This window comes from Ruminococcus sp. SR1/5 (genome assembly GCF_000209835.1).
GTDB lineage: Bacteria > Bacillota > Clostridia > Lachnospirales > Lachnospiraceae > Blautia_A > Blautia_A fusiformis.
Genome location: NC_021014.1, coordinates 756085 through 803629, shown reverse-complemented (window position 1 = coordinate 803629; position 47545 = coordinate 756085). Strand labels below are relative to the sequence as shown.

Genomic DNA, 47545 nt, shown 5'->3' with positions numbered 1-47545 from the left:
ATTAGCCTTCTGTTTTTTCTAATCCAATCCCCAGCTGTTCAAAAAAGACCGCCACATTACAATAACGATTCAAGGAATGGTTTCCATCCATGATAAACTCCCATGTATCTTTATAGGTACCGCAGACATGGAATCCATCATCATAGAGATATTCCAGAAACTTTTCCGGCTGGTCTGTATATTGAACTGCAATGTCAAATGCCAGATTTTCCTTTTCATCATCAGTCAGATCTTCTGCCCTGTCATGCAGCACATGTTCCATATTCCTGGAAAAATAGTAAATTTCATAAGGAAATCCTGCCACAGTTTCCCGGTTATACAGAGAATATACAATCTTTCTCTTACTTAGATTTCTGCGGATCAATCGGTCCTTATTTTTCGCCTCTATATGCGTATCAAAATATTCCGTTTTTCCATTTTCAGACTGCCTGACCAACGATGGCGGAATAAAAGCTCCGTCTGTATCAATGATCTGAATCACCTTAAGGATATCATCCGCTACTATGAAGGGATTTTTAAGCAGATACTTTTGGATTTCCTTATCAATCCGTTCTTCAATATATTTTACCGTCATGTTTTCGTCTGCAGTGATATCTGTATGGAGCACGTCAAATTCTATATCATGATCGTTTACCAGTTTTGTAAATATCACAGCCAGTGCATCTTCATCCGTCGGCCCTTCTACAAGAAACAGAATAACTTTTTAGTCATTAGCACGTATCCTTCCTGCCCGCCTCATAGCAAGCTCCATCTCATATATATTTGTTTCATTGTAGAGCTTTTCTTTTTTGCCCGCCAAGCTTGATCGTCCGCAAATAAGATAACCGGGTATTTTGCGTATTTTTGATATACGTAGATTTTATATAGCAATTCTCGGGATTCACAGTCGTATAAAGCAGAGAATCGTTTTCAAGGATCTCCAATGGGCGTAAGTTATGTGATGTAAAGATCAATTGTCCTTTAGCTTTATCCTGCATAACTTCCAGGCATTCTCCCAGTAAATACTCATAAATACCAGAATCCAGCTCGTCTACCACAAGACAATAAGACTCCCTGTTATAGCAGGCAACTAAATTACTGCAAATAGAGATCAGCTTCTTTATTCCTGCGGATTCATATAAAAGCGGAATCCGGTTCTCTCCACGCATGGCAATGATTTCAAACTGCACTCCGTCTTTTCCATCCTTCAGCAGCTTATCAAACGCATTATAAATTTCTATGTTGATCTCAGGTATTAATGATTTCATTACAATATTAATCTGCTTGATCGTATTTGCCACATAAGGAAAACTTCTTTTGGTACCACATTTATATCTGTGAAGCGTAAGAAGATGCCTTCACCTTTTTTGGTATCGTGTCCGGCCAGTCAATATTAACGGGCATATTTTCCAGATTTAAGGATAAATAACCGTATTGCGCGTTTTCAACAACAGCAAGATCATAAATTCCATATTTCTGAAAACACTGGCTCAGTAGAGAAAGCAATGCAGCCTCACCCTCGGCTTTTTCAAAGACTTCCTGCGCTTTTCTTGAAAATAAAAAGGAACTTACTTCCGGAACGCCCTTTTCCTCATTATAATTCTGCGTTGCCTGCTCTGCGACTCCAAGTGCAATAACATTCTGGATATCCTTAGAAAAACGCTCATACAATTTCAACGGACGAAAAAGTTCTTTCCTTCCTTTTTGGTAATCAAAAACAGGTGTGATACGTTTTCCTTCCGACATTTCTCTCTGACTGAATTTTTCTTTGCTGATGCAGAAGCTCTTTTTACCGTTTTTCTGCAGTTCAATTTCATATTCTACCAGATAGCATTTTTCTTCGATTTTCAGTTCAAAGCGATACTTTACAGTGGAGGTATCACTTGCTTCATTTATATAGTAATAAAAATTCGACGGGATCTGACGTCCGGAAAGAAGATATTTCAGCAATACCATACAGTCTACAACTACTGTTTTTCCAGATCCATTAGCTCCATAGATTCCTAAAATGCTTCCCTTTTTATTTTGGGGCATTTCAATTTCACCATGTATCACGTTTTTTATGTTGTTAATTTCCATTCCCAAAAGCCGAATAACGTATTTCATCTCCATCACATCTCCTTTCAGCTTCATTTACCTGTATTCAGTATATCTTATTATATTGCAAAAATCAATTCTTATTCTGCTTTTGTTAATAATTTTAACATTTTTAAATTATATCCTCTCAAAAAAAGCCAATAGACATCCTCTTTGTGGTAGATATATTTGTTTTTAAGTAGATAACGGATAATTCTTAAATTATATGTTATAATAAAATATGAAGGGGAAATGTTTATGAAAACTATTGCAACTTGGATTTCTGAAAATCCCTATATTGCAGCAGCAGGTTTAATTGCTACATTTTTAGGTCTAATTATATCAATTATTACACCTATTATACAACGAAAAAGAAAGCAACTACATTATACTATTTCTGTACATGGGTAATAAGTATTTTGGAACCTGCAAGAAAATCATTTGGAATCTCGGCACTTTCACCAAATGTACAAAAGGGAATACCAAATTTATCCGCTTCTGAACATACCTGCCTGACAAGATATTTATTAGGACATATATAAAGACATGGTCCTTCCTTTGAATTGAGTAAAGATTGAAGAAGCAGCAATCCTACTAATGTTTTCCCTTCACCAGTATGCAATTTAATAATTAAATCCCTATCTGTACGTCATTTTGTATACCACTCAGATAGAACAATTTCCTGTGCCGGGCGAAGAGGACCAGCAACACTTTTTCGGTCTAAAGTTCCATATAGCTCAATGGGATTAGTTTTCGGTGTTATTGTTCTGCTTGCCAATTTTTTCTTAAAATCAATTGCCATTAAACTCCCTCCTATTGTCTCTCTACAAAATATTTATCTGATCCATAGTCGCAATTATATGTACTTTTTTCTTTTGACAATCCATAACGTATCTTTTGAATTCTGCTCTTTTTACCTCGTCATCATCCAGATATTTATATACTTTATCTAAAGCAATCAAAGAAAAATCGCAGACAAATGCAAATATATTTCCTCCATTTTGGGGATTTCTAATTCGTTGTAAATAAAGGCCATCTGCCACTGTCTGTATTGCTCGCGCAGCATTTAGTGCATGTATTTCATAAGAAAGTCCCCCATAAATCCCCTCATAATATTTTTCATGTCCAATTTCTCTCATCATCTCTCGAAAGTTCTGTACATTAGTTCCGATTTCATACCATTGAATATGTATTTTGTTGATATTTTTCGTTTCTTTTCTTCCAGTATTTTCGTTTGGACACTACGGCTTTCTCTCTGGCATCAGCCACTTCCTTAAACAGCTCATTTGTATCTATCAAATGCTGAAAAGCATCTTTTTTCGCTGAAATCTTTTACTATCTTCCGTAAACTGCGCTTCACCCAGCAGTTTAATTGCATTTTTACTCTTTTCGGATTTTCTGGAAAAAAGCTTTTCTCCTGTCTCAATTTCTTTATAATGCTGTTCCAGATAATATGCAGCAGCCCTCTTTCTGGTATCCTCTTTTAAAATAAATTCCAGACCTACGGTGTTTTCAAGCAATGTCCTTACAATAACTTGCATCGGTGAAAAAGCTCCTGCATCTATAAGAATATTGAGTGCATCTAGCTGTTCCATTATTTTCCTGAGAAAAAGGCATATTACTGTGTCTACAAATTCATCCTGTGCAGATGTTCTTGCAGTAATCTCATTTATGAGTTCCCCATATTTTATTATAATAGAAGCAAGCACCTCACTCGCTTCCTCAATTATTTTCTTATTATCCTGATCTTCTTTAATGTTATAAAACATATTGCCAAAGAGTTTTAAATAATTGTCTTCCATGTTTCTCCCCATATAGATACTTTACGGTTTTCACTCTCTATTCTCCTTTATTTTATCAGTTTTTTCTGATAAATGCTATCCTACATCATTAATTCTGCACAACAAAAAAAGGCAGTAATACCCTTCTTATCAGGATATTACCGCCCTTTCACACTTCGAATACTGCGTATTCTCTAATTGAAGCCCTGCTTCATTCCCCGCAATCCATTTTCATACTGTATTCTTGAAAAATACCAGATTTTACCCTGGATTTTTCTACAGATATGATTTTCAAATAAATAGCATTCACTGCACAATTCTGGATTATCCCGTCTCCATCCGCTTTTTTCCAGAAATTCCTCTACATCTTCATATACTTCAATGCAGCTTTCTGCAAGCAGTATTTTTTCCACCTCCTGCTCCTTCAGATAAAGTCCAAATTCTTTGGCAAGCAGAACTCTGAATCCATAGCGTACCAGCGAATTGCCGCGTATTTCACTTAAATTAATTTCCAAACCTTCACCCCTTTGATTTTTTTACAAAAAGATCATCTACTTTCATGACCGTATTACCATTACCTGTCCGCTTTTTATTCTTCGTTTTTTGAACAGCCCCATTTACAGTCAGTGGTTCTTGCACGTCATTTTCTTTTATCGGACTCTCATTTTTTTCCAATGGATCCGAAGCTTCATATACCTGCTCATCCAGTATTTGAAATTCCTGCTGCTGTTTTTCCCACTTTCGATACCAGTCCGGAATATGATCCACAACCTTTTCCATCTTCAGTTTTCCGGCATCTGCATGTTCCGTATAATCCATTTTTTTAAACCGAAGCACATTGTGTCCTCGGATGATCAGGATTCCCTGATCCAGCGGATAACGAAGGATCTCATCTGGCAAAAGGAGCTGCCGTTTTCCAATGGAACGTGATTCCGAATATTCCGGCACATAATCTGTGGCACGGATCGTAAAAAAGTTCTTTCGGATAGAAGCAACTGAAACTGTAATCTCACCGGTCCGGTCACTGTAGTAGGTAGCGGTTGTCATATCATTACATCCAAGAAAGATCGAGAAATCACAGCCGCCAAGGATCTCTTCCCACTGGTTATCCGGATAACGGTTCTGAAGCTGTGGAATATTCTGAAACAGGATGCTCATGCCTATCCGCCGGGATCTGGCCGTAGCCAGTTTCTTTTTAAAGTCTGGAACAACACCGATATTTGGAAATTCATCCAGTATAAAACTTACCGGTACTGGTAGGACACGTTCTTCCGTCCTGTCAGCCAGGCGAACCAGCTTGATACTTAAAAATGATGTAAACAGTGTAGCAAGCATATCGTATGTAGAATCCTGATCCGAAGTAATACAAAAATACGCACACTTTTGCTTTCCCGGCAGTGACAGGTCTATATCTGTATGGCTCGTAATCTGCTGCACCATCTTATTCTGCAAAATCTGCAGTCGGGTTCCAAGTCCAAGCACAGCATTTCCTTTTACTTTTTCTGCCTTGGAAAATAACTGATATGGACCTTTTGCCGGATGATCCGTTGGAAGCCTTTCAAAAATGGAATCCAGCATTTCCACACTTTTGTTCAGCAATAATTTATAAGCTTCCGGAAAAGTTTTCTGCTCTTGTGGATACTCTTCAAAAACATATAAGCACAGAGCTTTTAAGAGATCCATTTCCACATTGTCATAAAAATGATCAAACTTATCCGTTGTGTTACGAATCACTACATCACAGAACACATCAATCAGCTCCCCGTCTTCAATCTCTGCGAGACAGTTCCATGCATCTGAATGGGTAAGCTGAATCAGATTCAGCTGCTTTACAACATATCCCTCTTCTTTGAGATACGCACAAAGATCCTCATAAAGTTCTGATTTTGGATCCGTAATATACATACTCTCACCCCTGCGCACACACTGTAATGCCATCACTCTTGCAAAAGCCCTGGATTTCATGGAACCTTGCGAACCGCATACCGCGATATTTCGGTTCAGTCTTGAATCTACCGGAAGACTTAATATATTTCCATTAGACAACTCCCTTCCAAAAATAATCCCTTTTATTTGTTCCATTCCACGGTCTGCCTGAAGTATCTCTTTTTGTTCCTGTGTTCCCATAAATCCTGCCGTTCCATAAGTTCCCTGATCCGAAATCTCAAAATTACGTTCATCATGCAATGGATTGTCTTTTCCACGCCAAATTACCAGTACCGTTAAAGCCAAAAGCAGTACCACGGCTGCCATTGACCATTTTCTTCCTGACGAAGTACCACACCCTGCATACAGACATTGCAGAGGATTTAAGCATACTTCTGATCTTAAAAACAAGATTTCAAAAAAGCCTCCCACATATGCTGCTAACAAAACCATTCCGCATCCGGCCACGATTTTTTTCCAGTTTTCTGTTCTCAATCCGTTTCCTCCATTTCTCTTCTGGTTTCTTCTGCCAGATGGAAATGATAGCGGTTCCCGTAGTAGCTGTTTATTGTATTGACAGAATTGTATAATGCAGTCAGGAGCACCGCCCGGATATTTCTGGCCTTTGTGCTGGTATCATCCATACTCTGAAGCACGAATTCGACATGATCCTTCGTAAGCTTCGCAAACTGTGCTTTCACAATCTCTATAGCTTTTTCCTCACGGTTAATCCGAAGTTTAGGTGCTGTAGAAACCATTACATCCAGAATAAGTCCCAGGATTTCTTCAACTCTTCTGTCATATGGATGATCGTTTTTTAACGCATCATAAGAAATCTGTATCCGAATCGCACGCTCCACAGCCTGATAGGAACAGAGTGGATACTCTATGTCTGTATTCTCTTCCGTAATCTCTGTATTTGTATCCCCTTCAAAAGAGAGATATGCCTCATTTGACTGTGATATCCTGTCACATCCTGATGTGGCACCTCTCTCTTTGTATGGTGACAGCTCTCCCTTTAAGAAGTGATACCCTGCATCTGACAGGTTTTCCGGATAAGTCAGTTGTATCAGGACATCTACATTCAGCTCCAGAAACAGCACGTTTGAGTTCCGCATTCCTCCTTTCCTGACAGTTCGAAAAACTCTTTTCACAACTCCTATTTTTTCCAGTTCAACTACCGCGTTCACAGCTTCTCTTTTGGAGATTCCAAACTGATCTGCAAGCTGCTGGTAATTTCTCTGTAAAATGTCTGCTTTGAATTTCTTTTTGAATCCACATAATTGTCCCGTTAATTCATCTCGGATTTCCACCGGCCGATACCAATACACAACATCTGACAAAATAATGATTGCTGTCAGATTGGGTTTTCCATTATCTCTGATAATTGTACGATACCACGCTGCCGGGATTACATTTCCGGTAAACTGCAGCCGACACATCCGGTCCACAATCGGACTGCCTGTTGAATGAAAAGGATTCGCCATCTTGCAGCCACCTCCATCGACCAGGATCATTCTCCTATGTCATTTATAAGGTATTTCATTACATTTTCTGTATTGAGCTCATAAATGATCACCTTCTCTCCCAAATATTCTCTTATTATTTCCGCCTGATAATCCATACAAACAATACTTACTGACGGCCTCCATAAGAGTTCCTGTTTAATACGGCATAATTGACGCATTTCTAAATCATAACCTAAATATACAGGGTTCCCAATTTCATCACACACAGCATAGACAGCATATTCTTTTTCTTTCCTTATGGGAAATCTTGAAAGCAAAAACTGCTTTAGCTTTTCTCTTTTCTGCTTCTCTGTCAGCAGGATAATCTGCAATATTCCCTCTTGGCACATGGGAATATAATAATATTGATCATAAATATCATCCGGCCGAAACAGATCCTTTTTTATGCCTCCATCACTTTCCAGAAGCTTTAACAATACTTTTATGTTTTGTCCTACAATAAGCGCATCCGCTCTGCTGTTATATCCGCCCTTTAAGAGCATTCGCTCTGTCCAGGTACGCATGGAACATTCCATTTTTTTCGCCCATTTCATATTTCGATCCATGGTATTGTAAACAACTAACGCAGTATCCCCGGATAAAAGCACCCCACATGATCTGGAACCCCTGATTGCTTCCGACATTCCTTTAAATTCCAGACTGCCATAATAAAACGCTTTTCCCCGATCTCTCACGAACCCTTTATCCATATCTGGTTTATGGTTCCGCAAGATCTCTATACCCGCCTTCCAGAAGAAGACCCATACCTCGCTCATTCGATACAGCCGCATTCTTTTTTCTGGTTCACTTTTCACATGCCCCGTCTGCCCGGAACCGGAAATAAAAAAGAGAGTTCTTTTTCATATTCTGAAAGAAGATAATTTCTGCCTTTTTCTAATAAAACGTATCCTCTATATCCATCCTTGCATCTCAAAGAAATATATCTTTCTTTTTTTAATCTTGTAATCAGGGCAGCAGTATATGAAATCGAGCCAGTCACGTATTGTCCTAAATAAGTCGGCATTTCACCCGACATCGCTATAATAATCAATAATTTATCCTGTTGTCTTTTCAATTATTTTCCCCTCGTTGAAAAAGCAAAAATACCCTATCTGTTGAATACCTGGGTACATAACCTGGCAATTTTGTTCAGATTTTTGCTTATTTTATGCCTTATCAGATATTCTTTTCCCATGTAGAATCCCCATGCAATTTACTCATGATTTTTTTCGATACCTGTTTCTTTGCCAAAATCAGAAATCCACGCTGGAAATTTGCTGCTGTCCATCACATATAACAGTGTACGGTCTTCTTCGCCCATGCGTGTCACATGGCAGGTGTTCGTATATAATCCACTATCTGACTGCAGGAAAAAATTTGTAATAATATCCTGCACATGTTTCTCTTCATAATTGTCATGATCCCTCACTCTTGCAAGTGGGAGTGTTTCATCATAAACATGTACAAAGCAAATCGTACAATTTGTATAGGTCGGAATTTCCAACTTCTCCTCTGCTCTCTTCATACACCAATTTCGAAAAGCGGTATGTAATGGTTTATAGAGATAATCCGTATAACAATCTTTCCGGTGAGGGATCAGGACGGGAGCGGATACCCGAAGAATCTCATCCTTATACTCCAGTTCAATTCCGTGTATCAGTACCAGATCTTCTTTGTATTTCTCATATTCTTTGGGATTTACTACAATTTCAAGCGTCATGCGTCTTAATTTATCTGTCAAACGTTCTGAAGTTTTCGCAGTCTCCTGAATCATATCTCCCAAATAAGCATATTGGAATTCTGACTGCCGCCGGATACAGGACTGCAATACCCCTCTTGCTTCCACTATATACTGTTCCATCCTTCCCATTAGTTTTTGAGCATCTTCTAACTGTTCTTTTAATTTAAAAAATGAATCATTTTCATCCATCCGCATTTCTGTAATATTCGATTTCTCCACCTTCTTTCACTGTACAAAATCCAAGCACGTCCGGTATCCTGATTTCATGTATGTACCCGGGCTTTTCCACAATAACGATATGCCCGCAATCATCTGTCATCTTCCGGGTAAACAAATTGTTGGTAACCTGTACCTCATTCTCTGACACATACAAAATGTCATAGATTTCTCCTTCACCGCATAACACAATGCGAACAGGATATTCCTCTTTTGATGCAAGGAAGTGCTGGTCTACCTCTTTTTGATCCATAATATCCAGAAGAACCCAAAATGCCTGCAAAGTTCCTACATTTCTGGCTTTAAATGCCTCTTCATTTATTGCTGCCATTTCCAGATCCTGATGAATATAAATCTGTTTTTCTTTTTCCAGCGTCTTAAATGCACGTCCTACAAAATGATCTCTTTGGGTTTTTGCGAAATATGCATAAATCTGAGATTTTAAGAGCACATTATATGTCTGAATTAACTGTCTGGTTTCACGTTCCACGGGTTTTTGTTTGTTTTCCATCTGGTCTATCCTTTCCATGATAAATATGTGCCACATAAATGACGTTTTTTATGTGGCATATAATGTGTTTTTTCATGTCTTTTTCAAAAGACATCTGTTACACGTCATCACAAAACGTTTTTTATGACATATAATTAATTTCATTCCTCTTATACGTCCTTTGTAACGTTTTTAATGCCGTTTCTTATTCACACTATTTCCTGCCATAAGCATCTGTACCATATTTCCGGATTCTGTCTTTCAATTCCTGAAGATCTTTGCGGTCAGTGGTAATCAGATCTTTTTCCAGAGCACTTGCTTTAAATTCAACAATCAAATTATTATTATTTGTGGAAATCAGACCATTTCCTCTTTCAAAATGAATAATAGAATTGGTTTCGGCTTCTGAAAGATCCAACTCCTCCTGAATCCGTTCTGCTTCTGAAACTTCCATGTTCAGAACAATTTTTGTTTTTGAGTTGCTTAATATACCGCGTCCAAGTTTTCCATCTCTTACCGCAAAACAGTCTGCCAGATCCTGCGTGGCACAGATAGCCGATCCACCATAAGCTCTGATTGTTTTGAATATTTCAATCAGATATTCTCCTGCCAAATCATTAGACATCAGAAGTTTCCATGCTTCATCTACAAAAACCGCTTTTTCTACTGTCCGGTCTTCCTTTGTTTTTGTCCAGACAAAATCCAGTGCCACAAACATTCCCAGGAGCAGATCACCAGAAAGTTCCGAAATATCCAGCACAACATATTTATTTTCCAGATCCACATTAGTCTGCTGATTAAAACTGGATGCCGATCCACTCACCAGACGATTTAATATATTCGCCATACGTCTGCATTCTTCTTTACGCATAAGCACTTCATGCAGATCACCAAGAATCGGCATCTTTTTGTATTTTCCTGGATGTTCCGGATCAGTCAGACTCAGATTATCATGTGTGATTCCCTTTTCCTGATAGCAAGTAACCATTGCACCATCTAAAAGCTGTTTTTCTTCATGTGACATATCTGGAATCAGAAGGCTGAAAAAAATATGTAAGCTTTGAATTTTGCTTGCAAGTTCTGACCTTTCAGATGTATACCCATCCAATAAATCGCGAGTTTCCATATCTGTAGGCCGTATTTCCATTATATTGATGCAGTTCGACGATGAAGGAGAAATCTGTATAAATTCTCCACCAATGTTATTACAGGCTCTTGCAAATTCATGTCCTTTATCCGGAGCAATAATAAATACCTGTATGTTTTTTCGTCTCATACGTAGTGCCATAAGCTGCATCAAAAATGTTTTTCCCGAGCCAGATGTTCCAAATATGGCTATGTTTGCATTTTTGTATTTTAACGAATTAAAAATATCTATGATGACAAGCGAACTGTTTGCTTTATTTACTCCGATCATGATGCCATCTTTATCAGACATTTCATATGAAGCAAATGGATAACATGCTGCTACACCGGATGTAAGTACATTCCGTTTGGACTTCTCATAAATATTTTTGTCTATCTGTAAAAATGGCAGAGAAGATAAAAAAGCCTGTTCTTCTCTGAAAATGCAGCTACCTGTGCCAATGTCCTGAGAGCTTAACAGCTTTGTCATTTCCTTTGAACGCCATTCTACTTCCTGTTCACTATGTCCAGTTATCGTAACCAGAATGCTCATGTAGTAGAATTCTTCACTGCCGCTCAGCCCCCTTTTCAGGTAATAACCAGCCTGAATGGATTCACTCAGACTGTCAAAGTCGCTGTTTGAATCATAAGTATCCTTGATTTTTGAACGGTTCAAGCGTATTTTGCGTCCAATTCGCTCCACACAGCGGTTTTTATCCTGCTTGAAGAAAAAATATCTACATCTATTCCTTCACCTGCATTGATCAACAGTGACAGCCATCCGGCCGGGACTCTTGAACGGTATTTTTGAACATACAGATATGTATAATATAATCCATCTACAACCACATAGTTCCAGTTCCTGAAATCAATGGTTCTCGGAGCGACCAGTTCTGTTACAGGAATATATCGTATACTTTCTGGACCGTTTTCTTCTGTATAGTACTTCCGAACTTCTTTTATCCGATCATCCAGAGATTCTGTCAGGCATGTTTGGCGATTTAACAGCTGGAATAAGATTTCCACGCAGAAGCGCGTCTCATTCTCATGCTCCAAAACTATATTCCCGCACATGGCAAGATATTTTTTGCAGTCTGCACAGCAGAACGCATATAAAGATGTACATCTCTTTCGTCTGGATTCTTACTCCCACTACGGGAAGGATATTCAAAAATCAAAAAGAAGCGACGTGTAATCGCTTCCTTCATACCCAGGGATTTAATCAGTTCTGCATAATCTTCCTGCAGAATTTTACAACGTTCATCTGTTTCTTTTTCAGCCTCTTCATCAATCTTATCAATATACTCCTGAATGTCTGCCTTTCTGGAGAGCACTTTAAGCTGGATATTGGGCGGTGCGATTTTCAGGTATGACATAAAAGAGAGAATGATACTTCTCTGTTCTGAAGATGACCGTAATAAGAAATTGATTGGCAATACTTCAACAATTTTAACAAAACGATTGTCGGAAGTTTGGATAATACCATTTTTACTTGTTTTAATGGTATATAAGAGGCTGTCCAGCTCATTGGCAGAAGATCCGGTACTTCCTGGACTTTCTCACTTTTCTCTCCTTTTCGAGAAAGTTCTTTCTTTGGCGGTCGCACTGGCCGTTCTTCTTTTTCTACATTCTGAACAAGCTGATTCCTCAGATTACGTTCTTCTGCCTCTTGCTCACGGATCTGCCTGAAATTCTCCCTGGCCTGCTCTTTCTGTTTCTGTGCGTCTTTTTTCTGCTGTTCCTTCAGCATCTGGCGATTTTCTTTCTCCTGCTTCCTGGACATCGCCTTGTCTTCTCTCTGCTGTTGCTTCTGCTCCCGCCGTTCTCGTTTCTCGGCAAGCTGAGCTTCTTTCAGCTTTTGCTTCAATTCTGCGACTTCGCTTCCGATCTTTTACACCGCCTTCCTGCTGCCTTTTCTTCTTTTTTCTCTCCTGTTTCTGTTGTTTCTTTTGCTGTCTCCTAATACGACGGTTTCTCTTTAATCTATACTGTCCATCGGGTACAGTCACTACCCGCCTTCTTGTTACAAAGCGTATAAACTGAATAATGAAAGAAAGCAAACTTTCCCCGTTAACACCGACTACCGCCAGTATTGTTAAAGGCAGGATTACAATTATACCAATATAGATTCTTAGCTTTATTGAAACATCTATAAAAAACAGTATCCTAAAAAGTACTATAAAAAGGACAGCTGCCTCAAAAGCATTCCTGCCTTCAATTCTCCCTGAAAACAGGGTTCCCTCTTTTGCAAAATTGGGTGGAATAATATAAACATCGGATCGTTCTCTCTGCATCATTCTGTACCTCCCGAATTATTTTTTACGATGAAATTTCCGATATGATAACCACATTGCCGCACCCAGAAAACTCAAACCGCCAATAATGATTCCTGTTTTCTGTCCTGTTTTTTTCACAGTTGTCACCACCTCCGTATTTTTAATTCCTGAATCCGATTTTTCTGGATTTTGAATGTTATTTTGTTGATCTGTCTTGTTCTGCTTTTTCTCCGTCTGAACAGCTTCCACAAGCTCATTTTTCACTTTAATTTTCATTATAATAAGACCCTGTTCCGGAAGATTTTTATAGTTGTTATCAAATTCTGCAACATATTTCTGGTCATTCTGTGTTGCTTCCACAGATTTCAAGCGATAATTTCCGCTATTCACGGACAGGTTCCATTCAAAAAAAACAGAGGAATCCAAATCAATTTCTCTTTGAACTCCTCCATTTTCTTCTATTGTCACATGAACCTTTCCAGTGAATCCTTCAAAAATCTCTGCCCGCACTGCAATATTTGCTGGCTCAAGTTCTGTCCCAGAATACTCATCCTCCGCATTTACAGGATCCATCGTTTCAGTTCGAAGCTGCACCATGCCATTTTCATCAAACAATACATATTTCCCAGCCGGGTTCACTGTATCATACCCCCAGCCATCAGCAATAAATGTCCCATCTGACTGATAACCTTTGCCATCCTGCCAGGAAACAATCTGCGGCAAGTCCTCTGCCTTTTGTGCATATGCCACTTGGAAGGTTTCCAGGAAATATGTGAACAGCAATATTGCCAATACCAGTATTTGCTCTGTGCTCCTAATCTTTTTCACTGTATTTCCCTCATTTTTTCCGACAATCCAGAACGCTCCTTCGCTAAGATCACGTCCGTAGGATTTGATAGTTTCCACACTGTACACTTTTCCAGTTCGCTCTCTGCTTGCACAATCCGCTATCGTGATATAACCATCTCTGGTCACACCAGTCAATACGATAAAATGTCCGCTTCCACTTCCTGTAATCGTATAGGCTTCACAGATTTCTACAACCATCTTGCCTTCTTTAAGGGACTGCACGACATAATTCATACGGTCCTTTCCGACTCTTTCGCAAGTAAGTCCCCAGTGATAGGCAGCATTCGTCGGAAATGAATGAGACGTTCCCATGCCTGGCACATATTCTCCATTTGCAATGGAATAAGCACATGTCATCTGAGGTGTTACCGTCTGTCCAGTTAACGTTGAAATTATAATTGCCATAGATGTAGGTCCACAACCGGACGCCCCGATCGTACTGGAGCCATAAGACATGCCTTTCCACGGTTCCTCTGTCTGATTAAAATAAACTACTTTTTTTACGCCTTTTCCGACTGTATCATATGTAATGATATCCCCTGAAGCATCTATATTTCCTGCAACAAAAGAATCTCCACTGCTCCCACCAGTAACAAAATCTGTCCAATGAAAAATAGTGGAAAGTGCATTTTTTAACAGCATCTGCGCCTTTTTGTAAATATTCCAACAATTTGATCACAATATCAAAGGTTGTCTTGTTTGTGACAAATTTATACTGATACCCGCTTCCGCCTGTTATCTGTGCATTCAAAAGCAACGCTAATGTATATTCTACTTTCTGGGATACTACTGTCCGGTTTTCCTGCCATACATTTCCACCCTGTGCCAGAATCTGCTCATAGGTTGTTCGATCTATCTCACCTCTTTTCCCATTTACTTCCATACAATAAATGGTCTCCGTTGCTTCGCCTTTTCGCTCATCTGTAACTGACCAGTCAAAAAACTATCCAGATGCTTTTCAACCGACTCTTTTAAAAGTTCATAGGATGTTTGTAATTTTTCAGTATCTGCATCCGATTTTTGAACATTCTTTGCAGAACTTGAAGAAGTGGATGTTTGATGTTGCTGAATTTCAACATAGCCTAACACTTTTTTTACATATGCCTGCGTTTCCGCATATGGAGGAATCTGATATCCATATTTCATGACTGCTCCGGGCCCTGCGTTGTACCCTGCGATTGCCAGTTCCAATCCATTTGAATAGCCTTTAAACTGCTCAATCAGCTGGGAAACATACTTTGCTCCGCCCATAATATTCTCTCTGGGATCAAAAACATTAGATACCCCTAGAGATGCTGCTGTAGATGGCATAAGCTGCATAATACCAGATGCCCCTGCACCAGAAACAACATTTGGATTAAAGTCTGATTCTACTTTACCCATTGCAATCAACAACGCTGCCGGCACATTGTACGTCTGTGCCGCTTCATAAAAAATGAGTCGTATGGGCTGGACAAGTTTGTGGACATATCAATCCCCAAACTATTTGCATAACCTAAAAAAGAAAAAACCGTACTGTTATCTTCGTTTTCCATCATCAGTACGGCAAGGTAATATCCAAGATTCCTTTTCAGCTTCGTTTCATATTCATCCACCACAACCAGCTCATGGCCTGCATATTTTTCTGCTTTGTCCTGGTCAATTTCTTTTAAAACAGCCTTGTGCTTTTTGTTTATTATTTTCAAGATTTCTTTTTTGTAATCTTCCTGCTGCAGAACTTCTTCAACCCGGTCACGTATATTCGTAAGCTGCGTAGATTGAGCTTCATTCGCATACGAATCTGCATTTGTAAATCCAAGATAACTAAAAATAATTCCTATCATATTTGCAATAATAAACATCCAGAGAAAGCAAAACAGGAAAATAGAAACGAGTATTTTCCAAACGGTTTTATTGGATACCAATGCCCCGATCACAGTTCCAAGAGGACCTGCAAGGGCTGTTCCTGCTGCCATTCCTGCTGCTGTTCCTCCAGCTGCTACTGCCGCTGTTGTTGCATATGCAGTTTGAGCAGTATGTGCAATAATTTCTGTGCCTTCATCCAGAGGAGACGAATTTTTATCTTCTTCTGCCATTTTCATCCCCCTATCTGAGTCTGTCCGAACCTTTTTCTTTTAATTCTGCTCTCGATTTTGGAACTTCACGTATTCTACGGGTATCTGGTCTGCTTCTTTTTAAGGAAATATCTCCTGTTGGAATGGATCCCGAAACATTCATAAATCCATCAGCTGCCATACCTGTTTCATCAGCTACAGGCTGAATATCATCTTCATTTTGCATACCAGGATCACTCAATTTCGTGTTTTCAGCCTTTAGCGGATTTCCTGCTGTATCTGCCAAAATACCCATTGCCGATTTCGCATAAAAATCGGCCTCATCTGTTTCTTCAGCCAGATCTTCTCCTGTATCCATAATTCCATCTGACTGTATTCCTTTTTCAGACATGGATTCCATTCCTGTCGGCATAGAATTTTCATTATAATTCATCCCTGCTCGTGGTGCAGCATCAAACCCAATCACAGACGAAGTACCAACTTCATCCAGGATACCTTTCTCCTGGTTCACAGAAGATACCCCATTCCCCTGAAGTGCAGACATTATTTCTAATCCCAACCCTTCTCCTGCATTCGAAACCTCACCAGATACAGAAGAATTATACGCTGTTCCTGTTTTTCCATAGGACATACTTTCCTGGCCAGTCATTTCAATGCTTCCGCTTTCCAGATCCATTTCTGAATCAAAATCACTCATTTCCTCTTCAACCGGATAATCGCCCATCTCTCCAAGAATGCCGTGCTCACTTCCACTTTCGCTGAATCCGTTGGCGGATACATTGCTTGCAGCCGGAATTGCAAGATCCTGTTCACCTCCGGAAACGTCCAAAAGTGTCTCTCCTTCAGAATTACTCTCTGAAACAGCTCCCGCAAATGCTTCTGCATCATCTTTCGTTCCCATAGCATTTATTCCAGACATAGTTTCTGATGTAGCAGACATAGAATCTATGTTGCCATTTATATGATCTCCAGATCCGAAATCCATCTCTGCCGTATCGCTGCTTCCCGTTGTCATACCAAGTTCCTCAAAAACAGTCTTATCTGCTGGCGACGCTTCATTCTGTTGATTTCCTGGACCAGATGGACTTTCTTTATCAAAATCTCCATCTGAAGTCATATCATTTATATCCATTGCATTTCCACCATTAGGAGTCATTGGGATTGGCCCAGTAAAATTGGTTGTCATTCCATCCGACGATCCCATATCTGTTCTGGTTCCACCTATATCTCCTGTTCCACCAGAGCCAGAAGCTGTCCTTGCTACCTGAGAGATAATTCTGCTCGCTGCAAGCATTGCTCCTGCTGCTCCCATTCCAGGAGCCGGACGGCCAAGGTTCACTCCAAGCGATGCCATATAAGAATCAAGTTTAAATGTGATCTTACAAAAGCCTACCAGACAAAGTGTAGCTGCGAAGAATTTCGTAAACCCATAACTGCTTGCCATCATATTTCCGTAACCAGATAAAAACATCTTCATGCACCAGGCATTTAATATAACAAGCACTACTTGCCCTCCAAACATCTTGCTCCATGAAGCCAGGATATTATTTGTTGCTTTAGAACCACCGGTTGCAAATGCAAGAGGTGCTGTGTAGGAAAATACACCGAGCAATACATAACGTTCAGCAATGACCATTAACATCTTAAAATAGTTCCATGCTACAACAAACTGCATGATTAGCATTAAAACAGAAATGCTAAGGCTACTGATTCCAAGTGTATCTGTAACGCCTTCCAGAGTTGATACATAGCCTGAAAAGCTGGCAACCTTGACCTTTGTTCCTATAACCCATTGATATGGTGTTCCGGCAATTCTCAAAATATAATCAACCAGTGGTTTCGATCCTGCAAGAAGAAATAAAGAAATAGCCGAACGACAGATAAGTTCTATTGGTTCTTCTGCATTTACCCCTGCTTTTCCACCAAACATGGACTTAAAAAGCTGCCATACAAGAATCATCAAGAGGATTGCAATTCCCGTGGGGACAATCACATTTTTGTATAAGCTTCCCACTACTGAAAACAATTCTTCAAATAATGAAAGATTACAGGATAGAAGTTCTGTAAACATATTTGTGATCAGCTCCATCATATCCACGATAAACTGACTGCACATTTCGCGAATGGCATCTACCAACAGTTCCAAAAGCCAGCTCATGTTTTATTCATATCCATAAAGAGATACCCTCCTTTCAAAAACCGGGAGAGCGCCGGTAAGAAATCATGCATCAGCCCGTAAACATACTTTTCGGAATAATCTTTTCCAAATATGTTACAATAGTACCCAATGTCATAAGTGCAGCCCAGCATACAACAATACGTTTCAGCCATGATCTTGACTCATCCACAGTTCTGCCCGATTTGGAAAAATTCATTAAAAACAAACACACCGCGGCACATACCACTGCTGCTACGGTAGCAATGCCGGCCACATCTGTATATACTGTCTGCATTGCATTTTTTGCCGTTGCAAAGATATCTGACGCATAAACCGGGATACCTGTCAGTGCAATTACATTAATTCCCAGATACGCCATAAAGAAAATACGGGGAATCATCTTTTTTTCAGATTTCCCTGTGACAGATAAATCTTCTGTTTTTCTTTTTTAATTCTTCCTGCCATAAAAATCCCCCTTTCCTGATAGGCTCCGAAGTCACACTTCAAGAATTAAGTTTTCGGGCAAAAAAGACAGCCGTTATAGAAACAGCTGTCTTTAATATAAAATTCTATGGCTCTCCATGCATGGTACGCATGCACAGAATTTTACGCTAACATTGTATAAATTCCCAAATCAGATGTCAATATCATTACTGTTGCAATAAAGATGCAATCCTGTCTTATCCATTATTTTCTGCATTTATCAACCATTTCTTCCAACAAATATTCTCTCACCCTTTCTTTTTATCTTCAAGTTGTTTCTTTAATGCTTCAATTTCTTCTGAATGATCTGCTGTTTTTCTTTTTATACAGATTAAAATAAAATTGATTTTTATGAGATCATTATGAGCAGAAAAAATACATTGTTCAGAAAATTTCATTGCCTGTGAAAGAAATTTTTCAAGTATTCCATCGTCCCCCACAGTTTTTATAAGAAACCTTCCACAACATCCCAATGTTGCAGTATGTTCCTCTTCATCAATATTCAAGATCACGTCCCAACCTTGTGCATATGCAACTTTTTCAGCCATAGGATACAATTCCGAAAGCAGGTAACAATAAGCTTTATTACACCTTACTTTTACATATTGCGATTCTTCCAGTTCCCGTTGTTTATTCGTAATATCCAGGATCTCACTGTCCCACTCTGATTTACCTGGTTTCCAAAAATCTTCATTCTCAAGTAGTGCATCTAACTCTTTTTCCGAATCATCAAGATACAACGCTTTACGTTTCATTCTTCCTCCTCTTTCACACCCTAATACCAACTCAATTACTATATCATTTTTTCTCATTCTTGACCAGTATAGCGGACAATATTATATCGCGTTTTTTCATACAATAACATCAGCATTTGACACCTATACTGGTCAATGGAGGATGACTTTTATGGAGCAAAAATTAAAATGTGACGTATATATTGGTAAAAATCTTCGCCGTCTTCGCGAAAAATTTGGATTATCCCAAGAAAAGCTCTGTGCAGAATTACAGTGCAGAAATTGCGACATTGGTCGCTCTACTTATGCCAAATATGAAAACGGTGAATTAAATATCCGAATCAGCGTCCTTATGGAATTAAAAAAGATCTATAACTGTTCTTATGATGAATTTTTTGATGATCTTGATTCCCATTAAACACAAAAATCAATAGTTTCTGGATCACAGTTCCAAAAACTATTGATTATATTATACTTCTTTTATTCGTATTTGCATACCTAATTCTGTAGTGCACTTATTTAATCCGCAATCAGGAACATTTCTTCTCTTCTACTTTATTTTCCGCTAATCCTGCAATTCCATCTGGCCTGCTTGTTTCCATGTTTTGCTTGGAATTCCACATTCCTCCAGTTCATCCTCATATCTGATACCATTTTTTCTTTCAGAGAGACCAAAAAAGTACTGACTAACGCCAATACTCTTTTGATCCAGGATTATATGCTCCTTTGTCATGCCACCAATGCTAGAACATTGGCTTCTCTTCCATAGTGATCAATACAATACCGTACTGAATCTGTTTCAAATTTTACATAGTCTTCTGTCTGTTCAATAATTTGCCGTACTCTTCCTGTGGTTTTCCAGATACCATTCTGACAATATCTTGCTTTTTGTCCTACCGTTAATGGAAGAATTAGGTTCCCATGTGCCATGATCATCGGCTTCGTCTTCATTCGTGCTCCTCCTTTCTTTGAAATTTACCTTGTCAGAAATATTCCTCCTTTCCTCCAAAACGCAAAAAAAGACACTGACTATTCATAAAAATAATCAATGTCTTTCTGCTTTTTCGATAACCGAATATACTTCAGTTTAAATTATCCTTCCAGCAAAAAGCCGGAACAAAAGTTATATATTTCCGCAACCAGCAGAAATAAATGTTATACATTTATATCATAACCACATCCTATCACTGTGTCAATACTCATTACTTAATCCAGATCATTTTCTGCATTCCATTTTTCAAACGGAAATTTAAAAATACAACTAATCACACAACATACAAATTCCTGGTACAAATCATCATCAAAACCAGTATTCAAATTAGCATATTTAAGCATCAGGGGACGATACATTTCTACAATCAGCTGTATAGCTTCCCTTTCGCTCATTCTCGCTCTACATAAAACCCCTACAAAATCATCCAAAGTTATCTCCCATCTGTTTTCGTATTTTTCTGATTGCATTGTAATAGCTGTTTTCAGCCTGTTTTGCTGTCATATTCAAAATACCTCCAATATCATCGAATGATTTTACATATACTATACGGAGCATTAATACTTTCTGCTGCAGTTCCTTCAACGAACACAAAGAAACATAAAGAACAGGATCATTGATTTGATCCAGAAAAGAATTTACATTGATTTCATCACTCAGAACCATATCTACATTTAAATCCATCTTATCAAACAGGTCTTCTGTCTGCTTTTGTAAGATTTCATCTATTCCTTCATCATCCATGGCTATTTCGTTATCCCGAATCTTGCCTTTTTTATTAAGTACTGCTTTTGTTTATTCTTAATTGCAGTCTTCACATAAGCACTAAATTCCTTTTTCAGTTCTTTCTCTGTTTTTGTCATATACGCATTCCTCCAAAATGATCTAGTGTATACAGTAATCTCTGAAGGAGGTGGTCTTGCAATACAGACATAAAACAGGACTGCTGGAAAATTACTCCAGCAGCCCACGCAAATCAAGTAATTTATACCCTTTCTAATTTTAATACCGATGCCCTTCCAATCTTTGAGCCCGGTTTAATTAGTATGGTAAATTATTTCACCCCGGGAAGTCGGTTCTAATCCATCATTTAAAGTCAGCTTTATGAATTATACTACTTTTCGCAATCTATTTCTTACTTTTCACTGTATTTTCACAATCACATATGTATTTTTATGCATCTGAATATATTTACAAGCTATTCTCTTATTTTCTCTGTTTTTATTCCTGTAAAAATCATTTATATCACCATCAAAAGAATCTATCTCATCTGCGGCAATATTATCTGCTTTTTCAAATGCGCGATCAATTTGTTCCGAACTCATTTCTTTTTCCTGCTCCTGTTCAATGTATCCCGTCAACTGTTCTTCTGACAGTCCCTGCTGAAAAAGATAACCGCATTCCGGACATATCCTGACTTTTTTGATATCTCAGAATCACACTCAGGGCATTTTTTTCTGCCCTTTTCCTGAATTGCCAGATATACAATATCCAACATAAGGAAAACACTTCCTGCAAACCCTATCCAAATATCTGTTTTAAATCCTGCAGCCCGACATGCATAACCAATCAGCTGCACTCCACATATACCGCTTAAAATTTGCACTTGTTTACTACGCACCCACATACCTCCTATTCCAGATCTTCAAACATCTTGTAATTATTTTTTATCAGAAGAACTTCTGCCTCGTCTGCTTCACAATCACCTTCCAGATTTACAAAATGATCTTCCTGCAAACTCTTTTCCAACAGCTGCTGCTCTGAATGATCTTTCTGTATATATGTCCCGTTATCATTTCCAGCATCACTTGCTTTTGCTACAACTGCTGTTTTTTATCATTTTCTTGCTTTGCTTCTGGTAACAGCTGTTCAGTATCTATTTCCGGAAACACATACGAAAGCAAACTTTTGCCGGACATTTTCCAATATGCCAAAAATGCCCGTACAATGTATTTTGCTTTATTATGTCCACAGGAATTTAAATACTTTACAACCAGCCTGTGCATTTCATCTGTTTCATCAAACCGAAGATTAAAACGATATTCGTCTTTCTTTCCCATTTTTAATCCTCCCGTTCTTTAGCTTCTATCTGAAACTGCAATTTGTATCCTTTAGCATTTGCCTTAGGATCATTAATAATAAAATACTCCCCTTTGAAGCGTTCCCAGACTACCTTGATAATTTCAGACACCAGAATGGCTCCTCCACCCATGAATACAGTCTGTGTTGTTCGAAAGTCAATGCCAAGCTCACGGAACGTTCCGAGCAATTCCGTTACATATCCAATCGTTACCTCCCGGACTCGTTCTTTAAGTTCCTGCATATATCCTGTGTTTTTTCCAAGAATGATGTTATCAATATCTTCTTCATCAAGTGCAATGCTGTATTTTTGGCGTATAGCAGCCCGAATTCTGCCATACAGACATATCACGCCACTTTCCAGAGAATCAACGTGTTCCTTCTCCAATCTTCCGTATCGGAGGATCATATAATCCACCGTAAACCCACCAATATCAATAACAAGAACTTTCGGAAGTTCGGTCAAATGCCGTCTTGCTGCCAGCACACAATATGCAGCATAGGCCTGCACATACACTTTCACCTCATGAATCAAAATCTGATAAGAGGTACCGCCATACTTAAAGCCAACCACTTTGCCATCTCTTTGGAAATACTGCTGAAACTTTTTTCGGTACTTTCCGTAATGTGCCGGTGGTAATCCTACCAGAAGTTCTATCTCGATCAGCTCATTAGGTGCTAAAACCGCCTCTTTTTTCATCGTATCCAATTCTTTTGCAATGGCAATCAATGTAAGAATGTAATAGCGATCATCTTCTGTCTTGTCTTCCATGTAAGATATCCTTCGGTTTGTTGTCCTGTAATATTTTCCACCAAATTCAATCACTTCATCGTTTTCTCCAGGAATCGTATCCAATACATCTATTCCTGAATTAAATTCATAATGTTCTGTTTTAATCATCTTATTACCGGTGTCAACTGATATAACCATATCTGTTCTCCTTTCAAAATTCCGAATTTTTATGCGTCTTTTTGTACGTCTTTTCAGCTTCAATATAATTTTTTCGGAATTTCTGTGTCAACAGAATCGCAGAAAATTTTTTTGTACTTCATACTTCCTGAAATTCTTCGCTAAACTGCTTCATCATTTTTTCACATTCACCTTCACAGCCCCAAAGTATACTTCCAACTGCCTCGAATGCCTGATCTCTCCACCGGAAATAAGTAGTTCTGTGAACCCGTGTAAGCTGAGGACAATGTGGTTCCAGTTTATCAAGGATTTCCTCTACATTTTCTGCTTTGTAAGCCGACATATAACTGTAATAAAGTACCCAATAATATCTCTCGCCCTGCGGATGATATTTTCTCATCAGATCAACGGACTCATCCATCAGTTTTAAAAATTTATTGGAATGATTAATCGACTCCACCCGTTCCTTTTCACTTGCAAGATCCGTATCTACATCCATGCCCGCCTGATATAAACTGTCCAAAAATTTATCTACATCGGTTCCATACTCTAACTGAAAATGTCTTTTGACCTGATTAATCTTAATCTGCATTTTCCAATTTACCGAACGATAAATTTTAAATAATTTCTCCACGTCATGATATGCCGTATTTTCTTTTCCCTTAAATTCCTCTGTTATAATGCCTGATCTTCCTTTTGGCATTTCTTTCCACCTTTCTTTCCATATTTTTCATTATAGAACCTCTCCAGTTCAGCATCTGCCTCACTCGCCTTGACCAGACAGCAATATAACCCCGTAATAACACATGCCAATACTACCAAAATCACTAAAACTATTTTCCAGATAATAAGCATCCTCCTCATCAATTATTTTCCCCTCTGTATAGAAAGAATAAAAAAAGTACCATTTTCTGTAAAAATAAAATTTTTTTGCAACTTTTTTAAGATTTTTTTGGAATCACACAAAAAACTGCTGTTATCTATGATTTTCACCTATAGATAGCAGCAGTTTTAAACAATTTGATTCTTTTCCCAATAGTCTCAATGCCAATAATCATATGGATTTTTCTAAACTTTATGCTCTGGAGCCTGACTAATACCTTTGACAGTTTTCCAAGACGTAAGAAGTAAGTGATATGCTTTAAAGTAAAATCCGACACCGTTATCTTTAAAACACACAATATACAATTCTCCATTACATCTGAGAATTTCTACCTCATGAACAAATCTATTTGATTCCACAAGATAGGCCGTATCTCCCGCTTTCATCTTCTCTCGCTCCTGAATTTAGTATTTCATTCATTCTTTCTAAAATCAGAAAACCTTTATGATCCACAAACGTTTTATCAGAAGCATTTTCAGGAATTTCTTCCTCTACAAGCATTGTAAGCAATGCCGTACAGAGCTCATAATCAGCTTCCGGAACACGTTTCAATTCTTCCACCAAATCAATCGGTTCTGTGATCAGATAGTCCGTATAATTGCTTTTCCAATCTCCTGTTGCAGCTAATAATCTCTCATACTGGTCCTCATACAGATTTTTCTGATTCAGCAATAATTGAATTTTCTTTAGTTTTTCACTTTTTCTCAATTTACTACACCGCCCCGTTTTCGAATGTATGTTCTTTCTTAATCTTATCACATTCTCTTTCAATAAGCCAGCTCTAATTTATTTTCATATAAAGAACCCATTCAAACTAATCTGTCCATTTATCCAGCTTTTCTGCACTGCTTTATGAACCTTGTCATTTGGCATATCATCACCTATCAAAAATGCTGATTTCGGATTATGATTTATACGATTAAGGCGCACACTTTTTTCATCATAATTTGCATAACAATACTTGCACATATGCGGACAACTATTATAAGCACCAATATCATTTCCCAAATAACATGCACACTCTTTTCTAAGGGATTGTTTTTTCGGCATGTCAAGTGACATATGAATGGCATTTTCATAAATCTGCTGTGTCATACAGCCATTACAGTCTGCTCCAAATGCAGCAAGTTCCGTTCCCTCCCCACAAGGCCGCAAAATCATTTTGTGCTCTGTGGCAATACGTGTCATACGTTCCCCAAGATATTTTCTCTGCTCTTTGGATACCATTTTCACTTCTGGAAAATTCCTTTTTACTTTCTGGTATAAATCAAGAAAACTTATCACGCAATTTTTTGTATACCCTTGTAAAGCCGCAGATATGCCCTCAAACTGTTCCAAATGATACTTGACAGTATATTTGTCATCGATAAAAATCGGATCGTATCTCCAGCCAATATGCTCTTCTCCTACAATTTCTGATATCTGCAGAAATGCTTCAATGATTTTTCTTTTACTTACAATTGTTTTAAATAATCCTGGTTCGATGTCTGCTTCATATGGAGTGATTGTGATATACCAGTATGTCCTGTAAGATTTCAGCAAATCCATATACTTCAACATAGGGACTGGATTTTTTGAACAGAATACAATCAAATCAACGACTTCAGGATTAAGGCTATATTCTGTGACCTGTAAAGGATCATAGGGATTTCTCACTCGAACATACCCTTCACGGATTCTATTTATAAACCATTCGGAATAAAATGCAGGTATATCGGTTCTCATGCTTGCATGTATAATCATCCTGCGCTCTCCTCTCGCGGAAGATAAATATTACAATATTATTACAAAAATCTTTTATGAAGCAGACATTATTTCCGTCTGAAGCATAAAAGATTTTTTTAATGGTTGTATTAAATTTAACTTCCTGTTACTTAAAAAATAGATAATTGCAAATTCGTTTCCCAGTACCATGCAAATTTAAAAAAAAATGTTTAGGTTGTTTTCCGACGATAATTTTGACCACAGTCTTGTTTCTACTCAGGCATATTTCTTACCACTGAGTACCACTTATCGTTAAATGCTCATAAGTTCAAAATTCTTATAAAGCCTGTATTTATGCGGTTTTTCAACAATACCGAAATTTCACTAATGCATCATCGGTGATAATGTACTGGTATCAGCCGGAAACCCAGTGTTTATGCGGGTTTCAGATGCCTTATATTTTTTTGACCCACTTTTGACCCTATTTTTTCTCTTCTTCAGTGTTTCTTGCTTTTTCCAAATATTTAAACCTCTTCCTAAATTGTCATTTTATCAGTAAAATTAGCTTTCTTTTCCATACTTTTCTTCATAATTTCTTATCGTGGTTGCTTTAAGATTCCGAACCTTATAAAGTTCCATCCATTTCTCATACCATTTTGAAACGGACATACTCGAATCAAAGCCTGGAATACCTGGGAGAACTTCCGCCAAATACATGTTTCTTTGCTTTTTCACCTGCTGAAGATTTGTTCCATAGATAGAAAAAGGCGGTTGCCAGATCCCTTAATTGTGATTCTGGCTTCTTACCGCCCATCTTTTCTTTGTCGGATTCCCTTACCTATTTCTTTTCCTCTTAGATTTTTTCCATAACATTACCATCCTTTTTCTAATAACAATAGATGATCATGCATGGCACTGGACTTAATTTTAACACAACCCCAAAAACCTTTCAAGACTGCCGATCTATCCATTTCTGAAATTTTTTCTTATCAATCAGGGTTCTTCGCCCAATTCGTACCATGAAGGTATTATTCTTCATAAGAATTCTCATGGTTTTCTCTGAAAGACCTGTGCGTTCACAGGCTTCCTTGACTGATATAAGAATCTTATCGTTATCTGCTGCTTGTATTTTTTATGTATCATATATATTACAGCCAATATCTGAAGGCAGATGATATTGGCTGTTCCTCTCTTCGATTAAATTATTCTTTTGTCATCTGATTTTAATTTCTATTTTCCTTCCACTAGGCTATATAAATCCAGAGGATCTTCATCACTTTCATAAACACGTCCTACGCCTTCTCCGTAAGTATCTTCTGTTCCTGTTTCATATTTTTTATATGTTGTTCTGTTTTTTTCTTCTTTATTTACATATAATTCTAATGTCACCGTTTTAGCATCTGGAGAAATTCCTTTATATTTTGTATTATTTCTGCTTTCTTCAAACACAGTCTCTGTGTCTCCATAATTTGTCATTCTATAAAGCCCCTGATTTCCTTTATCGTCGGTTCCTATTAAATAATAATCTTCATATTCTTTATTATTCAAATTTCCATAAATTGTACTTGCCAAATCGTTTAAGCTCATTTTTGAAATCGTCAGATTTTGATTTTGGAGATATCTTTATTTTTTATTCACATTTACATTTATTGTATTCTTCTCCAGTTCTTCCCAATTTGATGAAAATTCAAAAATATAGTCATCCGTATCTTTTGTATCTGCAGTATCCATTTCTGTTGGATCAAATAACCATACTTTCATTTTTATATCTGCTGTATTATCTTTAATAGTTGTATCTTCCACCCTATAATGACAAACCTGACCATCTGTTCCGTTCTCCTTTTTCTCCAGAGCATATGTTCCATCTAACTGTGCCGCTTTTCCATTTATCTCCACTTCTGTTAGTAGAATAGTCTCCTTTTCTTTTGAAGCATTTATATTATCAGATATTGCCACCCATAAATTCTCCTTATCCGCAGCAATTTCATCTAATGTAATAGAAATTCCATTTTTAGTAATCGTTTTTCCAACACTATCTATATATGATTCTACATTTTCATTAATCCCCAATGCAGTTTGAATCCACGAAGTAATCTGTTCCCAGGCCGCATTTATCTCGTGCGGATGTCCCAAACCTCCTATCAATAATGCTATTACAACTCCTGCTGCAATCTTTGCTAATTTTAATTTCAAATTAACATTTCGCTTTTCCCATGGCAAGGAAGCTTCATAAACAAATTTTTCATCTATTTCTCCCATCAGATCCAAAAAATTGTTTTCTTTTTTCATATGATTTCTTTCACCTCTTCCCATAATCTGTTTCTGCTTCGAAAAAGACTGGATTTAATTTTAGTCTCAGAGCATCCATGTCTTTTTGCAATGTCTTTAATATTATCCATATACCAATATCGCCTGACAAAAATATCCCTGTCTCCTGCTTTTAAATCACTTAAAAATTTTTCTAAAATATTCAAAATTTCCTTTTTCTTTATATCCTCTTCCACATAATCCTTTATTGTATTTTCCAGTTTTTCCACTTCACCACAAATATCCATCATATGTGTATCTGCTCTTTTTGAAGCATTTTTCTTTCTGAAATTGTCCAATGCCAAATTTCTGGTTATTTTTCCAAGAAATGCAGATAATTTTGTTGGCGTTTTGGGCGGAATCTTATTCCACGTTATCAGCCACGTATCATTTACGCATTCTTCTGAATCTTCTGTGTTATATAAAATATTCCATGCAATCTTAAAGCAAAATTTTTCGTACTTTACTTCTACCTGGCGAATTGCATCTTCTGATCTTTCTAAAAATAAATTTATAATATGTATATCTTCCATATCACATTTCTCCCCTGTATATTAGTGTTTTTATGCAGATAGGTTATTTGCAGTGTGCCATATTAATGTTTTCTATTATATAGAACGTATTTTTTCTGTTTGGTTGCACTTTTTTTCTATTTTTATAATTTTTTTGTTACCATGCTTCCATTATCACTATAACATATTATCTAAACATTCTTCTCTCTTGGTCAACTATTAATATCGTAATCTACTTCTGCAAATAAAACTACATGCAAAAAATGAAAAAAGGAGCTGCCATTCCATGTGTATTCATGAAAGGCAGCTCCTGCTTAAATCATTTTTATTTAACTACTACTTTTACTTTTTTGCGGATCTTTCCAGATTTCACTGTGATATAGGCTGTTCTCTTTTTCTTTCCAGTGATCACACCACTGGAACTTACCGTTGCGATCTTCTTATTTGAAGAACTGTAGGTAACCTTCTCCTGGGAAGTGATCGGGCTGATGACCGGTTTTAGCGTAAGTTTTTATTTCTTGCAACGGTCACTTTGATTATTATTTGAATTCCAGCCCTCAGCCTTTTCATTGACAGAGAGCTAATTTTGGCTTAACAATTATTGAGCATCCCTTAACTGATCTACAATGCTGCATTTCGCTGCGTTATCATACATCATGCAGGGAATCAGCCACCCAAGCAGAAGAAATACCGGAATTGTCAGCAGGACAGGCAGAACGGTGAACCGATACTCAAAGAACCAGAACATACTGCCCAGCATTTTCCCCGCAAGAGGTCCCACCGCCAGTGAAAGCACAAAGGCCGCCGATACGGAGGACATTGCGTAAAACAATCCCTCGTAGATCAGCATGGTTTTGAGCTGCCGGTTCGTCATTCCTACAGCCTGAAGCACAGCAAATTCACGGCGGCGGGAAAGAATACTGGTCATCATGGCGTTGAAGAAATTTAAGAGTCCCACCAGCCCGATGATAGCACAGAGGATACCACCTACCAGAAGGAACATCTGCCGGAACTGAGCAAACTCAGAGCGAGCCGTGGCCTTGCTTTCATACATCAAGGGTGAAAACTCACCGGCAGTGAGCTTCGATAGATATTGCTCTGCTTCGGCCTCGTCTGCGTCGTCTGCTGTGTCGAACAGGTAGAGCATCGGAATGGCCGCACCGCCGCTGTCCCTCTGTGCGGTATCCACAGACAAAACTGTCTCATATCCAATACCACCATAACGATAACTCATGGAATACGGAAGCTCTACCAAGGCGCAGACCGTGTACTCTACATCTCTAGCTCCATACAGTTTTTCCTGAAAGTACTCCTCCGGTGTATCTTCGGTGCGGAGTTCCCCGGTGCGGCTGTCGATATATTTCACATCGTCCGCATAGGTGGCGGTGATCGTGTCTCCCACCTTGGGGTAGTATTCAGGATTGGGCAGATTACCGTAGTCATCTAAGGAAACCGCAATGGCAATAGCGTAATTGTTTGGCTCCAGCATAGGAGAAATATCTCCGTCGAACACTTGCAGCTTGTCAAACAGGCTGTTATCCAGAGCCTCGATTCTGGTATCTCCCATCACCATATCGCCCCGGTGCTCCATGCGGCTCATATGGCTGTCCAACTGCTCAGCACTTTCGTACCTTGCATAGTCCTGCCGCAGAGCATCCTCCGTCATCCAAAGATATACGGGTTTTCGCACAGCATATCCCGTGCCGGAAAGACTGGACTTTGTGTTTGCTGCGATCTCTTCGATCTGTTCCGGCGTGATGAATTCATCCGCCGGGTTGTAACGGAAATAGTCGGGCGTGCTGACGATAAAATCGGCGCAGGTCATGGTGGATACATACTTCTCCATGCTGAAGCCGCCCACAAAGGCACACAGCGCATTGAACAATGTCACCGACAGTGCCAGAGACACCACCACCAGCACCGTCTTTTTCCTGCTTCGTCCCAGATTGGCAAAGGCCATCTGGTGGAGCTTGGCTCCCCGGGTGCTGCGCTGTTTTTTCTTAGTCTGCATTGCATCCGTATATTTGGTAGCCTCCACCGGAGAAACCCTGGCTGCCATTTTTCCGGGCCTGGAGCAGGACAAGAGCACCGTCAACAAGGCAAACAGCATGGAACCAAGGAAGATCACAGGCGAAGTGCTGATGGTGGTGATGCCTGCATCCAACTGGGTGGCGCGCAAGACAACAGGCACCAGAACAGCACCGATGCCGTAGCCCAGCAGCAGCCCCGCCGGAATGCCGATAAGACAAAGCAGAAGTGCCTGCTGGCGAATGATGCGTTTGAGCTGCCGGGGCGTTGTGCCAATTGTTTTCAGAAGTCCGTAAAACCGGATATCTCCTGCAACAGAGATCTGGAAAATGTTATAGATGATAAGATACCCGGTAAAAATCACCAGCATCAGAAAAGCTGCTATGGCGATCATCAGCTCTGGATCAAGCTGCGACTCCAACTGAGATGAGGTATATCCCCAATTGACGCCGATTCGAACGCTGTTGGGATCGGTATAGCTGTCCCATGTGTAGCCAAGATCGGTATCCACCTGCTCCATCTGCCCTTGAATGTTTGTGCTGGAGGCCAGCATGACATTCAAATCGGTGCGGAAAGGCTGTAACCCTGTTTTCACTGCCTGCGCTTCGATGCCATCTGCGTAATCACGGCTGATGTTGATGTAGTGAACAGGCATTAGTTCATCATAGTCCCAATAGCCCACCAGCGTAAAAGTATCTGTTACAGTAAAGGCGATTTGATCCTTGTCCGTAATGGAATAGGAAACCGTGACCTCTGCGCCCAGCTCCGGCGTTACGCCAAGTAGCTGCAATGCTGCCGTATCCATGGCCGCCTCTTTGCCGCTTTCGGGCATCCGCCCGGTAGTGGGGGTGGCATAGCTCCATTTGGTGCAGTTGGCATCCATGTAGCTGATCTCTGCAGGGGTTTTGGAAAAGACACCATCCACCGTGATGCCGATCACCTTCCGTGCCCCAGCAGCCTTCACCTTTGGGTGGGCAGCGATACGTTCCGCCTGCTCGGGGGAAACATCTTTAAAGGTACCGTGTGCATAGCCGCCTACCTGCCGAAACTGGTAGGTTTCATAACTGGCGTTCAACGACAAGACAATGGTGAACATGGAAGTAAATAGCAGCGTTGTCAGCGCAATGGCAAAAATAGCGATCAGATTGCGGCGGCGGTTCGCATAAAGAGATTTTAAGCTGAGCTTTAGAATACATTTTTGATTTCTTACCTTCATCACGGTCACCTCCTCATCGACCCGTGACGATCCGACCATCTTCAATACGGATAATGCGGTCTGCCATCTGCGCAATTTCTTCGTTGTGAGTGATCATTACGATTGTCTGGGCGAACTTTTGACTGGTGACTTTCAAAAGACTCAATACATCCTGGCTGGTTTTGGAATCCAGATTACCTGTTGGTTCATCTGCCAGAATGATAGCGGGTGCTGCCGCCAAAGCACGGGCGATTGCCACACGCTGCTGCTGACCGCCGGAGAGTTGATTGGGCAGTGCATCCAGACGGCCGCTCAGTCCAAGCGTCTGCACGATCTGCTGCACAAAAGCCTTGTTTACCTTTCCACCATCCAACTCAATGGGTAGAACGATATTCTCATACACATTCAGCACCGGAACAAGATTATATGCTTGAAACACAAAGCCAATTTTTCTGCGGCGGAAGATGGTCAGGGCTTCATCCTTCAGGGAGAAAATATCCTGTCCGTCCACCCTGACTGTGCCGCTTGTAGGGCGATCCAGCCCACCCAGCATGTGTAACAGCGTAGATTTGCCGGAGCCGGATGTGCCGACTATTGCAACAAATTCGCCCTTCTTCACACTTAAATCAACTCCATCCAACGCATGAACTGCGTTATTGCCGGAGCCATAAATTTTTTTCAGGTCTTTTGCCTGTAAAACCTCCATAAATGAGTACCTCCATGAAAAAATCTGTATGTATGAAAGGAAATGATCCTTTGATACATACAGATTATCGCATAAGATTCTTTCCACATTCTTTCCTGCGGAAAATGAAATCTAACAATTTTGATAGAATTGTTGTTATTTCGGCAGAAATATGGAAAACGTACTTCCTTTTTCCGGAACGGAAGCAACCTTGATATAACCACCCTCGCCGGATATGATCTGTCGGGCAAGGTATAAGCCGATGCCAACCCCTTCCTGCTCCCGAACTGACTTTGAACGATAAAAGCGGGCAAAGATCTTTGCCTGCGCGTTTTCCGGGATACCTGAACCGGTATCCGATATATCGATCCTTGTAAACATTTCGTACCTTACGGTAGAAATCGTGATTGTTCCATGCTCCGTATATTTGATGGCGTTGTCTACGATATTAGCCAGCGCTTCCGCTGTCCATTTGAAGTCAAATACAGCAAAAGCATTGGTATCCTGCATTTGCAAAGACAATCCTTTTTCAGAAGCCTTGGCGGTATATTGTTCTACTACGCTTTCAAGCAGCGGCTGAAGTGATGCTTGCTGAGGGGAAAGTGAAATGATCCCATTTTCCAGTCTGGAAAGTTTTACGAGAGAATCAATCAGAAATCGTAGCTTTTCCGATTGTTTGTACAGTGCCTCCACATTTTCCTTTGCCGATGCAGACAGAGTTTCCTCCATCAAAAGCTCGCTATATAACAGCAGGTTTGCAATCGGCGTTTTCGTCTGATGGGAAATGTCCGCAATCAAGGATTTGATTTTGTCTTTTTCCTGTGCCATATTTCGAGAAGATGCTTCTGCGGCAGAAAGATAGTGTGCAAACTTTGTTTCCAAAGCAGACAGCTGGCTTTCATCAAAAGTTGTTTCAGAAAAGGAGCCGGTCATGGCGGCGTCCAGCATCCTTTCGATTTCTTCCATCGCTTTTATGACCTTTCTCCGCTCCCATAATACAACAGCTGCTGCCGCCAGAAAACACAGCAGTATGATCGCGATGCCGCTTTTATTCATCTTTTGTCACCCAACTATAACCGATTCCATAGACGGTTTTAATGTATTTCTGTGCCCCAAGCTTATCCCTCAGACGCTTGATCGTAACAGACAAAGCATTTTCATCCACATATTCAGCACCATCTGTCCAGATCCTGTCTACAAGGTCTCCACGGGTCATGGTTCGACCACGATTTTCAACAAGCAGACGCAGTAATTTTTGCTCTGTTTTACTTAATTCCACTTTTGAATCTCCCACATAAAAGGTCATAGCCTCAAAGTCAAAGTGAAAAAGATCAATATGGGTCGGTGCATTTTTATGGCTTGACGCTTGCTTTCGCAGTTGGGTATTCACCCTTGCCCGCAAAACCGAAAGAGAAAAGGGCTTGGTAATGTAATCATCAGCGCCCCTCTCCAGTCCGTCCACGATGTCCAGATCGGTATCATTGGCAGTCAGCAGAATAACAGGAATCCCGGGTGTGTTTTCCTTGACCTCCCGGAGCAGCTCAAGCCCACTGCCATCCGGTAGATTGATATCCAACAGGATCAGGGATACACCGCCGCAAAGCAGCTGCTCCTTCGCCGTTTTCAGGTCTTGGCAGGAAATAATCTTCCGATCATCTACTTTCAGTGCTTTGCATAAACCTTGATTCAAACCAATATCATCTTCAACAATCAATAATTGCTCCATATATCTCACTCCCTCGTTACTCAAAGGTATTCGGCAAAGTTAATAACAAGACACAAAAATAACCGCCCCAGCAAAACTGAACGGTTATTTTCAATCAATTAAGTATGTGGACTAACCGTCTATCGGCAGCACACTTTTTCTATAATCATATTAGCACGCATATGTGACAATGTCAAAAAATTTCTTCATTCTCTTGGTTATTAATCTCCTTGATCAGCTGTACTGCCTTCTTTGCATCATCGGTTTTCACGAATATATCCACACCATATATTCCAAATCCAGGTGCTCCATGCATTGCAACATTCGCACCTGCTTCCTGGGAAAAAGCTTCTATTCCACTTTGCTTTAACATTTCTATGAGCTGTTCTGTCTCTACTATATTCTGTGCATTATAAATCTTTGTCCATTCTGTCTTAGATTGGGAAGTTTCTTTTCTCTCCTGAACATTTGGTGAATTCTGATTTCTTTTTCGATTAATAAATGCTAAGGTCCTAAGAATAATAAATGACACAATAGTAATACCTATCAGAAATCCCAATGCCAATCGTGTTATCTGTGTTTCTGTAGCTCCCATTCTAAATAAACATATACCATAGATGACTGTAAAAATTCCTGCACATATTACACTGGTGAGAAAATTTCGCCATATAGCAGCACTTTTTGGCAGGCATTTATCCCATATTCCATTATACACCATAATAGCTACATATAGGATTCCTCCTACTAAGACAGTTACTATCTCTCCCAAAACCAAACGAGTATCCACCATTAATAGCATCTGAATAATAATCGCTAACACACCAATCACAAACATTGATGCAAATGCAAGATTTCCAGCCTTTAATGCTTTTTGTTTCACCCATTCTTCATACACCGCAACTTTGTCCAGTGTTTCTTTCATATCTTTATTCATAGTCTGGCTCCTTTCTCCATCCAGGAGCTCTCTCATCTCAACATCGTAATATTCAGCAAGTTGAACAAGTACACTGAGATCTGGCATATTTATTCCTGTTTCCCATCTGGAAACTGTTCTTGCAGATACCCCAAACTTCTCGGCAAGCTGTTCTTGCGTAAGATTCTTTTCTTTACGACATTGCTTTAAAAAAGCTCCAATCTTTTTTGTATCCATATCTCTACCTCTCTTCCACTTACAGCTTACCAATATGCACCAAAATTACCACGACATAAAACGAGAATCCGTTAATTTTCAACCGGACATCTTATGTCTGGAATAAATAAACGGTATTTTCATACCGAAAACAAATACCTATAATCATTCCAACATTCAAACAAGAAGTATCTCTCGCCCAATGCGCTCGGTCATATGTGAGAATGTCACAATTTTTTTAAACTCAATATTGCAAGACTGCTGGCATTGTTATTTCTTCTCATTCAATAATTCTTTTACTCTTTTAACCGGAAATCTATCTTCAATATCAACTACTTCAAACAGATTTAATGGCAATTCCTTTTCACCAATCAGGGAAAGGTATTCATTAACAACTCTACGATCAACCATAATCTTTCCATGTCCTGCCCAATGACGATTGCTCTCTTCCTTTTTCAGTCCGGAAATCCAATATTTATCACCATTCTCAATATCTATATAATTTGCATAGTTACCGATATTTTCTGAAAGGCATGGTCATTAAAATAGATTGTTTTCTTACTTTTGAAGTTTTGACATATCCAATCCATGCCGGACCATCATCAGAATATCCCGTTTTTAATTCAATATACATCAAATTGTTAATCATTCTTATTCTCTCCTGATTCCAAATTTTGCAACATCTCAACTAACTGGAAGTTATTACTTTCTGCATAGCGTGTTTCCCAAAATGATAATTACCGCGACATCAATCAAAATAATTCCCAATGCAATATATACAAAAAATGCAGGCAAAATATTTTCAAGCACGCCCATAATTAATGCAAGAATTGCTATAATAGACATTCCAATTCCCATTGTTCTGCATAACTTCTTTTCATCATATTTTCCTTTTCTTCTTTTGTAGCTGTATTATATCCAGAAATAAACCAGCTTCCGTGTCCAGAAAGTAAAGTTATAGAAAGTGCAGCAAATATTACAAAGACAATCCACACTATCCAATCAGAACCTGTTGCTAAATCTGCTAATTTCATCTATATGCTCCTTGAATTCCAATTTTCTAAACTCTCAATTCCATCTTCTTGCCATTCAAACAAGAAGTATCTCTCGCCCAATGCGCTCGGTCAATCCCGATTTGAGTTAAAGCCCAAGAGGCTTTTAATGCCCCTTATGCTTTTCTCTTTTCTTTTGCTGTTTCAATTCAAACATTCGCTGTTCTTTCGCCTCTTTTTTCTTGCGATTTCTCTCTTTACGCTCCTGTTTGTTATGTTCCTGCTGTAACTTCAATGCTTGCTGCGATTTTGTGCCAATACCTGTCCCTATTGTCTGCTTTTTTACTTCTCGATGCATCCGTTTCGGATTTCTTTTTATATCCTTTACAACAGTTTCAACAGCCGGACTGAATTTCAAACTGAAATAGTATTGTTGAATATATTCCTGCACTTCGTAATCTTTTGGTTCTGCACCAAATATTACCTTCGCTACAGATAATTTACCATCCTCAATACGCTCGAATACGCCTACCCAAAATGGTTCTTCAAAATATACCGTCAGTTTTCCATTTGTTTTGTCCATAAAAATCCCTCCTAAAATGAATTGAACAAAGAATGGACAACCCGGAGGGGCAGGTTACTTACCCTATTTACATAGGACGGCTGGGCTACCTACCAGCTCTAGCATATCTTAAAAATATGCATTGCGTTTTTATCTTGTTTTTATCATATAAAGTGCAATATCACACAATATATCCTTACAATTTATATATTCTAATTTCTATAGTAAATCTATACAATCATCTTTTCCATTGATAGTACGAGACGATTTTAACATAATACTTTATCTGCTTTCAACACATAATCATGGGAACATATAATTCTGCTTCTCTGAATGATATCACCTCTAACAGAACAGTTTCCTTTTGCACAGCCTTCTATCGGTGTAAAATTTTCGCAGGAACCACATTTTCTGCGTTCCTTTTTCATTCCACGTCCATCGCACCGGATCATTTCATAACCAACAATGTATTTTTGCAATTCATCTTCCGGGATTGTCTTTTCGAGCTTTTCCCCTGCATCATTTCTCAGTTCAAAATGAATATCCTTGCCATTTATGTCTGCTTGCAAGGCTATATTATTATTTAAGAGACCTTCCTCGTTTAACTCATTGATTTCTTCACAATCCAGATTTTCAATAAATTGCAAAATATCTTCCATTATGTCCACAGACAAGCCATATCCTCCAGAGCTGTATTCATAGAATATATTTCCATAATAATCGCCTTCTTTTAAGGTTATCGCAATCACATAGTCCCTGGATTTGTAATCATCAGATAGATCATGGTACATTTTTGTCTTCTCCTTATACTGATATCTGTTCTGGTTTTCTTCCCTATACTTTTCATTTTTTATTTTATCGACTGCATTTTGTTTTTCTATCTTTGCTTCCATTGCAGCATAACCATTTTGCTTAAATTTTTCTATCAGCTCGTCCCCATAACAATCACGAAATTCTTCTCTACATTTCTTTAATGCATCCAGCTGTGTAGATAAAAACTCATCAAAGAAGCTTTCCGGAATATGTAGCCTGCTTGAAAATTGTCTTTTTCTCTTTGGTATCGTTCTTTGAGTGCTGGCATATCCCAACACTCCCATAGACACATCTAACACCCCTGCTAGTTCTACCGAATTTAATTCATATACTTTTTCAATCGCATCATAAATATTTATTTCTACACCGACTCCCTGTTCATCCTGTTGTAAAAGATCCAGAAATTTTTCATAACTTATTTTACATTGATCATAAGGTTTCTTAATATACCAAGGTGCTTTTTTCGTAATCTCGGTATAATACTCCAAAGAAGCTTCCCAGTCATCGCACTCTTCGCCTTCCTTGCATGTGGTATACATGCCACACACACCATTGGAGTCAAATCCACACGTTTTACAAATCTTATCAATTCTCACACTTATCACCTCTCAATCCATCAACATTTTTCTGCATAGATAAATTTTTCATCAATTCTTTCCTTGTAATTATACACTTTTTCTGATGATATTGTTATCTGCAAGGATATTTGAACTGAAAAACACTCTGACTACTAATAAGTTGGAGTGTTTTTATAATTCATATTATATTTATAGATTTACTCTCAGTGCTACACATTCCGGGGGTTGAGGCCGTCCCCAAAGTGCGTTTTGATATCCAAACGCTATGTTTGCCAGGTACTTCCGAACACTTTTTAAGGAAACCATACCATCCGTCCAACCATTTTATATTAATTCTCATCCATATTATCTTTCTTCTCCATCAGCTGTTTCAGCTTTTTATTTATTTTACTTCTATTCTCCTCCTGTAATTTTCCGCAGAATAGATAGCAAAATTTCAGTGCAAACCACCAGATATACAAAGCTTTAAAGCTCTGGAATGCCTGATCATCCAGCATTCCATGTGCCACATTGTTGCGCATGTTAAATCCAAATTTTGAACAAAAAATCGTATTTAAAGCAAATATAAGGTCTTCATCCAGACTTTCTTTTACTCCTTCCAATTCTAAGACAGCGTGCATTGATTTTATTTCTTCAATCCCTTCTTCATTCATGTTATAAACAGGTTCTCCACATTCCACTGCCAGATATCTTACTGCATTTTCTATCTGTGGAATCAGGATACTGAGCGCCGTCAAGAAATCTCCAGAAAAGCCAAACATGAGACCCTTGGTATACGATTCTTTTCTCCCCTCCGGAATCGCACAACTTACATCTACAATCTTTTTTATATCACTCTCTTCGATCAAAAATCTGGAACGAATATATTCAAACGTATTGCTCACCAGGATCTGTGCAAAATAATCCATCTCCATGGTTGCTGTCCGCTCCATATTATCCTTAAGCGCACCTTCATCGATTGTTCCATCGGGCTTTTTCACAGGCCCGCTTTTAGCAATTAATTTTCCTCCTTTTCCAAGGATTGCCGCTGGAAATATCGTGTGCAGGATCCCAGTCCTATTTAATACCTGATTCTTTACCCTTTCTCTTTCCGGAATCGGAATAAATGAAGCAAAATAACATAATGCCTCTTCTTTATCAAGATCTTCCAGTTGGCGGAACAGTTCTTTTACAATGCCGCTGGCATCCTGTTTATCACTCCATACCATCATCTCCGAAAGGGAAGCTTCTTCTATCTGTGCTATTTCCTGCAACAGTGCCTTTCTTTCTTCTTCCGTACCTTGTATGGTCTTTAACAACTGAATAACCTCTTTCAAATTGTGAATCTTTCTCATTAAATTTCCTTTGGAAGAGGCCCCCGGCATATTCAGCCTCCATCCGGACAGCCTGAATCTTACGTCTTCGTATCGCAATCAGTTTAGGTTCAGTAATACACTTTTTCTTCAGCCAGTTATTTTTTCTGCAATAGAGTTCTTCCAACAGATCACAAAACTTACCAATGAGCAGTGCATCGCAGCTATTATCATCGTAAGTTTTCAAGATATTTTCCACATAAGGGATCAGATATCCTGTATCCACTTTTTCCTCCATGGCAGTTTTTATCAAATATCCAATTTTTGCGTGGCTGCTGTTATCATACTCTTCTAATACTTTTATCAGCAGATTCTTTCGCACCTCTTCATTGATTTCCTTGCTTCGGATTTTTTTAGAGATAAACAAGATCCGGTTTATAGCCATGATATGATCTGCAAATGCACCGGTGTTCTTCAAGTGTTCGCAATAAGCCGTTTCTGCTATTTTAGCATTTGAAAAATCATTTTCCACAACCCATAAAAAATCCGATATCTTTGCCTTGTTGATCGGTGCGATGGGATAGCTTCGGATTTCCTCCAGCAATGCCTGATACTCTTCTCTATTTATATCTTTCCGATTCCAAATGCTGCGGGCATAGGAAAACGGTACGTCTTTAGGCGTATCAATCCATCGTTCCACAATAATATCCACCAGAAGATTCCTGAATTCCCCATCCATCGTTCCGCAGAAATCTGTCAGTGCTTTCTCTGCCGTTTAAAAATTAGGTCCTTTTAAAATCTCTGCGATCCGCTCTGCCATTTTTTCTGCCATACATATTCCTCCAACCTTTTTCTATAGGAAAAGTATAACGTATTTTTCTTTTTCCTGTAAAGCAGAAAGACCTGAAATTCCAGGTCTTTCTGTCATCATTGATTAGAAATTGAAATTGACACTCTATTTTATATCCTTGGAACCCATAGAAGCCGCCCATCCAGCCTGAATCCTTTGTATTACGCTTCCATCCCGTGCATCAATCGTAAGGAGTGGAACACCTGCATCATCCATCGTCACGTCTCCCATGACCGGTCCATCCTCCCCATTTCCGTACTCATACTCTGGCTCTTTGGATGTCCAGGTTCCATAAAAATCCCACACCGGGATCAGGACTGCTTCGGTATCGCTGCCTTCACTGTCTGGCATGCACATATAACCCAGCTGTACCTTTGTTATGGCTATCTCCGCACTCTGTGCATCAATGGACGGATAACGGTAGTGGCTTCCTCCATCGACAGAGATCAGCCGATTCTTGTCTTCTGTCATGACCTGCAAAGTGATCGTTTTTTCAAAGATATCCTTGACCTCATCAAAAGGAAGTAAGAACAGCCTCTCATCGGAAGCATTCGATGCTTCTATGGGATTTCGGTGCAGAAAACTCTGAAGTGTCCCACTGCAAAAGTCCATCGTCAGTACTTCATTTTCCCATCCTTCAGACTGTCCTTCATGAAGGGTTCCATCTTCGTTTTCCCATTCAAGAGCCTGTTCATTAACAGGCAGAGAGGTTTCCCCCACATAATTAACCGGAACCCCGTCTATCATCCGTTCAAAAATGAAATCATCTTTTTCCAGGGTAGTGCTTCCTTCAGTAAGTGCTTTTGAGGAACTTTCAAATATCTCCCAGTCTCCGGACACAAGACCTGAAACCTTCTCCTTTGCTTCCTTTTCAGACACTTTCCCGCTTCCTGCCTTTATATAATTTTGAAAGCGTTCTTCCCTTTCTTTTTTCTCGCTCGATTCCAGGGTCATGTCTCCACAATCGTCAAAGATAAACTTCGCTATCCCACATCCGAGTTCCTCCACATCCGATACCTGTTCACTCTGTGTATAAGAATACCGATAGGTCAGTCCATCTACTGTATATGTCCCCGCCTGTTCGTTCTCATTCTTCTCTTCCTGCATGGGCTGTCCTTTTCCGAATGTGTCTTTTATTTTATTCTGTTCTTCTTCAGGAATCGCCAATCTTTTTACTTTTTTTAAACAGATTGCATCTACATCCGGCACTTTTACCGGTGCATCCGCTGTCAGGGTAAAATTCATTGGGGTTTCTTTATCCTCCCGGTCCGCTGATCTTAGATCTGCCTGGATCGTTGTCTGGTATATTTCCGGTGCCTGTACCTGTTCGGCAACGGTTTTCTGAACTGTCTCCTTTTTCTCTTCTTTTTTCTGTTCTGTCTGATCCTTTTCTTCCACAACAGCAGACTGGACAATACGGTCACATCCGGATAATGTCAAAAGATTCATACACAGAACGGCTCCCATAAACATTTTTATTTTCTTCATCCTTTTTCCATCCTTTCCTTTCGGTATTAAAAAAGGTACCCTTTTCTTATGAGAAAAGAGTACCATATTGCTTTGCCGATGTATTCATTAAGATGTAAACAAATTGTAAATCAGAAGATGGCTCTTACCGTGGTCCCCTCTCTCTGTCTGCTTTCGATTTTCAAGCATCCGCCATGGATTTCAGCCACCTTCACACAGAGTGCCAGCCCAAGTCCGGATCCGCCTTCTTTTCGACTTCGTGATTTGTCCACCATATAGAATGCATCTGTGATCTTTCCCAGTTCTTCCTCCGGGATCCCCATTCCGGTATCCGACACCTCAAAGATCTTTTTTCCAGCTTTCTCATAAGCCTTTACCCAAATGCTTCCACCGGCATCCGTAGCCTTTAGGGCATTGTCGATCAGGTTTATCAGAAGGCTTTCCATCAAGGCCGGATCCATTTTCATGGAAAAGGCTTCACATTCCATCTTGAGGTGTACCGCTTTCTTTTCTGCCTGTTCTTTTTCCATGTCTATGACATGGTTTAAAAGGTCACCTGCCATGGTCATTTCCATCTGTATGGCATGGTTCTGATAAAGCCCCAGCATCTGCAGCATCTTCCCAGAAAGAGCCTCCAGGCGTTTTCCCTCCCGGTTGATATGTTCCAGTGCCCGGTCTTTCTGTTCGTCTTTCAGCTTTACATGGCGCAGGGTATCCGAATACCCGATAATGGACGTTAACGGGGTACGCATTTCATGGGAAAGTGCCCCCATGAGCAGCTCCTGTTTCTCTGCCACTTCCTGTAGCTTCTCCATCTGTTCCACAGTTCTTCGCATCATCATATAAATAAAAAGGCCGGCGATCAGGAACACAGCCAGATAAATTCCAAAAAACCAGACAGCGGTCTGTCTCAGCTCTGCAAAAAGCCCTGTGACTTCCCGGACAGAGAGGACTTCGTATCCTTCCGGTCTGGATAATGGTTCCAGCTGGAGAAGGAGGTATTTCTGTCCCAGTTTCTGTATCTTGTAGGCATACGGATCTCCTTCATCCTTAAAGCCTAAGTTTTCGAGCCCCACCACTTTATAATCTGTCAGGTTTTCAATGACGGCATTGCTTTTTCGGTCGATCAGGGCCATGCCTTCCCCACAGCATCGCTGGAACTGAAAGCCCATATAAGCCTGCTTTCCAGTCTCGGACATCTGCTCATATTTGCTGTTATCCCAAAATTGTTCCAGGAGTATCTTACCATTTTCCAGCTGTCTTCCGTAGGTCTCTGCAGCATTATTGAGGCTTCGTTTTCCTGTGATATAAAGACTTAGCGTTCCCACTGGAATCAGGGCACATAATAGCGTTACCAGCATAAGAAGTACCGTTCGTTTCCACAGCTTCATCCTTATTCCTCCAGACGGTATCCAAGTTTCGGGATCGTCCTGATCTCATCATAAAGTTCCAGCTTTTTTCTGAGCTGTCCGATATGGACATCCACCGTCCTGCTTTCTCCCAGGTAGTTTTCTCCCCAGACCCGTTTTAACAGTTCTTCCCTTCCAAGCGCAATGTTCTTATTTTGCAGGAGCAGCACAAAGAGGTCATATTCCATTGGCTTTAGGCTTACCGGAAGCCCGTCTTTGTAGACCTGATGGCTTTGCATGTCCACCAGGATGTTCCGGACCGTTAAGACTTTCTTGGCCCGTCCCGTCCTCTCCAGCACCTTCTCAATGCGTACCAGAAGTTCCAGCATCTCAAAAGGTTTTACCATATAATCTTCTGCACCCAGTTTCAGCCCCTTTACCTTGGAAGCCACATCATCCTTTGCAGTCAGGTAGAGCACCGGAAGCTCCTTCTTTTTGAAATCCTCCATCAGTGCAAATCCGTCTTTTCCCGGCAGCATGATATCCACCACTGCCAGGTCCGCGTCCTCCTGCCATAAGAGCAGCCTCTGGGCTTCTTCCCCATCATACGCTGCCACAGTCTCATACCCTGCTGCCTCCAGGTTCATGCACAGCAATTCTGAAATTGCACGGTCATCTTCTATCACCAAAATTTTATTTTTCATTCCCGCTGCCACCTCTAACGTTTTTCTATAGTATAGTTTTTTATATCCCAAGTCTACATTGCATTTGATCTTGCTTTCTCATCATTTATACGCATCAGGGCACGATAATGTGACCAGCTCAATTCAGGGCACAGTGTGTCTCGAATTAGAAAAGTACAATAAAACTGAAATTATAGATTTTTGTCTCTTTTCTTTTTTGCCATTACGAATCCTAACATTAAAATCAAGTTCATAAACAGTACAACTATGCTACCTTCAATTTTACAGCTGCCACCCGACAAAATTGAATTTCCACTAATTACCATGTTGAACAAATGCGGATAATCTTCTGCTAATGATACTCCACCCAAAATAATTGCACCAACTCCATTCCATAAAAAATGGATTACAATCGGAGCAACTAAGGATTCCGTATATTCCAAAACTGCTGTCACGAAAAGACTCATCGTTATAACGTTTAGTACAGGAAGTATTCCTGCCTCAAAAGCCCCACCATGTGCAAATGTAAATAATCCGGTAGATATAAGGACAGCGACAACGATGTTGTAATTATTTTTTATCATCTGATACAAGTAACCACGAACTAACACTTCCTGCATAACGCTATTGATAAAAGCTGAAAATAACCATAACCAAAGCATAGAAATTTGGTTTCTGCCATCAATATGTATGACCCCTGTTAAAGATAATATCACAACAGATACTCCTAACCAAATAGCTCCTGTGATACACCCAAGTACGATATTATAAACAGGTTTTCCAGTCAGATATAATCGTATGTTTCTTTTATCTATTAACCAGAAAATAATTGTAAAACCAATAACTGACAATAATGGAATCAATTCTGCCCAAAATCTCCAGACTGCCGCACTTTTTGTATCTGGTATAGGCAAAATTGAAACACATATAGCCCAGCCTACAAAAAAGGCAAACGTTTTTAATGATACCAATAGTGAACTACTCGGCAACTGAGTTATCAGAGCATCTGAAATCTGGCGGGATACTGCCTTTTTTCAGGGTGCGTCCATGACACCAATACTGCTTGCCTTTCGGCTATGCAGCTACTTTTATTATTTCTGGATTTTTTAGTCCGGTTACGGACAGTTCTTTCTGCTTTCCGGATACGGAAAGATATTTCCGCAGGATATTAAATGCTCCTACTGCATCTGCATTGTATCTTACTCCATCAGTTATATACATGCCCCGTTCTTTTCGGTTTGATGCTTCTGCATATCTTTTTGATACTTCCGGTGATAATGGGCTGCACTGGCTGGTATAGCTTTCCTCTTGTTTTATCAATGGAATCCCATACAGTTTCAGCTTATATTCCAGCATGATATACAGCTTATTATACGGCAGGCTGTGAAGCTTCTGGTTGGTCTTATGCCCCATATCTTTTTCTTTGCGGATATTTCGCATGTCTCCCACAACCACACAGCGGATATCTTCTTTTCTGCAGTATTCTGCAATCCATCTGGTCACTTTGTGAAGATAATCCTTTACTGCATTCTGCTTTTTCCTGTAAAATCTCCGGATATGTTTCGATGATTTTGGATATTTTATTCCTCTTTCCGATTGCTGCGCATACCATACTGACTGCACTCTGGCGATTTCTTTATTAAAATACCTTTCCAATGAAAGATATTTTCTTCCAAGGATAAAAGTCCTGCCATTTTCGGAATCATAACAGGTCATCAGATTATGAAGTCCCAGATCAACAGATAAATAATGTTCATTCTGAGAGAGCTGCTCTGGTTCTTCAATCTCATAGATAACAATAAGGTCGCATTTTCCGTTTTCCGGTGGATAGATTCGCAGCTGTTTTATATGATCCATGTCCCTGAAAATCTTATTTTCAAGATATAGAAATTTTTCATGGATCCCATATGTTTCTTCCATGTAGCTTTTCAGATCCTTTGGCAGAGACAGCCGCAGCTGGTCCGAACCTTTCTCATGCCGGAGCCCCATCTGCATGTATGTGACCGGTATATTTCCCTGTTTAAAATGAGGTGGATTTGGATCTTTGATCCCTCCGGTCTTTTTAAGGACATAAAAGGATCTCCATGCTTTGTCCAGCTGCTTGCAGGTCTCCTGTGCTGTCTGTGACGGAAGCTGTTTATACCACAGATTTCCTTTATGTGCTTTTTTCTGGTAATACCAGTCAGGATACTTTTCCAGTCCCAGTTCTTTATAATGGTGACGTTCGTAGTTACAGATATTCCAGAGTTTGGATGCTGCATAACACATATGCCCTATGATATTGGAATATTCCGGCCGGATTTTTACAGATGTTCTGTGTGACAGCAGCATTCCTCTTCCCCCTTCAGACAGTTATGCGGACCGCTATTCACAGTCCGTCTTAAATCAATACGACTTGCTCTGATGTTCAATATAACGGCGGATATTTTCCTCAGATACAGATCCGATTGTTTCCACATAATAGGAATGATTCCACAGCTCTCCCTTCCATAGCTGGTTTCTTATTTCCGGAAAACGTTCGAACAGTTTTCTGCCGGTGATCCCCTTCAGATACTTGACAATTGCTGTTATGGACAGCTTTGGCGGAGCTGATACAAAGCAATGGACATGGTCACCTTCACCACATTCGAATAGATGAACGGTAAACCCCTTATCCTCAGCAATCTGCTGCACCAGTTCCTGAAGGTATTCCTCAATTTCTGGGTTTAATATCTTCCGCCGGTATTTCACCGACCACACCATATGGTAGTTGATATTACATACACAAGTCCTGTAATGTATTAGATTTTCTTTCATACATATAGTATAACATGATGAGCGGAAATACGCAACAAAAAATCAAACATATTTTCGATTGATTATATGCCAGTTATGGCATTAATATCAAGGGAGATTATTATATTATCAGATTATTTCAATGTGCAGCCATGCACACTCCTGCGCTTTCATCTCGGTAATTGAATTGCCGAGGATTCCCGCTTATTGTCCTAATTTCTTCATGTAATATTTTCCTCTACAATCCTGATTTTCTTAATTTCACAAACTTGAATCCGTCGATTCCTTTCTTGTCTAATCTGTTAGCAATTTATCCAACAGCATCTGCCTGTTATTTATGAACATTTCTGTTACCCGATAGCTCTCTGTTTCTTCATATTCGCATAAATGTATTCGTCCATCATCAAAACAATAGATATCTGCATCAGGTATTCCTAACAAAATTGGCGAATGCGTAACTATAATAAACTGTGCTCCCTCTTTTGCACAACTATATATTTGCATCAACAATGTAAGCTGTCTCTGTGGGGATAATGCAGCTTCCGGTTCGTCAAAAAGATACATCTGTAAAATTCTTTGCAAATCTGGAACAGCTCCTGCACTTTCCCACTTAGATACTGCCTGTCTGGATACGCCCAACTGATTGGCTAGTTCTTCCGG

The 47545-nt window shown here is 39.5% G+C and carries 60 protein-coding genes and 1 pseudogene; 2 read left to right on the top strand and 59 right to left on the bottom strand.

From position 1 onward, the window contains the following. Position 1: 1 nt before the first annotated feature. The 3 genes from CK1_RS04175 to CK1_RS04165 form a co-directional block, all read right to left on the bottom strand. The gene (locus tag CK1_RS04175) at positions 2-652 is read right to left on the bottom strand and encodes an HIT family protein (protein WP_306288741.1); all 651 of its coding nucleotides are present in this window, start codon (positions 650-652) and stop codon (positions 2-4) included. 115 nt (positions 653-767) lie between these two features. Beyond that, positions 768-1247, bottom strand: coding sequence for an AAA family ATPase (locus CK1_RS04170; RefSeq protein ID WP_015525053.1), 480 nt, complete (start codon positions 1245-1247; stop codon positions 768-770). Positions 1248-1308: 61 nt separating this feature from the next. Continuing rightward, positions 1309-2085 (bottom strand): AAA family ATPase, encoded by a 777-nt coding sequence (locus CK1_RS04165; RefSeq protein ID WP_306288740.1) that lies wholly within the window; start codon positions 2083-2085, stop codon positions 1309-1311. Positions 2086-2313: 228 nt separating this feature from the next. On the opposite strand from CK1_RS04165, the gene CK1_RS04160 reads away from it, so the two are divergent. Beyond that, entirely contained in the window at positions 2314-2466 is a 153-nt protein-coding gene (locus CK1_RS04160; protein ID WP_306288739.1) for a hypothetical protein, read from the top strand. Here CK1_RS04160 and CK1_RS04155 read toward each other — a convergent pair. The 21 genes from CK1_RS04155 to CK1_RS04055 all read right to left on the bottom strand — a co-directional run bounded on the left by CK1_RS04155 (position 2447) and on the right by CK1_RS04055 (position 19417). Continuing rightward, positions 2447-2686: a DEAD/DEAH box helicase gene (locus CK1_RS04155; protein WP_306289067.1), complete on the bottom strand. Its 240-nt coding sequence runs from the start codon at positions 2684-2686 to the stop codon at positions 2447-2449. The two genes, CK1_RS04160 and CK1_RS04155, sit on opposite strands and share 20 nt — an antisense overlap. 18 nt (positions 2687-2704) lie before the next feature. Beyond that, a complete protein-coding gene (locus CK1_RS04150) occupies positions 2705-2857 on the bottom strand; it encodes a hypothetical protein (RefSeq protein ID WP_015525051.1) in 153 nt (50 codons plus the stop codon). 22 nt (positions 2858-2879) lie between these two features. Further along, entirely contained in the window at positions 2880-3257 is a 378-nt protein-coding gene (locus tag CK1_RS04145) for a DUF5677 domain-containing protein (protein WP_306289066.1), read from the bottom strand. 93 nt (positions 3258-3350) lie between these two features. Then, positions 3351-3857 (bottom strand): DUF5677 domain-containing protein, encoded by a 507-nt coding sequence (locus tag CK1_RS04140; RefSeq protein WP_015525049.1) that lies wholly within the window; start codon positions 3855-3857, stop codon positions 3351-3353. 173 nt (positions 3858-4030) lie between these two features. Next, positions 4031-4351: a hypothetical protein gene (locus CK1_RS04135; protein WP_195968148.1), complete on the bottom strand. Its 321-nt coding sequence runs from the start codon at positions 4349-4351 to the stop codon at positions 4031-4033. Between the two features lie 4 nt (positions 4352-4355). Further along, on the bottom strand, positions 4356-6257 hold the full coding sequence (locus tag CK1_RS04130; protein ID WP_353611118.1) for a VirD4-like conjugal transfer protein, CD1115 family: 1902 nt from the start codon (positions 6255-6257) through the stop codon (positions 4356-4358). Further along, entirely contained in the window at positions 6254-7279 is a 1026-nt protein-coding gene (locus tag CK1_RS04125) for a DUF6017 domain-containing protein (protein WP_306288738.1), read from the bottom strand. Before CK1_RS04125 ends, CK1_RS04130 begins: the two co-directional genes overlap by 4 nt. Continuing rightward, a complete protein-coding gene (locus CK1_RS04120) occupies positions 7276-8046 on the bottom strand; it encodes a hypothetical protein (protein WP_306288737.1) in 771 nt (256 codons plus the stop codon). Before CK1_RS04120 ends, CK1_RS04125 begins: the two co-directional genes overlap by 4 nt. A 35-nt stretch (positions 8047-8081) precedes the next feature. Next, positions 8082-8345 carry a hypothetical protein gene (locus tag CK1_RS04115; protein WP_306288736.1) on the bottom strand — a complete coding sequence of 88 codons (264 nt, stop codon included), beginning with the start codon at positions 8343-8345 and terminating at the stop codon, positions 8082-8084. Between the two features lie 138 nt (positions 8346-8483). Beyond that, positions 8484-9200 carry a DUF6100 family protein gene (locus CK1_RS04110; protein ID WP_502685091.1) on the bottom strand — a complete coding sequence of 239 codons (717 nt, stop codon included), beginning with the start codon at positions 9198-9200 and terminating at the stop codon, positions 8484-8486. Then, positions 9193-9738, bottom strand: a complete 546-nt coding sequence (locus CK1_RS04105) for a DUF5697 family protein (RefSeq protein WP_227222833.1) — start codon at positions 9736-9738, stop codon at positions 9193-9195. The genes CK1_RS04110 and CK1_RS04105 overlap by 8 nt, the downstream gene beginning before the upstream one ends. Before the next feature lie 193 nt (positions 9739-9931). Further along, positions 9932-11518, bottom strand: coding sequence for a VirB4 family type IV secretion system protein (locus CK1_RS04100; RefSeq protein WP_306288734.1), 1587 nt, complete (start codon positions 11516-11518; stop codon positions 9932-9934). Then, positions 11515-11868 carry a hypothetical protein gene (locus CK1_RS04095; protein WP_306288733.1) on the bottom strand — a complete coding sequence of 118 codons (354 nt, stop codon included), beginning with the start codon at positions 11866-11868 and terminating at the stop codon, positions 11515-11517. Before CK1_RS04095 ends, CK1_RS04100 begins: the two co-directional genes overlap by 4 nt. 32 nt (positions 11869-11900) lie before the next feature. Beyond that, positions 11901-12278 (bottom strand): hypothetical protein, encoded by a 378-nt coding sequence (locus CK1_RS04090; RefSeq protein ID WP_502685090.1) that lies wholly within the window; start codon positions 12276-12278, stop codon positions 11901-11903. Positions 12279-12515: 237 nt separating this feature from the next. Further along, the gene (locus CK1_RS04085; protein ID WP_005424166.1) at positions 12516-13139 is read right to left on the bottom strand and encodes a hypothetical protein; all 624 of its coding nucleotides are present in this window, start codon (positions 13137-13139) and stop codon (positions 12516-12518) included. A gap of 15 nt (positions 13140-13154) precedes the next feature. Then, positions 13155-14609 carry a C39 family peptidase gene (locus CK1_RS04080; RefSeq protein WP_015525044.1) on the bottom strand — a complete coding sequence of 485 codons (1455 nt, stop codon included), beginning with the start codon at positions 14607-14609 and terminating at the stop codon, positions 13155-13157. A 231-nt stretch (positions 14610-14840) separates the two neighbouring features. Beyond that, on the bottom strand, positions 14841-15350 hold the full coding sequence (locus tag CK1_RS04075) for a lytic transglycosylase domain-containing protein (RefSeq protein ID WP_306288732.1): 510 nt from the start codon (positions 15348-15350) through the stop codon (positions 14841-14843). 5 nt (positions 15351-15355) lie between these two features. Continuing rightward, the gene (locus CK1_RS04070) at positions 15356-16042 is read right to left on the bottom strand and encodes a hypothetical protein (protein ID WP_015525043.1); all 687 of its coding nucleotides are present in this window, start codon (positions 16040-16042) and stop codon (positions 15356-15358) included. A gap of 10 nt (positions 16043-16052) precedes the next feature. Further along, positions 16053-18179, bottom strand: coding sequence for a hypothetical protein (locus CK1_RS04065; protein WP_015525042.1), 2127 nt, complete (start codon positions 18177-18179; stop codon positions 16053-16055). Between the two features lie 70 nt (positions 18180-18249). Beyond that, a complete protein-coding gene (locus CK1_RS04060) occupies positions 18250-18579 on the bottom strand; it encodes a hypothetical protein (RefSeq protein ID WP_015525041.1) in 330 nt (109 codons plus the stop codon). A gap of 331 nt (positions 18580-18910) precedes the next feature. Further along, positions 18911-19417, bottom strand: a complete 507-nt coding sequence (locus CK1_RS04055; RefSeq protein WP_015525039.1) for a hypothetical protein — start codon at positions 19415-19417, stop codon at positions 18911-18913. Positions 19418-19568: 151 nt separating this feature from the next. Between CK1_RS04055 and CK1_RS04050 the strand changes: the two genes are divergently transcribed. Beyond that, the gene (locus CK1_RS04050) at positions 19569-19814 is read left to right on the top strand and encodes a helix-turn-helix domain-containing protein (RefSeq protein ID WP_015525038.1); all 246 of its coding nucleotides are present in this window, start codon (positions 19569-19571) and stop codon (positions 19812-19814) included. A gap of 147 nt (positions 19815-19961) precedes the next feature. Here the strand turns inward: CK1_RS04050 and CK1_RS04045 are convergent, their stop codons facing one another. The 35 genes and pseudogenes from CK1_RS04045 to CK1_RS03885 all read right to left on the bottom strand — a co-directional run. Then, positions 19962-20129, bottom strand: a complete 168-nt coding sequence (locus CK1_RS04045; RefSeq protein ID WP_015525037.1) for a hypothetical protein — start codon at positions 20127-20129, stop codon at positions 19962-19964. Continuing rightward, positions 20126-20347, bottom strand: coding sequence for a hypothetical protein (locus CK1_RS04040; RefSeq protein WP_005424177.1), 222 nt, complete (start codon positions 20345-20347; stop codon positions 20126-20128). The genes CK1_RS04045 and CK1_RS04040 overlap by 4 nt, the downstream gene beginning before the upstream one ends. 255 nt (positions 20348-20602) lie before the next feature. Next, a complete protein-coding gene (locus tag CK1_RS04035; protein ID WP_022388724.1) occupies positions 20603-20818 on the bottom strand; it encodes a helix-turn-helix domain-containing protein in 216 nt (71 codons plus the stop codon). Next, a complete protein-coding gene (locus tag CK1_RS04030; protein WP_015525036.1) occupies positions 20811-21131 on the bottom strand; it encodes a sigma-70 RNA polymerase sigma factor region 4 domain-containing protein in 321 nt (106 codons plus the stop codon). Before CK1_RS04030 ends, CK1_RS04035 begins: the two co-directional genes overlap by 8 nt. Before the next feature lie 398 nt (positions 21132-21529). Then, positions 21530-21712, bottom strand: coding sequence for a hypothetical protein (locus CK1_RS04025; RefSeq protein ID WP_306288731.1), 183 nt, complete (start codon positions 21710-21712; stop codon positions 21530-21532). Between the two features lie 492 nt (positions 21713-22204). Beyond that, entirely contained in the window at positions 22205-22447 is a 243-nt protein-coding gene (locus tag CK1_RS04020; RefSeq protein ID WP_015525034.1) for a hypothetical protein, read from the bottom strand. Positions 22448-22449: 2 nt separating this feature from the next. Then, on the bottom strand, positions 22450-23397 hold the full coding sequence (locus CK1_RS04015; RefSeq protein WP_005424183.1) for a ParM/StbA family protein: 948 nt from the start codon (positions 23395-23397) through the stop codon (positions 22450-22452). Between the two features lie 118 nt (positions 23398-23515). Next, positions 23516-24079, bottom strand: a complete 564-nt coding sequence (locus tag CK1_RS04010; protein WP_015525033.1) for a hypothetical protein — start codon at positions 24077-24079, stop codon at positions 23516-23518. Continuing rightward, the gene (locus tag CK1_RS04005; RefSeq protein WP_226844680.1) at positions 24052-24231 is read right to left on the bottom strand and encodes a hypothetical protein; all 180 of its coding nucleotides are present in this window, start codon (positions 24229-24231) and stop codon (positions 24052-24054) included. Before CK1_RS04005 ends, CK1_RS04010 begins: the two co-directional genes overlap by 28 nt. Positions 24232-24604: 373 nt before the next feature. Continuing rightward, positions 24605-24967, bottom strand: a complete 363-nt coding sequence (locus CK1_RS04000; RefSeq protein ID WP_306288730.1) for a hypothetical protein — start codon at positions 24965-24967, stop codon at positions 24605-24607. 84 nt (positions 24968-25051) lie between these two features. Further along, positions 25052-26002, bottom strand: coding sequence for a DUF1848 domain-containing protein (locus CK1_RS03995; RefSeq protein WP_015525032.1), 951 nt, complete (start codon positions 26000-26002; stop codon positions 25052-25054). Positions 26003-26912: 910 nt separating this feature from the next. Beyond that, the gene (locus CK1_RS17955; RefSeq protein WP_227588800.1) at positions 26913-27062 is read right to left on the bottom strand and encodes a helix-turn-helix domain-containing protein; all 150 of its coding nucleotides are present in this window, start codon (positions 27060-27062) and stop codon (positions 26913-26915) included. 131 nt (positions 27063-27193) lie between these two features. After that, positions 27194-27565: a hypothetical protein gene (locus CK1_RS03990; RefSeq protein ID WP_502685121.1), complete on the bottom strand. Its 372-nt coding sequence runs from the start codon at positions 27563-27565 to the stop codon at positions 27194-27196. A 21-nt stretch (positions 27566-27586) separates the two neighbouring features. Then, a complete protein-coding gene (locus CK1_RS03985) occupies positions 27587-28276 on the bottom strand; it encodes a DUF4179 domain-containing protein (protein ID WP_306288728.1) in 690 nt (229 codons plus the stop codon). Next, positions 28249-28803: an RNA polymerase sigma factor gene (locus CK1_RS03980; protein WP_015525029.1), complete on the bottom strand. Its 555-nt coding sequence runs from the start codon at positions 28801-28803 to the stop codon at positions 28249-28251. Before CK1_RS03980 ends, CK1_RS03985 begins: the two co-directional genes overlap by 28 nt. Before the next feature lie 304 nt (positions 28804-29107). Further along, the gene (locus CK1_RS17950; protein WP_353611214.1) at positions 29108-29263 is read right to left on the bottom strand and encodes an Ig-like domain-containing protein; all 156 of its coding nucleotides are present in this window, start codon (positions 29261-29263) and stop codon (positions 29108-29110) included. A gap of 117 nt (positions 29264-29380) precedes the next feature. Further along, positions 29381-32026, bottom strand: a complete 2646-nt coding sequence (locus tag CK1_RS03975; protein WP_015525027.1) for an ABC transporter permease — start codon at positions 32024-32026, stop codon at positions 29381-29383. A 13-nt stretch (positions 32027-32039) separates the two neighbouring features. Further along, complete coding sequence (locus CK1_RS03970; RefSeq protein WP_015525026.1) at positions 32040-32711, bottom strand: ABC transporter ATP-binding protein; 672 nt, start codon at positions 32709-32711, stop codon at positions 32040-32042. Between the two features lie 135 nt (positions 32712-32846). Beyond that, the gene (locus CK1_RS03965) at positions 32847-33746 is read right to left on the bottom strand and encodes a sensor histidine kinase (RefSeq protein ID WP_015525025.1); all 900 of its coding nucleotides are present in this window, start codon (positions 33744-33746) and stop codon (positions 32847-32849) included. Continuing rightward, on the bottom strand, positions 33739-34416 hold the full coding sequence (locus CK1_RS03960) for a response regulator transcription factor (RefSeq protein WP_015525024.1): 678 nt from the start codon (positions 34414-34416) through the stop codon (positions 33739-33741). The genes CK1_RS03965 and CK1_RS03960 overlap by 8 nt, the downstream gene beginning before the upstream one ends. Before the next feature lie 172 nt (positions 34417-34588). After that, complete coding sequence (locus tag CK1_RS03955; protein WP_015525023.1) at positions 34589-35545, bottom strand: helix-turn-helix domain-containing protein; 957 nt, start codon at positions 35543-35545, stop codon at positions 34589-34591. 249 nt (positions 35546-35794) lie between these two features. Further along, on the bottom strand, positions 35795-35935 hold the full coding sequence (locus tag CK1_RS03950; RefSeq protein WP_015525022.1) for a hypothetical protein: 141 nt from the start codon (positions 35933-35935) through the stop codon (positions 35795-35797). Between the two features lie 100 nt (positions 35936-36035). Then, complete coding sequence (locus CK1_RS03945; RefSeq protein WP_015525021.1) at positions 36036-36173, bottom strand: hypothetical protein; 138 nt, start codon at positions 36171-36173, stop codon at positions 36036-36038. 53 nt (positions 36174-36226) lie between these two features. Continuing rightward, a pseudogene (locus CK1_RS03940) lies at positions 36227-36558 on the bottom strand (DUF3784 domain-containing protein). A 124-nt stretch (positions 36559-36682) separates the two neighbouring features. Further along, positions 36683-37099, bottom strand: coding sequence for a YjdF family protein (locus CK1_RS03935; RefSeq protein ID WP_015525019.1), 417 nt, complete (start codon positions 37097-37099; stop codon positions 36683-36685). Between the two features lie 248 nt (positions 37100-37347). Next, the gene (locus tag CK1_RS03930) at positions 37348-38487 is read right to left on the bottom strand and encodes a hypothetical protein (protein WP_059085802.1); all 1140 of its coding nucleotides are present in this window, start codon (positions 38485-38487) and stop codon (positions 37348-37350) included. Between the two features lie 311 nt (positions 38488-38798). Further along, a complete protein-coding gene (locus tag CK1_RS03925; RefSeq protein WP_306288727.1) occupies positions 38799-39722 on the bottom strand; it encodes a DUF4209 domain-containing protein in 924 nt (307 codons plus the stop codon). Next, positions 39664-40293, bottom strand: a complete 630-nt coding sequence (locus tag CK1_RS03920; RefSeq protein ID WP_306288726.1) for a hypothetical protein — start codon at positions 40291-40293, stop codon at positions 39664-39666. Before CK1_RS03920 ends, CK1_RS03925 begins: the two co-directional genes overlap by 59 nt. A 423-nt stretch (positions 40294-40716) precedes the next feature. Continuing rightward, positions 40717-42099, bottom strand: a complete 1383-nt coding sequence (locus CK1_RS03915; protein ID WP_015525015.1) for a DUF6034 family protein — start codon at positions 42097-42099, stop codon at positions 40717-40719. A 110-nt stretch (positions 42100-42209) separates the two neighbouring features. Beyond that, on the bottom strand, positions 42210-43469 hold the full coding sequence (locus CK1_RS03910) for a sensor histidine kinase (protein ID WP_015525014.1): 1260 nt from the start codon (positions 43467-43469) through the stop codon (positions 42210-42212). Between the two features lie 2 nt (positions 43470-43471). Further along, positions 43472-44131, bottom strand: coding sequence for a response regulator transcription factor (locus CK1_RS03905; RefSeq protein ID WP_015525013.1), 660 nt, complete (start codon positions 44129-44131; stop codon positions 43472-43474). A 170-nt stretch (positions 44132-44301) separates the two neighbouring features. Further along, entirely contained in the window at positions 44302-45081 is a 780-nt protein-coding gene (locus tag CK1_RS03900; RefSeq protein WP_242981827.1) for a CPBP family intramembrane glutamic endopeptidase, read from the bottom strand. A 103-nt stretch (positions 45082-45184) separates the two neighbouring features. Beyond that, positions 45185-46441: an RNA-guided endonuclease InsQ/TnpB family protein gene (locus CK1_RS03895; protein ID WP_015525011.1), complete on the bottom strand. Its 1257-nt coding sequence runs from the start codon at positions 46439-46441 to the stop codon at positions 45185-45187. A 54-nt stretch (positions 46442-46495) separates the two neighbouring features. After that, on the bottom strand, positions 46496-46906 hold the full coding sequence (gene tnpA, locus CK1_RS03890) for an IS200/IS605 family transposase (protein ID WP_192925805.1): 411 nt from the start codon (positions 46904-46906) through the stop codon (positions 46496-46498). Positions 46907-47179: 273 nt separating this feature from the next. Next, on the bottom strand, positions 47180-47545 hold a 366-nt coding region (locus CK1_RS03885), incomplete at its 5' end, for an AAA family ATPase (RefSeq protein WP_306288725.1).

Excerpts from the sequence above, each read along its gene's own strand:
- CK1_RS04170 (WP_015525053.1), bottom strand. The coding sequence starts at position 1,247 with ATGAAATCATTAATACCTGAGATCAACATAGAAATTTATAATGCGTTT.
- CK1_RS04165 (WP_306288740.1), bottom strand. The coding sequence starts at position 2,085 with ATGAAATACGTTATTCGGCTTTTGGGAATGGAAATTAACAACATAAAA.
- CK1_RS04160 (WP_306288739.1), top strand. The coding sequence starts at position 2,314 with ATGAAAACTATTGCAACTTGGATTTCTGAAAATCCCTATATTGCAGCA.
- CK1_RS04150 (WP_015525051.1), bottom strand. The coding sequence starts at position 2,857 with ATGGCAATTGATTTTAAGAAAAAATTGGCAAGCAGAACAATAACACCG.
- CK1_RS04140 (WP_015525049.1), bottom strand. The coding sequence starts at position 3,857 with ATGGAAGACAATTATTTAAAACTCTTTGGCAATATGTTTTATAACATT.
- CK1_RS04125 (WP_306288738.1), bottom strand. The coding sequence starts at position 7,279 with ATGATCCTGGTCGATGGAGGTGGCTGCAAGATGGCGAATCCTTTTCAT.
- CK1_RS04120 (WP_306288737.1), bottom strand. The coding sequence starts at position 8,046 with ATGAGCGAGGTATGGGTCTTCTTCTGGAAGGCGGGTATAGAGATCTTG.
- CK1_RS04110 (WP_502685091.1), bottom strand. The coding sequence starts at position 9,200 with ATGGATGAAAATGATTCATTTTTTAAATTAAAAGAACAGTTAGAAGAT.
- CK1_RS04105 (WP_227222833.1), bottom strand. The coding sequence starts at position 9,738 with ATGGAAAACAAACAAAAACCCGTGGAACGTGAAACCAGACAGTTAATT.
- CK1_RS04085 (WP_005424166.1), bottom strand. The coding sequence starts at position 13,139 with ATGATGCAGAGAGAACGATCCGATGTTTATATTATTCCACCCAATTTT.
- CK1_RS04080 (WP_015525044.1), bottom strand. The coding sequence starts at position 14,609 with ATGCTGTTAAAAAATGCACTTTCCACTATTTTTCATTGGACAGATTTT.
- CK1_RS04075 (WP_306288732.1), bottom strand. The coding sequence starts at position 15,350 with ATGGGTAAAGTAGAATCAGACTTTAATCCAAATGTTGTTTCTGGTGCA.
- CK1_RS04070 (WP_015525043.1), bottom strand. The coding sequence starts at position 16,042 with ATGGCAGAAGAAGATAAAAATTCGTCTCCTCTGGATGAAGGCACAGAA.
- CK1_RS04065 (WP_015525042.1), bottom strand. The coding sequence starts at position 18,179 with ATGAGCTGGCTTTTGGAACTGTTGGTAGATGCCATTCGCGAAATGTGC.
- CK1_RS04060 (WP_015525041.1), bottom strand. The coding sequence starts at position 18,579 with ATGATTCCCCGTATTTTCTTTATGGCGTATCTGGGAATTAATGTAATT.
- CK1_RS04055 (WP_015525039.1), bottom strand. The coding sequence starts at position 19,417 with ATGAAACGTAAAGCGTTGTATCTTGATGATTCGGAAAAAGAGTTAGAT.
- CK1_RS04050 (WP_015525038.1), top strand. The coding sequence starts at position 19,569 with ATGGAGCAAAAATTAAAATGTGACGTATATATTGGTAAAAATCTTCGC.
- CK1_RS04045 (WP_015525037.1), bottom strand. The coding sequence starts at position 20,129 with ATGACAAAGGAGCATATAATCCTGGATCAAAAGAGTATTGGCGTTAGT.
- CK1_RS04040 (WP_005424177.1), bottom strand. The coding sequence starts at position 20,347 with ATGAAGACGAAGCCGATGATCATGGCACATGGGAACCTAATTCTTCCA.
- CK1_RS04030 (WP_015525036.1), bottom strand. The coding sequence starts at position 21,131 with ATGGATGATGAAGGAATAGATGAAATCTTACAAAAGCAGACAGAAGAC.
- CK1_RS04025 (WP_306288731.1), bottom strand. The coding sequence starts at position 21,712 with ATGAGTTCGGAACAAATTGATCGCGCATTTGAAAAAGCAGATAATATT.
- CK1_RS04020 (WP_015525034.1), bottom strand. The coding sequence starts at position 22,447 with ATGGGAAAGAAAGACGAATATCGTTTTAATCTTCGGTTTGATGAAACA.
- CK1_RS04015 (WP_005424183.1), bottom strand. The coding sequence starts at position 23,397 with ATGGTTATATCAGTTGACACCGGTAATAAGATGATTAAAACAGAACAT.
- CK1_RS04010 (WP_015525033.1), bottom strand. The coding sequence starts at position 24,079 with ATGCCAAAAGGAAGATCAGGCATTATAACAGAGGAATTTAAGGGAAAA.
- CK1_RS04005 (WP_226844680.1), bottom strand. The coding sequence starts at position 24,231 with ATGCTTATTATCTGGAAAATAGTTTTAGTGATTTTGGTAGTATTGGCA.
- CK1_RS03995 (WP_015525032.1), bottom strand. The coding sequence starts at position 26,002 with ATGATTATACATGCAAGCATGAGAACCGATATACCTGCATTTTATTCC.
- CK1_RS03985 (WP_306288728.1), bottom strand. The coding sequence starts at position 28,276 with ATGGGAAGAGGTGAAAGAAATCATATGAAAAAAGAAAACAATTTTTTG.
- CK1_RS03980 (WP_015525029.1), bottom strand. The coding sequence starts at position 28,803 with ATGGAAGATATACATATTATAAATTTATTTTTAGAAAGATCAGAAGAT.
- CK1_RS03975 (WP_015525027.1), bottom strand. The coding sequence starts at position 32,026 with ATGAAGGTAAGAAATCAAAAATGTATTCTAAAGCTCAGCTTAAAATCT.
- CK1_RS03970 (WP_015525026.1), bottom strand. The coding sequence starts at position 32,711 with ATGGAGGTTTTACAGGCAAAAGACCTGAAAAAAATTTATGGCTCCGGC.
- CK1_RS03965 (WP_015525025.1), bottom strand. The coding sequence starts at position 33,746 with ATGAATAAAAGCGGCATCGCGATCATACTGCTGTGTTTTCTGGCGGCA.
- CK1_RS03960 (WP_015525024.1), bottom strand. The coding sequence starts at position 34,416 with ATGGAGCAATTATTGATTGTTGAAGATGATATTGGTTTGAATCAAGGT.
- CK1_RS03955 (WP_015525023.1), bottom strand. The coding sequence starts at position 35,545 with ATGGATACAAAAAAGATTGGAGCTTTTTTAAAGCAATGTCGTAAAGAA.
- CK1_RS03950 (WP_015525022.1), bottom strand. The coding sequence starts at position 35,935 with ATGGTTGATCGTAGAGTTGTTAATGAATACCTTTCCCTGATTGGTGAA.
- CK1_RS03945 (WP_015525021.1), bottom strand. The coding sequence starts at position 36,173 with ATGATTAACAATTTGATGTATATTGAATTAAAAACGGGATATTCTGAT.
- CK1_RS03935 (WP_015525019.1), bottom strand. The coding sequence starts at position 37,099 with ATGGACAAAACAAATGGAAAACTGACGGTATATTTTGAAGAACCATTT.
- CK1_RS03915 (WP_015525015.1), bottom strand. The coding sequence starts at position 42,099 with ATGAAGAAAATAAAAATGTTTATGGGAGCCGTTCTGTGTATGAATCTT.
- CK1_RS03910 (WP_015525014.1), bottom strand. The coding sequence starts at position 43,469 with ATGAAGCTGTGGAAACGAACGGTACTTCTTATGCTGGTAACGCTATTA.
- CK1_RS03905 (WP_015525013.1), bottom strand. The coding sequence starts at position 44,131 with ATGAAAAATAAAATTTTGGTGATAGAAGATGACCGTGCAATTTCAGAA.
- CK1_RS03895 (WP_015525011.1), bottom strand. The coding sequence starts at position 46,441 with ATGCTGCTGTCACACAGAACATCTGTAAAAATCCGGCCGGAATATTCC.
- tnpA (WP_192925805.1), bottom strand. The coding sequence starts at position 46,906 with ATGAAAGAAAATCTAATACATTACAGGACTTGTGTATGTAATATCAAC.